Raw genomic sequence first — 57671 nt, 5'->3', positions numbered from 1 at the left:
GTGGTACTTGTTCTGGCATTTTTATAGTTAAATTTCTAACCTTACAAAATCTAAGAATTTCAACTGCAATAAGCATGCATATAATAGCGACAAACATTCCTGAACCACCTAAATACTCCATAGGTAAAGCCCATCCTAATTCTTTTCCTGATGCAGCATCTAACACAGTTTTAGGAACATTCATTAAAACAAATGCAGCCATAGTTAATACTCCACCACTAACGCCATCTAAATTATAAGATTTTGCTAATGCGTATCCCATACCATAAGATGCATATAAAGCCATTAAACTTACTGTAGTTCTAAATGGTATTAAAAATACTCCTGCTTTTGGAGTAATCCATTCTTTCCATGAAGCTATTGGAAAGTTAAAAATAACTAAAAACATACAACCTATTAATATTAAAGGCATTGTAGATATAATTCCATCTCTTATAGCTCTTAAATGTTTAACCTCCGAAACCTTAGTTAATGGTGGTGTAATTTTTTCCTCAAAAAATTTCATAAACTTTTCCATAAACTTATTCATTTTTATTTTCCCCCCTTTTATACCTTATTTATTCAATATATTTTTTTAATATTTCTTTAATAATCTTTGGTGCACCTAATGGTGTATAAGCATTTAAAGGAATTTGTTCTACTGGAAGATTAATTTTATCTCCCTCTTCTTTAAAATATGGAAATCTATGCTTTACTTGTGGTGCAATTATAACTACTTCCGGATTAAACTGTGAAACATTTTCTAAAAATTCTGGTGTACCACACGCCATTATTTCTATTGGCAACCCTTGTTTATCAGCCTCTTTCTTTATAGCATTTACAACTATTGTTGAAGAAAATCCTCCTGAACAAACCATTAATACTCTCATAAATAATTCCTCCTTAAAATTTTATTACTTTATTGAAAAAAATTTTTCATCTTTTATAGTATCGATTTCTTTAGATTCTATGTTTGTTACTTTAAAAAATCCATTCCCTAGTTTAAGTTTTTCTTTTAATTTGGAAATGTTCTCCTCTTCCCCTTGTGCTTCTATTAATATAGTTTCTTCTGGCCCTCTTTTTGCATAACCAGTTAATTTAAGAGATGATGCTTTCATTTGAGCAAAATACCTAATTCCACCTTCACTAACATTACCACTTATAATTAATTTTTCTCTAATCATAATATTTCTCCTATTAAACTTTCTTTTTAACTGTTCTTTTTGCAAGCCATGTATAATCAAACATGGTTTTCATTTTATATTTTTCAACTTTAATTCTTGATGTTTCAAAAAACATCATAATTAAAAATAAAAATACCATTAAAAGTACTCTATTTATTACTTTAGGAATATTATCAAAAAATAAGTTTGGTAAAACTACAATAGAAAATCCAACAGCTCCATATATCCATCTATTAACTAAAATATTTTTCTTTTTATACATATAACTAGTTAATTTAATTGGAAGCATTGCAGTTACAACCACTGTTACTATATAGAAACTTATAATTAACAATCCTTTCATTTAGTTTCCTCCAATTTTTTCTCTAAATTATGAATAGTATCATACATTTCCATCATTTTTTTTACTAAAAATTGTTCTGACATTGTAGTCATAAATTGATCTTGTGCATGTACCATTAAAAGAGATACATTAATTCCTTCTGATGCTATATCTTCTTGAATTAGCTTAGTTTGCATGTTATGAGCTTTTGTTAAGTATTCCTCAGCAATTTTTTCAAACTCTTTTGCTTTTTCTTTATTATTTAGTCTAACTTCCTCTAATGCATTAAAAATATTAACTCTAGCTTCTCCGGTGTTGGATATAAGTTCAAATATTTCCTCTTCAAATTTCATCCTCTTACTCCTTACTTAAAAAATTGTGGTAAATAATCTTTATTTATTTCTAATAATTCATCTAATAATTTTTTAGCTATATCAATTGATGGAATTAATGGATTATTTACTAGTGCTATAAGAGCCTTTTCTTTATCCCCTTTTACTGCTGCATCTACTGCTGGAATTTCATAGGATTTAACTGAATATATTAATCCAATGGCTTCTTGTACTAATGGACTCTTTAATGTAAGTGCAGTAGCTCCTGTATTATCTATTATTGCATTAGTTTCTATTACACAATTATATGGAAGTTCTTTAATTACTCCACGATTTAATATATTAACTGTGTGTATTTCCTTTTTATTGTTATATATTGCACTAATTAAAGAAACTGCTGCATCTGAATAATATGCTCCTCCTCTTTTATCAAGTTCTTTAGGTTTTGTATCAACAGATTCATCCTTGTAAATTTCGAATAAATTCTTTTCTACTTTTTTTACTACCTCTGCTCTAGTTCCATTTCCATTTTCACTTGCAGCTTCCTTTTCTTCATTTACCATATCGGCAGTCATTAAATAGTATCTATGATATGGTGATGGTATCATTCCTATTGCTTGCAAATACTCCTTATCCCAAGCTATTGCTGGTATATTTTTCATTGATAAACTTTCAAAATCTGTCATTTCATTTATTAGTTTCTTTGTTATATCTTCTCCATTTAACCATATACTTTTTGCCCATACTAAATGATTTAAGCCTACATACTCTACAAATAATTCTTCTGGTTTAACTCCAAGTACATCTGCAAAAGTCATTTTCATATGTATTGGAACATTACATAAACCCAAACATTTTACATTTGTATATTTGTTTATTGCTTCTGTAACCATACCTGATGGATTTGTAAAATTAATTAACCATGCACTTGGACATACTTCCTCAATATCTTTACATATATCAAGTATTACTGGTATTGTTCTAAGTGCCTTTGCAAATCCTCCTGGTCCACAAGTTTCTTGTCCAATAACATTATATTTTAATGGAAATCTTTCATCTCTTCCTCTTGCATCTAATCCACCTACTCTAAATTGAGTTACAACAAAATCTGCATCCTTTAATGCTTCTTTTCTATTAAAAGAAACTGAAATTTTTGTATCTAACTTTGCTTTTTTTATCATTCTTTCGGCGAGCTTTGATACTATAGTTACCTTTTCTCTTCCCTCTTCAATATCAACTAGTATTATTTCTTTTACTGGTAATTCACTTTTTCTTTTTATAAAACCATTAATAAGCTCTGGTGTATAACTACTTCCTCCTCCAATTACAGTTACCTTTAAGTTTTTCATTAAATCTCCTCCTTTTTAAATAGAACCTATAGCCTTTGAAATTCTTCCATTACTTTTTTCCAATACTTCACTAGCCTTCTCTCTTTCCAATCCTGATAAAATCATAAAAATAGCAAGTTTAACGTTTTCAGAAGACTTATCTAAAAATTCTTCTGCTACTTCTCTAGAACAGCCTGTACATTCCTCTATTATGCTTTTACTTCTTTCTACTAACTTTTTATTCGTAGGCTTTAAGTCTACCATAAGATTTCCATATACTTTACCTGATTTTATCATAATTCCAGTTGATATCATATTTAAAATCATCTTTTGGGCAGTTCCAGCTTTCATCCTTGTAGAACCTGTTATAACTTCAGCACCTGTTATAACTTCTATTGGAATATCTGAATAATTAGAAATAACTCCATCTTTAACACAACATATTGAAACAGTTTTTGCATTTATTTTCCTAGCATATTCTAAAGCTCCAATAACATAGGGAGTTCTTCCTGATGCTGCAATTCCAACTAATGCATCCTTCTCATTAAAATTTATTTTTTTTAAATCTTCTGCTGCAAGTTCTTTTGAATCTTCAGCACCTTCTTTTGCCTTAAATATCGCCTCTCGTCCTCCAGCTATTATTCCTCTTACTAAATCAAAATCTACGCCATAAGTTGGTGGGCACTCTGATGCATCTAAAATTCCAAGTCTTCCTGAAGTTCCAGCTCCTATATAAATAAGCCTTCCTCCACTTTCAATTTGTTTATAAACTAAATCAATTGCCTTTGAGATACTATCTAATGCTTTTTCAACTGCAAATGCTACTTTTTTATCTTCATTATTTATTATTTTAACCATTTCTTTGGTAGATAGCTTGTCTATATTTTTACTATAATAATTTCGTTTTTCTGTATCTAGTTTATTTAAATCTACCTGCATATAATTCCCTCATTCCTAATTATTAAAATTAAATTTCTATTTTTATAAAAATTTAATGAAATTTAATTTCAAGTTTATTATATCAACTTATCTTTATATTTTCAATAGCTTTTTGAATAAAATTTCATATATTTCTATTTTATTTTGAAATTTTATTTTATATACTAATATTTAAAAAATAATTTTTTATTTAAAGTTTATTTCACAAAAAACACTTTATTAATAAATCAATTTTATTCAATTATAAAAATTATTTAATTTGAAAATAAAAAAGAGTAGTTATTAAAACTACTCTTTTTAAATAAATTTATATTTGAACTGGTAATGAATTTCTCTTTTCATACCCGCTATCTTTTTCTTTTTTCTTATTACATTTATCATTACCTTTATCTTTCTTATATTCATATATAACCTCAATAAGTTTTCCGCTTATTGTAACTGCTACTATAGAAAACAATATTTGAATATAATCTAAATAAATTAATGATAACCCAAGAACAATCCAATCGCTTAATATATATACATGATTCACCTTAAGTGGAGTAAACTTACTTCCTAAAAGAGCTATAACATCATCTCCACCAGATGCCCCTCCAGCTCTAAGTACAATCCCAACTCCTACCCCAACAAATATTCCTGCAAAAATACTTGATACTAACATATTTCCTGTTAAATTTGGAATTAAAAATCCTATACTTTCAAATATCCTATAAGAAATAGAAAAACATATTGATGCAAAAATTGAAAACAATAAAAACTTCTTTCCAAAAAATCTTGATCCAATTGCAAATAATGATAAGTCTATTACCAAATTTGTTATTGATGGTGATATGTCAAATAGATGTTTAAATAAAAGTATTAAACCTAAAACTCCACCTTCAGTTACATTGTTTTGATAATTAAAATTGTAGCTACCAAAAGCTAAGATACTTGAGCCTATTAAAATTAATAGTAAACTTCTCAAGTTCTTTTTCGTTGAATACAAAATATCACTCTCCTAAATTCTATTTACAAAAAAATTTATTATTTTTTATAAATACCATTACAAACATTATATTCCTTTAACTTATTAATATCAAAATTTTAAACTCTTTATATCATTTAATATATACTATTATAACGATTACCTTTTGTGAAATTACCCTAGTCCCATTTAATTAAGGCAATTAAAATCTACTCATGCTTCCTTTGTCCTCATAATATTTCCTTTATATTCCTATATAATTTAAAATAATCTCCTTATCCTTGACTTTATCCTAATCACTAATATATAATTAGAAGAAATATTACAAATAAATATTCTATTGCTATGATTAGAAGTAATACTATAATCTTGTAATTTCAGAGAGCTGCTATTTTGCTGTGAAGCAGTATTACAAATATGGGAACTTGTCTATGAGCTTACTTGAATAAAATCAAGTACGGTTTTAACCGTTAAATTATTGAGTGAGAAATTTATTTATATAAATTTCTAACAAGAGTGGTAACGCGGAAGTATCCTTTCGTCTCTTATTTTTAAGAGATGAGAGGTTTTTTTATTTTATTTAACTATTTAAGGAGGATTTAAATAATGGGAAACTATGGAACTGCCATAGATAAAAAATGGCAAGAAAAATGGGAAAAAGAAAATTTATATAAATTTGATCCCACAAAATTAGATAAGAAACTTTATGTACTTGAAATGTTTTCTTATCCATCAGGAAGTCAATTACATGCTGGACATTGGTTTAATTATGGACCAGTAGATACATGGGCTAGATTTAAAAGAATGAATGGATACAATGTATTCCAACCAATGGGATTTGATGCTTTTGGTCTACCAGCTGAAAACTTTGCTATAAAAACTGGTATTCACCCACAGGACTCAACTGAAAAAAATATAAAAACTATGGAAGCTCAACTTAAAGCAATGGGAGCTATGTTTAACTGGGAAAATGAAATAGTAACTTGCAGACCAGATTATTATAAATGGACTCAATGGTTATTCTTAAAACTATATGAAAAAGGGTTAGCCTACAGAAAGAAGGCTCCTGTAAACTGGTGTCCTTCATGTAACACAGTTTTAGCTAATGAACAAGTAGTTGATGGCTTATGTGAAAGATGTGATACAGAAGTAACTAAAAAAGACTTAACTCAATGGTTCTTAAAAATTACTGATTATGCAGATGAATTACTTGAAAAACTTGATGATTTAAACTGGCCAGAAAAAACTGTTGCTATGCAAAAACACTGGATTGGTAAATCAACTGGTGCTGAAGTTAAATTTAAAATTAAAAATCACGACTTAACATTTGATGTATTTACAACAAGAGCAGATACATTATATGGAGTTTCATATGTTGTTTTAGCTCCAGAAAATGAATTAGTTAATAAAATAGTAACTCCTGAAAATAAAGAAGCAGTTGAAGCTTACAAAGAAGAAGCTAGTAAACAATCAGAAATTGAAAGACAATCAATTTCTAAAGAAAAAACTGGAGTATTTACAGGGGCTTATGCTATAAATCCTATAAACGGAAAAGAAGTTCCAATTTGGGTTTCTGACTATGTTCTTGCAAGCTACGGAACAGGTGCTGTAATGGCAGTTCCAGCTCATGATGAAAGAGACTTTGCTTTTGCAACTAAGTTTAATCTTCCAATAAACAGAGTAATAGCTGCAAAGGATGGAAAAGAAACTGAACTTCCATACTGTGAACATGGAATATTAGTTAATTCAGAAGATTTTAATGGATTAACTACAAAAGAAGCTAAAGTTAAAATAGTTGAAGCTTTAGCTAAAAATAATGAAGGTTGTCAAAAGGTTAACTTTAGATTAAGAGACTGGCTAGTATCAAGACAAAGATATTGGGGTGCTCCAATTCCAATAGTATATTGTGATAAATGTGGAATTGTTCCAGTACCTGAAAAGGATCTTCCAGTTAAATTACCATATAATGTTGAATTTGCACCAGATGGTAAATCTCCTTTAGCAAAATGTGATGAATTTGTAAATACTACTTGTCCATGTTGTGGTGGCCCAGCTAAGAGAGAAGTTGATACATTAGATACTTTTGTTTGTTCATCATGGTATTACTTAAGATATCCAGATAACAAAAATGAAAATGCTCCATTTGATAAAGAAATAATTAACAAAATGCTTCCAGTTGATATGTATGTTGGTGGTCCTGAACACGCTTGTATGCACCTTCTATATGCAAGATTTATAACTAAAGCATTAAGAGATATGGGATATTTAAACTTTGATGAACCATTTACTTCATTAGTACACCAAGGATTAATTTTAGGACCTGATGGATTAAAGATGAGTAAATCAAAGGGAAATACTATATCACCAAATGATTATATAGAAGAGTATGGTTCTGATGTATTTAGAATGTACCTAATGTTTGGCTTTGCCTATGTTGAAGGTGGCGCTTGGAGTGATGATGGAATAAAATCTGTTGGTAGATTTGTAGATAGAATTGAAAGAAATCTTGAAAAAGCAAGAGAAGCAATTAATTCAGAAGAAGGTAAAACTACAATTGATAAGGCAGAAAAAGAACTTAATTTCTGGCTTAACACTGCAATTAAAGGTGTAACTGAAGATGGAGAAAAAATGCAATTTAATACTGCAATAGCAAGAATGATGGAATTTGTAAATGCTCTATCAAAATATAACAATGAGAAAACTAAAAACTTAGAATTCTTAAAAGATACAATAGAAAGTTTCATTAAAATACTTGCACCATTTGCACCTCACTTTGCAGAAGAACAATGGAGTTTACTTCAAAAAACATCTTCTGTATTTAATGAAGCTTGGCCAAAATTTGACCCTAAAGCTTTAGTTAAAGATGAAGTTGAAATAGCTATTCAAGTTAATGGTAAGATTAAAGCCAAAATAAATGTTCCTTCAGATCTTAATGAAGAAGGAATTAAAGAAGCTGCTTTAGCTGATGAAACTATAATAAAAAATACTGAGGGTAAAAACATAGTAAAAGTTATTGTTATAAAAGGAAGATTAGTTAATATAGTAGTAAAATAATATATAAAATAAAAAGAGTAGAATTTAATTTTAAAATTCTACTCTTTTAAAATTTATAACATTACATAACTTACTAATTTATTTATGCATTTAAAATCTCTTTAAAATCTCCTAATATTTTATGAACTAATTTGCTGTCTAATTTATTATACCACTTTAAATAACCAGATTCTTGAAGTGATACAAATATACTTTTACTAAGCTCCATCCAAATTTCAGGAATATAAACCCAAACTATTTCTTCATATCTGCAACTTAATAAAAAATGTTCAACTCCCCAAAACACATAATCCTTAATATTAAGAGCTTCATTAAAATGCCTATAGTCACTAACTACTTTATCTGTTAACTTATATCCATATATATCAACATAAAAATAATCAAATTCTTCTCCTCTTATATTAAATGCATCTTCTTTAATTATTTTTATCTTCTCATTCTTTTCAAAATTTCTTTCATAAAGCTTTATTACATCATCATTAGTTTCATAAACAATTATATCAGAAACTTTATTATTCTTAGCCATCTCTTGTGCTACATAACCAAGTCCAAGTCCTACAATCCCAACTCTTCCATGGGCGTATTTTATAATACCATATGAACTTTCAATTTCTTTAGGACTAATTTCCATAACATAGTTACCATTGTTTTTAAGCTCTAAAGTTTCTATGTCTATCTCATCTTCATTTTCATATAAATAACCACACTCTTTATTATTTAGTATAAATTTTTTTATAATTTCATGTGTTCCAATTTTTTCTTCTTTAATTTTATTATTATATTCTTTAATTTTTTCTAATATGAAATTTTTGTCATATGGTTTCACTAAAAACCATCCTTTCTAATTTTAATAATAATTTACTCTTATATAAATTCGCCCTAAATTTTAATATACCTTTATTTTTTTATTGTATACAAAAAATTTTAATTCTGAGTTGTTTACTTTGAATTAAATTGTGATATAATAATTATAACGTTAATTTAAATCTTTAAATAAGGATAGGTGAATAAAATGAAAAACATAACAATAAGTGAAGAAGCTTACAATGAATTTAAGGAATTCTTAGATGAAAATAAAGTTGATAATTATAATATAAGAATTAATTTAGCTGGAATGGCTTGTAGTGGTCCTGTATTTAACATAACTGTTGATGAAGGAACAGATGATGACATAGTAGAAGCTGTTAATGATATAAACTTTATCGTTGAGAAAAGACTAATTGATGAATTTGGTGGATTTATATTACTTTCATCAGCAGAAAATAACGGAAACGGATTAAGCTTAAAACCAGTAATTGCACCAGAAGGTGGCTGTGGTTCATGTGGTGGCGGATGTCACTAATATTTAAAAAAAAGAAGTAGGAAAATTTTCCTACTTCTTTTTATTTAATTTATTATGTTTTATTTGTTAACTTTCTTAGTAAAATCATAATCTGTATATTCTTTATTTACACTATTTATCTTATTTAAAATATCAATCCAATATTTATTTTTAACAACTACAGATTCTTTCTCTTTGCCTTCTACATTTGCTAATTTAACTTCATTAAAATCTTTAAATATTTTATTCATATTTAAAGATATATTTTTCATAACGTTAAAGTCATTTTTAACTTTACCTTTAAAAACTAATTCATCTTTTTCTGTATTCATTATATTAATTAAAGATTTTTCTAAATAATTGTAAATTCTAGAATAAATTTCATTTTCTAATATAGAAGTTGTATCTATTTTTTTCTTTGATAACTTACTTATAGAACTTTCTTTATAAAAACTATAATCATCCCAAAGTTCTATTATACAATCCGAAATATCCTTATAATTAGTATATAATGTTAGTAATTCCTCATTACTGATTTTATTAACTTCTAAAGATTTATTTATTATTTCAAGAATTTTATCATTTTTAACTTTAATACTCTCTATATTCCTATATGAGTTTACTCCAACTCTATGCTTATATGAGGAATTATTAATACAAAGAATTATATTTAGTAAAAAACTTATTAATAAAATCATTATAATTAGGATTGAATGGTTTCTCTTTTTTAGCCCCTTATTCATACTTTTTCTCCTACATATTATCTTAAAATAATTTTAACACAAAAGTTACAATTTTACCATATCCATATTATAATTTTGAATTTCATTAAATTATTTTTACCTTATATACTGCTTATCTAGCCCAATCATGGATTACTCCTCGCATAATCTGAAGTGCTTCAGCTCCATCTTGTTTCTTTTTATATTTTTGTCTAATATTTTTAATTATTCCTATTTTATTATTAAGAGAAAGGTTGTCATCTCCTGTTAACACCCATATTACATTTTTTATTTTGGGTTTTACTGTAAGTTCTTTTTCTCCAACTCCATCTGTAAAATAAATAAGAACTCTATCTGAAAGTCTATTATCATTTATATATTCAAATACCGGTGAAAATCTAGTTGCTCCACTTTTTCTGCTTCTTTTCACTATATCCTTTGGACTTTTTATATCATAAACTCTCCTTATTTCATCATCACATTCAATAATTTTAATCTTATTTACTTTACTTCTTGTAATAGCTAAAATTTCTACCATAATTTTATGAATTTCTCCATCATTCATACTAGCACTAATATCTATTGCAACAATAATCTCTTTAATAGTATCTCTTAGACTTCCTCTTAAATCTAATCTATTTGGCTGTCTTCTATCCCTTCTTACAATTGTTTTCTTATATCCACTTTTTACAGTTGGTAACATTCTTTTAAGACATTCTTGCCAATTTACAACTTCCTTCTCTTTATAAGCTGAAATAATATCTAATATATTTTTAGGTGCATTATCCTTTATAGAACTTATTGCAGTTTTTTTTGTAAGTTCCCTTGCCCTTTCCATATCTATATTAATATTCTCCCACATATCATGGGCTGATTCAGTATCATATTCTCTTTTTATATTGTCACTATATTTTTTCTTATCTTTATTTTTATTCTCTCTCTTTTTTATAGAACTATCTATTTCTTTTGCATAATATTCTAAAGGCATATCTTCCTTTAATTCAATGTTATATTCCATCTTTACTGAATCTATTCTCTTGCATTCCATAGGAAGATGTTTTATAAATTGATTTATTGATATATCCATAGCAATATTTACAGCCTCTTTACTATAGGAATCTTTAAGTTCTTTTTCTCTCTCATAATGATTAAACATTATGTGATATATTTCATGCTTAAATAATGCTCCCATTTCTCTTTTTGAATTATTAAGAAATAATATTGGGTTAAAAAACATTTTAAATCCATTCAAAGTTGGAATTGTAGCAAGTGGCCAAGAAATATCTAATTTAATTTCTCTATCAACTTTAAGCATAAAGTTTCCAAAAAAACTTTCTTCAAATTCCACTTGCTCAATTATAACACCTTCTACTAACTTAAAGAAATTTCTTGTAAATTTAGTTGAAATGTCATTAATCTCACAAAACTCAAGAGCTTCTTTTAAGAGAAAATTTCTTTTTTCTTCAAAGGTTGTACCCATATTAACTCTCCTTTATTTTGTATTTAGTCACATCTTAAATAAGTTTAATTAAATTAATATTTAAACTTAACATCCTTAAAAAAAATATATACTTTAATATTCATATATAGAAAAGAATGCATCTAAGAATTCCTCTTTATCTAAAAGACTTTCATAAACCTTTTTACTTCCTTCATTTTTAATTTCCTTCATTATTCCAAGCCTTAAATCCCTTGGATAATATTTTAAAAGCTCTCCAAAAACTGATAATTCATTATTAAAATCTTTTAAATTTTCAAGATATCCTAAACAGGATTTTGCTAAAATATAAAGTCTTGAATTATTCTCTTTTTCTAATCTTTCTTTAATATAACTTGGAAGTATATCAAACCCAAAAACTTCTTCTGCTTTTATCATAGGCTTCTTTTTACTATTTATAAAACTTGCAAAATCAGTTGAAATATTTACTCCTAAATTTCCTTTAACAGTACTTAAAAATACATCTAAAGAATACTTTTCTTTATTATTTTTATATAGTTTATAAGCTTTAGAAACTCTCTCATAACTTCTTGGTGTTGCTTTAATACTTTCATTTGAATTTGGAGTATTAAGATATTCTGGAAATATTCCTATAAATTCAATTATATCTTCATCAATATTTCCCTCCTTACTCATTCCCCACTTAATCCATTCCTTAACATCAACATCCATTTCAAGCCATACAAATCTATCTTCCTGTGCTGGGTCCATATCAACTACTGCATATTCACTATCTCTGAAATTTTCATATTTATTTGATGGATTCATTGCTGCAATTATTTTTACACCACTTGGAAGATTATATCCATTTATTTCTCTATTTAAAATTAAATTCATAAGTTCTTGCTGAACTGCATGTTCACATCTATTTAACTCATCAATAAATAATAAAACCTTTCTATTATCTTCTATAATTTTAGATACTTCTACAAGCTTACTATGAGTTGCATAAATAGTTTTTCCATTATTAACTGTTGGAAGTCCACCAATTTCTCCTTCCTTTAACAAGTTTGCATCTATTGTTATAAGAATATAATTATTTCTTTTTGCTATTTCCTTTGCTAAGGCAGTTTTTCCAATTCCACTTTCTCCTATTATTAGAGGAACATCATTAGCTTCAATTACTAACTCTGCTGCACTTACAATTTCTGAATATTTCATCTTTTGCCTCCTTAAAGCTTACAATCTACTAAAAGCTTCTTTGCTTCTTTATCTCCATATTCTCTAATAAAAGAAATTTTATTCATTTCTAAAATCTCTAAATCTAAGAAATCCTTCATATATTTTTTTGTCATCTCTTTATTATTTAATTTTTCAATTAATACATCTACTACAAGTTCTGGATCAATACTATCATAAATGTATTTAACTACATTTATATTGTCCTTTATAAATAATTTCATTTCCTCATAGGAATAACCTTGAATATAATTTATAGCTTCTTCATCTTTTATTATTGAAAGTCTTTTTACATCTATTGTTGGTTCTTTTATAAATCTTATAGCTCCCCAATAATTTAAAATTGCTTCTTTTTGTACTTTTTCACTTGGATTTTTTATATACTTTATAGCATCATAATCCTTTAAAACAGCTAAAAGACATAATTCTTCCGTAGGATCTTCAATATATTGAATTGCCCATCCCTTTCCTTTAATTGCTTCCTTTTTTATATTTTCACTTGGATTTTTTATATATTTTAAAGAATTCCATAAAGTTTTAACTGAAAGCAATGCAATATCTTCATCTAAGTTATCTATATATTGTATTGATAACGGATCACTTTTTACTGCTAATCTTTGAAGTTCTACACTAGGCTCTTTTATATATCTTATCATCATTCCATTTGATAAAATTGCAGCTTTTTTCATTTCTAAAGTAGGATTTTCTATTTCTTCTATTCTACTTGGATTTTGCTTTATCATATTTATTATTTTATTTTCATCCAAATCTAACACCTCATGATTATAAAATTTAAGTCATTTAATATTTATATAAAAGTTTTATAAATATTTTATATTAAATAATAATTACTATTAATTATATCATTTCTGACTTTTTTACTCAACATTGCAAATAAAAAAATCAGTATAATTTAATTCTAAAATCATACTGATCTTTTTTATATATTATTCTTTATATTTATCTATCTCTTTTTTAACTGAACTAAGTAAATTATTAAGCTCCCAAACATCACCATTTTCGATTAATTTATTTAAAGATTTTTCATAACGACTTGCCTCTGGAATCTTTCCTAAAGAAATAAGAACTAAAATATTATTCATTATATCAGAAATAATAGCTGATTTAACTTCAAATAATTTTTGGGCATCTTTTATTTCATCCTTTATCTCTAGCATTTCTTCATCAAGTTTAAATGCTGCATCTGCTGCACTCTTTAATTTTCTCTTAAGTTCAACTGGTATTTGTTGCTTATATTTGTAGTTTAATGAATGCTCTATTGTTGCCCAGAAATTCATTGCAAGGGTTCTAATTTGAAATTCTGCTAAAATATCTAATGGACCTTCTGCCATATTTACAGTATACTTTATAATCATATGATAACTTCTATAGCCGCTGGATTTTACTCCTCTTACATAGTCTTTCTCATACAAAACCTGCATATCTCCTCTACCGCGAATAAGTTCCACAACCTTGTCTATATCATCAACAAATTGACACATAACTCTTATTCCAGCTATATCTTCCATTTCAAATCTTATTCTGTTAACAGGTATTCCAAATTTATTAGCCTTCTCTAAAATACTTGAAACTTCCTTTACCCTTCCAGTAACAAATTCAATTGGAGAATATTCTTTTTTCTTTCTGTATTCTTTTCTTATACTTCTTAGTTTAACTTTTAATTCATCTACTGCCTGTTCATAGGGCATCAAAAAACTCTTCCAATCATTAATAGCCATAAATACCCCCACCTATTCTTATTACTACCCCTATATTATACCAAAAACTTTTTCTTCTGTAATTAGTTTAGCTATAAATTACATTTTATTCCATTATTGATATTGGATTAAAATCTAAGAAATCAGCTGATGTCATAATATATTCTACCTCATGAAATTCCCCTTCCAAAACTCTATTTAGACAATTTCCATGAAGATGGCCATAAATAACTTTTTCAACACCATATTCTTTGCATATTTCAGTAAACTTTGAAGGTTCAAATTTTTCATTTGTTGGAGGATAATGAAGCATTACAATAAACTTTGAAAATCCATGTTTTTTTGCTTCATCTAAAGAAAGTTTTAACCTTATTGCCTCCCTTAAATAAATTTTTTCATCATGAGATGTAAATTTATCACTACCTGGACAAATCCATCCCCTAGTTCCACAAATTGCATAGTCTTTATATTCATAAAAATTATTTTGTATAAATTTAGTTTTCTCAAACATACTATTTAATTTTGCAATACTTCCCCACCAGTAATCATGATTACCTTTTGATATTATTTTTCTACCAGGAAGATTTTCAATCCATTTTAAATCCTCTTCACTTTCATCAGACTTCATTGCCCAAGATATATCTCCTGCAATTAAAACAGTATCTTCTTCATTTATTTTTGATAACCAATTTTTTTTAATTTTTTCGTCGTGCTTTCTCCAATGTTCCCCAAATATATCCATTGGCTTATCTCCACTTAAAGCTAAATGTAAATCTGATATAGCATATAAAGCCATTCTTTAATCACCTTTCTAATTAATTATAAAATTTCATTAACATTATATCATCATATACTTAGTGATTTCCAATAACTTAATAAATATTATTTTATTTTAGAACTAATATTATATATTTTTAAAGCCCCTTAATTTTTATGTCTTATTGCTCTTTTAGACATTACTCCCTCTCCAATTTCCTTTGGACTTTTTAAGTTAATTCCTTTTTCATGACCTTTGTTTTTATTAATATTTTCCTTGTTTGCTACCCTATTTACTTCCTCTATATTTTCAGTTCTTATTTCTTTTATGAAAGCCATAACACTTAAAAATATAATTATTCCAAAAGGTAATGCCATTACTATTGTTGCTGTTTGAATCATTTCAAATCCTCCTGCAAATAAAAAAGCAATAGTAAGCAAACTTTGAATAACCCCAATTATTATTTTTCTAGAATTTTTAGGATTTAATTTACCATCACTTGCAATTACTGATAATACATAAGTTGCTGAATCTGCTGATGTAACAAAGAATGTAAATAATAATACTACTGCTATAATACTTAAAACCAATCCAATTGTTGAATACTCATTTAATACAACAAAAAGAGCAGTTTCGACCTTGAGAACAGCTTCTTTAGCTACATCTATTGGAACTGTCATTCCTAATGTTCCAAATACAGAAAACCACATCATACAAAATCCTACTGGTACCAAAAGAACTCCCTTAATAAATTCACCTATTGTTCTTCCTTTAGAAACTCTAGCTATAAATATTGAAACAAATGGTGCCCACGCAATCCACCAAGCCCAATAAAATATTGTCCATTTTGAATACCAATCTCCCTTTGCAAATATACTAAATTTATCTATAACAAGTGCTTGAGCATACTGTCCAAGTCCCATTATAGTATTATTTAATAAATCTATCTTAGGTACTATAACAAAGGCTCCTAAGAAAAATATCACAGCAACTCCTAAATTTAGATTAGAAAGAATCTTAATTCCTTTTTTAACTCCAGTAGTAGCTGAAATTAAAAAAAGAATCGTAATTAAAGTTATTATTATAACTTGTATAAATTTAGTTTCTGGAACATTAAAAAGATAATTAAGACCACTATTTATTTGAAGTGTTCCCATTCCAAGAGATGTTAATATACCTGCAATTGTAACAAATATTGTTAAAATATCTATTATCTTTCCTATTAGACCTTTTGCGTTTTTTTCTCCTATTATAGGAATTAAAACTGAACTTAATAATATTGGTTTTTTCTTTCTAAAATGCATATATCCGATTACAAGTGCTAAAAGTGCATAGCAAGCCCAAGCTGAAACACCCCAATGAAGCCATGACTTTCTATACGCAAATCCTATTGCCTCTTTTGTGCCACCTTCCATTCCTAATGGATTTAAATAATGAGTTAAAGGTTCAGCTAATCCCCAAAATACTAATCCAATTCCAATTCCAGCACTAAATAACATTGCAAACCAAGAAATATTAGAAAACTCTGGTTTAGAATCATCATCTCCAAGTTTAACATTTTTATACTTACTAAATAATAAGTATATACTAAATAAAAAGAAAAATGCCATTAAAATCATAAAGTACCACGAAAAATTATTGGTTGTAAATGCATAAGCACTATCAAAAAAATTTTTGAAATTATCTGTAAAAAATATTCCCCAAATAAATATTAGTAAAGATATTCCTATAGTCAAATAATAAGTTATATTATTTTTTAATCTAATCTTAAACTTATTCAACATACTTCCCCCTTTTTGAAAACTTATATTTTTTATAAAGTTGTTAGTTTTGTTAAAAAAATAAACTTCAGTAATATAAAATCTTTTAAATATATCTCTTGAAGCTTTAAATGTTTTAAAAACAACTATAAAATAAGTTGAAATTTATTAGATTTTATTAATCTGATAACTTTATATTATCATATAAGTTTTCAGATTGCAAATTATAGGTTTTATATTAAATAAAAAAGCCTATATTAATTTAATATAAAATTAGATAATATACTCTATTATGTTTCTACTATTTATGGTACAATTAGTCACTGATAGGAGTGATTAATATGGCAAGGAAATCATCAACTCCAGCATACTTAAAAATAGCAATTGATATTGCTTCAAGAATAGTAAATGGAGGATTTAAAGAAGGCGAAAAACTTTCTGGTCGTTCTACACTTGTAAGCCTTTACAATGTTTCTCCTGAAACAATACGTCGCTCAATTGCTTTATTAAAAGATATGGATGTTGTAAAGGTAGAAGAAAAAAGTGGAATAATAATTAATAGCAAAGAAAATGCAAATAAATTTTTAGAAAAATTTAAAACTAAAAGTGAATTTGCAAACATAAAAGAAGAAATATACAATATTATTAATGAAAAAAAAGAGCTTGAAAAATCTTTAGAGAATAATATTCAAAATTTAATTGAATTTGCTACTCAACTTAGAAATGTTGGTCTTATTGTTCCTTATGAAAGTTTGGTTCAACCTAACAGTTTAATGATTGGAAAGAACTTAGGAGAATTAAATTTCTGGCATAATACTGGAGCTACAATAATTGGTATAAAGAGAAATGAAAAATTGTACCTTTCACCTGGACCATATTTTGCGATAAATGAAAATGATATAATCGTTTATGTAGGTGAAAATGATGTTATAAATAATGTTAAAAACTACATAACTTCTAAAAAATAAAATAAAAAACTCCAAGAATTTTTAAAATCTTGGAGTTTTTTATTTATAAACTAATCTAAATTACTCAACTATTAATTTATAGAATTTTTTCTTTCCTCTTTTTATAAGAGCAGATCCTTCACTAAGGTCACTTTCTTCTAAAGTTCTCATAAAATCAGTAACTTTTTCATCATTAATTGAAACTCCACCTTGTTTCATTAATCTCTTTCCTTCTGCTTTTGATGGGAATATATTAACTGAAACTAATACATCTAATAAGCTATTTCCTATCATATCCTTTGATATTTTTTCTGTTGGAACGTTAGACATATCATTTCCACCTGCAAAAAGTGCTATTGCTGCTTCTTCTGCTTTTTTAGCTTCTTCTTCTCCATGAACTAATTTAGTTACTTCAAAAGCAAGTACCTTCTTAGCCTCATTAATTTCTGCTCCTTCTAAAGCTGAAAGTTTTTTAATTTCATCCATTGGTAAGAATGTTAATAACTTTAAGCACTTTTCAACATCTGCATCATCAATATTTCTCCAATATTGATAGAAATCAAATGGTGAACACTTTTCTGGATCAAGCCATAAAGCTCCTCCAACTGTTTTTCCCATTTTTTCTCCTTGACTATTTGTTAAAAGAGAACATGTCATTGCAAATACATTATCTTTTGATTTTTTTCTAACTAAATCAACACCTGCAATCATGTTAGACCATTGGTCGTCTCCACCTAATTCCATTTTACAGTTATACTTTTTGTTTAATACATAGAAATCATATCCTTGCATTAACATATAGTTAAACTCTAAAAATGAAAGTCCATTTTCAGTTGCAAGTCTTTTCTTAAAACATTCAGCTGCAAGCATTCTATTTACTGTAAAGTGTGCTCCAACTTCTCTTAAGAAATCTATATAATTAAGATCTAATAACCAGTCTCCATTATTTACAATAAGAGCCTTGTCATCTGAAAAATCTATAAATCTTTCCATTTGCTTCTTTATTGAATTAACATTATGTTCTATTTGCTCTTTAGTAAGCATTTTTCTCATATCTGTTTTTCCACTTGGATCTCCAACCATAGCTGTACCACCACCAAGTAATGCTATTGGTCTATGTCCTGCTCTTTGCATATGTGCCATAAACATCATAGCAATAAAGTGTCCAACGTGTAAGCTATCTGCTGTTGGGTCAAATCCTATGTAAAAAGTTATTTTTTCTTTTTCTAATAACTCCCTAGTTTCATTCTCATGAGTAAATTGTTTTATGTATCCACGTTCTAATAATTCGTCTAATACACTAGCCATATTTATGTCCTCCTAATTGTAATTTTTCCATACTTTTTCATATTAATAGTATATATTTTTTATTATACTTTTGCAATAAAAATAGTACTCATTTTAAACTTCACTATTATTTACTTTAATTATATATGAACTTATTAATTAATCTATAAAATACAAACTACCTTAAATATAAAATCATAAATTCTTTATTTTAAAATAAAAATTTATAATATATAAATAAGGTAGTGCTTAAATTTTATATAATTATCTTGAACTATATCCCATGCTAATATACTCAAGTGTATTTCAAATTTAAATATTTTAAAACTCTATGCAACATATAATTTTATAAACTCTGGAATTTTATCTTCTTGTTCGTAATTTATATTTATAAATATATTTATCCCAAATCTAGTTGAAAGTGATCTTAATTGATTAAATAAATGTGAAGTTTCATTAAGTGGACATGATACAATTCCAAGTAAACCATCAATATAAATATTTTCTATATCATAATTATTAGCAATAACTCCACAAAGCATTCCATAAAAACTATTACAATCAGTTACATTAAACTCATCTGTTGATATAAATCTTATTTTTCTATTTAATTGCCTAACGTATCTTGAATCATCATCTATATATACTAAATCTCCCTTTGCATATTCTAAATGAGAATTAGCAAGCTCAATTAATCTTTTTGTTTTCCCTGAGCCTCTTCTGTTACAAAATACTCTAATCATTAGGACCACTCCTTATTTTTAGTTATATTACATTATATTCATAACTTTTAATTTAATAATAATTTAAATTAAGTTTTTATTTATTATTAATTAAAGTTTTTAGGTAATATAACTTTAAAGAAGTTCTTAGATTTAGAATTAATAAATTTGACCTTATCTTTTCCTTTAAATGCTCCTTTAATTCTTAAAAGTCCTCTACCATCGTTTAAAAATCTTTTCTTTTTGTCTAAAGTTATTAACTTTTCATATATCCACATATTTCTTTTGCTACAAGAAAGTTTATTAAAATTAATATTTTTATCTATAAAACTTCCTGGACTTGTTATAGTTATGTTTTTATCTGTAATATTAACTTCAATAATTTTATTTACTTCTGTGTATTCTCTATATAAAATAGCATTTTTTATAGCCTCTACAATTGTATTTTTAGGATAGCCTTTAGGCAAAATTTTATTTATCTCTTCTTCTGCCTTATCTACCATAGTTAATAAGCTTCCTTGTATTATTTTTATATTATTTTCTTCGTTATCTGCAATTTTTATCATATTATTTGGAATTGCTAAACTATTCATTTCAGAAAAAACAAGAAGCCCACCATAAGTACACCTATAATCATTAAATTTATTTATATAATTTATTATTCCTGAACTTTCAAGAAGAAAATCTCTATTTGCATCGTTTAACTCTATTCCCTTCTGTTTAAAATACAACTTTAATAAATTATTATCTAACATATTTATACTGCTTCTTATTACACTACTTGTTTCAACAGTTAGTTCCATATTTTCCTCAAAGGCTGCTATAAGTTCACTTCTTCTCATAATATCAGTTGTTGAGCCTCTTCTAGTATAAAATATTCCATGTTCTTTTATTTGGTAAGGTTTTTGATCTCCATCACATATTGTAATTACACCTATTACTTTTCCATCAATATTAATAAAATCCACTATAAGTGGAATTGGTGGATCACATCTTGAAGAAATAATTTGTTGAACTTGCTCTTCTGTAAAAATATCTTTTCTTTTTATTCCCTCTATTTTTTTACTTTTATCTCTAACTCCAACAACTATATAACCTCTTCCTCCACCTGAATTTGCAATTGCACAAACATCCTTTGCAAATTCTTTTTTCCCACTTTCAGTTATTAAATCAAGTTTTAATTTGAAATCTAATTTTTGTCCTTCTTCACGTTTAATTAAGGAGTTTAATTTTTTTCTATCCACAACGTTTCTTCTCCTTTTTGCTAAAATATATAACTATAGTTTATTTATACATTAAATAATATTTAATATTACTATTTTTAAATTATAAAAGGTGATATATAAATGAATTTAATTACAAACTAACCTAAATTCATTTTATAATATATCACCTTTATTATAATAATTATTTATATATTTTAACTAATTTAAATTAAAAGAAACTATTCTTAACCTTTTCACTTCCATCAAGTTCTAAATCTATTTCAATTTTTAAATTAGTCTTAGAAATAGGATTTTTAATAACTAAATTAGGATATTTAATTTCTAATAATCTTTCAACTTGAAGAATATCTATATTTTTACTAGAGAATTTATAAAAAAATGTAGTTAAATAACTTTTTATGTTATCTTCTGCTTCTTCCTTTAACATTTCAATAGCTGCTTTAGAAGAAATAAATCTACCTTGTGCTTCTGCAATAGTAGTCTTTAATTTTATTTTTTTAGTAAGTATAACATTATTACCATCATATTCTATATCCGTTTTAGTTTTATTACTTAATATTTCTAAAGTAATAAATCCAGTATTCATCTGTGGATTTTGTACTTCTAATGTTCCTGTCTTTATATTATCTGTTAAAAAGTTATAGCTAAGTCCATCTTGTATACTTATTCTCTCTACCATAAAATTATTTCTCATAAGAGCTGCCCCTGAAACTTCTATTCTTTCATCTATAATATCTTTTCTAAGTTCTAAACCACTAATTAAAGCATAATTGTTTCCTATTTCTGACTTTACAAGATAGTCATTTATATTAGTAATTGTAAGTCTAGCATTAGCTTTATTTTTTTGAACTAATTCACTTAAGAATATTCCAGTATTTTCTTCGTCTTTTGCACTAATATTAATTAAATTCTCAATATCTCCAAAGTATACAAACATATAAGGTTTAACTTTAAATTCTTGATCATTATTTATTAAGTTTAAATATTTATTAATTCCTTGTCTTGCTGCAGCTTCTGTAAATATTATTGCTCTATTTTGTGAAAAATTAATCTTATAACTTGCAGCTACATTTATATCTCTTATTGCTTCTAAAGCAGTTTTTCCAACGCCCTTATATATTATCCTTTTTCCATTATCAGAGCTTTCATTTGTGTTTCTATATGGCTTTACACAATCTAAATATATAACTACTCTTCCTAAATCATCAATATCAAATATTGTACTTGTTGTAAACGTAACTGTATTAATTTCATTATAATTAAAACAACCAGATAATGTAGAAGCTATTAAAACAAATACTAAAAATAATTTAAATATTTTTTTTCCATTCCTCTTCATACTTTTGTCCCTTTCCAATTATAGTTCTAGATATTCTTTTAAGTTTTCCTCTAAAAAATACATCTTTAAATTTAAATGTATCTAAACTTCCAATAGGAAAAAGATAAGAGTATCCAGTTGATTTCAAATCTGCAAGTCTTGTTAAAAATACAAGAAATCCTATAAATATTGCTGGAAGACCATATAATGAACCTAAAATTACAAATATTATAGACCAAATTGATAACGCTCCATACATTTTGGGAATTAAAAAGTAACTTAATGCACTAAGGGCAACAACTATTATTGTTATTCTTGAAGCTATTCCTGCACCTACTGCTGCATCTCCTAAAATAAGTGCTGCAACAATACTCATAGCTCCTCCAATTGGTTGTGGTAGTCTAAGTCCAGCTTCTTTAATAATTTGAAAAGCGAGCATCATAGTTAAAACCTCAACTACTGTAGGAAGAGGTACTCCTGCCCTAGATACTGCAAGTCTAAATAAAAAAGATGATGGAATTAATCCAAAGTGGTGAGTTATAACTGCAACATACAATCCTGGAACAAAGGCAGCAAAAAAGAAAGCTAACCATCTTAGAAGTCTTGTGAAATTTGAAAATACTTTATTAGTATAATAATCATCAGGCATTTGAAAGTTTTCAATAAAAAAATAGGGTGCTGTTATTACAAATGGTGTCCCATCAACTAAAACAGCCACTCTTCCTTCCATCATTTTTGCTGCAACCTCATCTGGTTTTTCTGTATAACCAATAGTATCAAAAACTGAATTAGATTCCTTAAGCTGACTTTCTATATAATTACTATCTAATATAAATTCCATATCTATATTTTTTACTACATCTTTTACATAATTAATTAAATTTTCAGGTGCAACTCCTTTTATATATGAAATACAAACAACAGTTTGACTTTTATCTCCAACATAAATAGGCTCAAATTTAAGATCTGGATTCTTAACTCTTCTTCTAATAAGAGCGATATTATCGACGAATAGTTCATTAAAACCTTCTCTAGGTCCTTTTATTACTGATTCAGTAAGAGGAATAGATACACTTCTTCTTACAAACCCCTTAACTTCACAGTAGACTATTTCCTCATATCCTTCTACAAATATAACAACATCTCCAGAAACAATATGTAGCATTGCATCATCTATATCATTTTTGTCCTTTACAAAATCAGCAATATTAATTTCTAATACATTAGTAATTAAATCTTCCATGTCATAGCATCTTGTTTTTTTATTTTTTATTGGAGTTACTATATAATCACTAAGAAACTGAGTACTGCAAAGATTATCAATGAAAACTAAGGTAGTTTTACCTAATATTCCATTAATTTCTCTATATTTAATATCAAAACTATCCTTAAATTTTTCTTTAATTATATCTAAATTACTTTTCATACACATCACCTAAAAATATTATTCCTCAATAAATGTTTAATATTCATTATTTTGTTAATACTATATTTGAATATTGTAACTTACAATTTTAGAGGTGATGGAATGAACAAACTATCAAATAAACATTATTTATTTTTTATATTAATAGTATCTTCTATAAGTTTAAGAAGTTATTCTTCCGTCTTTATCAATTTAGGGGGAAGAGATACTTGGATTGCTAGCATAATTGCTGGAATTATATACATAGCTTATGTATATTTCATTATTTATGTATGTAAGCAAACAAATTCCTTTGATATTAAAGAAATTTTTAAAAATACTTACCCAAAAACAATTGGAAATATACTACTATTTATTTTTGCCTTTGCTTTGTTTTTAACTTCAGTTGAAACTGCTGCTGTCCAAAGTGATTCAATACATTCTACTATATTTCTTGAAACACCAATTTGGTATTGTTTATTGTTTTTTATAATACCAGCAGGATATTTAATTACAAGAAGAATTGAAACATTAGTAATTGTTATAATTATTACAGTAATACTAGTTTTTTCATCTATGTTTTTTGTTGAAGTACTTACATTAAAATATCACACATTTCAGTATTTGCTACCTTTTTTTGAATTAGGAGTTAATAGAAGATTTCTTCTTTCAATTTTATTAATACTAGGATCATTGTCATCAACTGCAATAACTTTTCCATTTTTAAAATATATAAGCAAAAAGGATAAAATTTTAAAATATAGTACAATAGGTACAATTATTATTGCTATTATTTCAACTTTAAGTATACTATCTGCTATATCTACTTTTGGGCCAATACGTGCAAGTAATATTTACTATCCTGAATTTTTAAGAGTTCAAAGAATTCAGCTTAATGGATTTATTGAGTTTGGTGATCTATTTTTTATATCCAAAACTGTTAGCGTATGGTTTCTTAAATATGTTTTATGTGCAGTTGCAATACTATATATGTATAAAAATGTTTTTACAAACAAAAAAATATTTGCAATAGGATATTCTTTTTTAGCTTATATATGTTCATATGTTATTTCAAAAAAACATTATTTACTATTTGATTTTTTAAAATATTACGAACTAATAGCTTTAATTTTACTTTGCATACTTCCATTTATAACCTTTCTTATTTATTATTTAAAATATAAGAAAAAATCACAGATAAATTCTAATTTTAAAAATAAAAATAATAGCTAAATAGAATTAAAAACTCCCTCTTTTAAACAATAGCCTTATAAATTGACATTACTTAGGTGTAAACATATAATTTATATTATGACTTAGTTTAAAATTTAAGGAGTGAAGTACTATGGAAAATAGCGAAGCTAAGAAGGTTATCTTTAGTGGAATACAACCATCTGGAGATCTTACACTTGGAAATTATCTTGGAGCTATAAAAAATTGGGTTAAACTTCAAGATGAATATAACTGTTATTTTTGTGTTGTAGATTTACATGCAATAACAGTACCTCAAAAAGCTGCTGATTTAAGAAGAAGAACACTAGAACTTCTTTCAATATATTTAGCTTGTGGAATTGATCCAGAAAAAAATACACTTTTCATTCAATCCCACGTACCTGCTCATTCAGAATGTGCATGGCTTTTAACTTGTAACTCATATATGGGTGAACTTTCAAGAATGACTCAATTTAAGGATAAATCTAAAAAAGCTGGTAATTCAGTAGGTGCAGGTTTATTTACTTATCCTGTACTTATGGCAGCTGATATATTACTATATCAAACAGATTTAGTTCCAGTTGGAAAAGACCAAATGCAGCACTTAGAACTTGCAAGAGATATAGCAATTAGATTTAATAATAATTATAGTCCTACATTTAAAGTACCAGAAGGATATATAGCAAAAACAGGTGCTAAAATAATGAGTTTACAAGAACCAACAAAAAAAATGTCTAAATCAGATGACAATTTAAACTCATTTATATTAATAATGGATCCACCAGATGTTATAAGAAAGAAAATTTCAAGAGCTGTTACAGATAGCATAGGTATAATAAATTATTCTGATGACCAACCAGGAGTTAAAAACTTACTTAATATTTTATCTGCTATAACTAATAAAACTCCAGAAACTCTTGTTAAAGAATATGAAGGTAAAGGCTATGCAGATTTAAAAACTGATGTTGCTGAAGCCATAGTTAATGAATTAGCTCCAATTCAAGATAAAGTTAAAGAACTTTTAAAAGATAAGAAAACATTAGAGACTATTTATAAAGATGGAGAATCTAAAGCATCTTATATAGCAAATAAAACATTAAGAAAAGTTCAAAAGAAAATTGGATTTATACCAAGATAAATATATAAAAAGCCCCTAAAATGTTAGCGGCTTTTTATTTTTAAATGAAAAAAGTACGTATAATAAAATACGTACTTTTTCTAATGCAGGTCCACTTAATAAAATTTATTAAAATCTTAAATCTACATTTTTAACTAAAATAAATGACAAGCAACAAAATGATCTTTTTCAACTTCCTTTAACTCTGGTTTTTCCTCACTACAAATAGGTTTTGCATACTTACATCTACTAGCAAATCTACAACCTGGTTTAGGATTTATAGGACTACTTACTTCACCTTCTAACTCTATTCTTTCCTTCTTCTTTCCACCATTATATTCCGCTACTGGTATTGAAGACATAAGAGCCTTTGTATATGGATGAATTGGATTTTTATATAACTCGTTACTTGGAGCTAGTTCCATTAAATTTCCTAAATACATTACTCCAACTTTATCTGATATATGTCTAACCATAGACAAATCATGAGCAATAAATAAATAAGTTAATCCCATTTTCTTTTGAAGATCTATCAATAAATTTACTACCTGTGCTTGTATTGAAACATCAAGAGCTGAAATAGGCTCATCACAAACAATGAATTCCGGTTCTACTGCAAGTGCCCTAGCTATTCCTATACGTTGTCTTTGACCTCCTGAAAATTCATGAGGAAATCTTGATGCATGTTCTTTATTAAGCCCAACTAAATTTAATAATTCATATATTTTTTCTGTTCTTTCTTTACCTGTGTATAGCTTGTGTATATCTATTCCTTCAGCTATAATATCTCCTACTGTCATACGAGGATCTAATGAAGCATATGGATCTTGGAAAATCATTTGAGATACTCTTGAGTACTCTCTTTTTTCTTTATTACTTAACTTAGTAATATTTTTCCCATTTAAAATTACATCACCACCTGTTGCATCATAAAGTCCTATAACAGTTCTTCCACAGGTTGTTTTTCCGCATCCTGACTCACCAACTAACCCCAATGTTTCACCCTTGTTTATAGTAAAACTAACACCGTCTACTGCTTTTAATGTTTTATCTTTTCCTACATTAAAATATTTTTTTAAATTTTTTACCTCTAAAAGTACTTCCTTGCTCATTGAAACCTAAACTCCTCTCTTTAAAGGTGATTCTATTTTTGGTGCATTCTCATGCATTAACCAACAATTTACCTTATGAGAATCAGTAATAATTGTCTCTTCTGGCATAGCTTCCTTACATATTTCCATAGCATACTCACATCTTGCTGCAAATGGACATCCTACTGGTGGATTTAATAAATCTGGTGGAGTTCCACTTATAGAATATAATTCACCTTTATGCTCTGTATCTAAAGTTGGCATAGATTTTAATAATGCCCATGTATATGGATGTTTAGAATCACAGAATATTTCTTTAACTGTTCCTCTTTCTACTACTATTCCCGCATACATAACCTGTATCTTATCAGAAAATTCTGCAACAACTCCTAAATCATGAGTTATTAATATTACAGAAGTATTGAATTTATTTTTTAATTCATCTATAAGATTCATTATTTGCGCTTGAATTGTTACATCAAGAGCTGTAGTAGGTTCGTCTGCTATTAATATTTTTGGATTACATGCAAGTGCTATTGCAATCATCATTCTTTGTCTCATACCACCTGAAAATTCAAAAGGATATTGATCTATTCTAGCCTCTGCATTTGGAATATTAACCAACTTTAATAATCTAATTGCTTCATCTCTAGCTTCTTTCTTGTTCATTCCCCTGTGTATTTTTAAAACTTCAGTTATTTGTTTACCAATTTTCATTGTTGGGTTTAATGAAGTCATAGGATCTTGGAAGATCATACTTACTTCTCCCCCTCTAAAATTTTGAAGTTCTTTCTTATTTAAAGATAGTACATCTTTTCCATCACATATAATTTTTGAATTCTTACCTATTTCAGCTGGTGGAGTAGGAAGTAATCTCATTATCGATTTAGCTGTTATACTTTTTCCGCATCCAGATTCTCCAACTATAGCTAATGTTTCTCCTTCATCTAGGTCAAAGCTTACTCCTCTAACTGCCTTAACCTCTCCAGCATAAGTATGAAATGATACCGCTAAGTCTTTTACCTCAAGTATTTTTGACATTTCCTTCGCCTCCTACTTATTGTCTTAATTTAGGGTCTAGTGCATCCCTTAAACCATCACCAAATAAATTAAATGCTAACATTGTTAGTGCAATTGCAAGTGATGGGAATATTAGCTGACTTGGGTAAAATTGCATAACCTGTTGTCCAGCTGATGCCATAGCTCCCCAACTTGTTTCAGGAGGTTGAATACCTAATCCTATAAAGCTTAAAAATGCTTCAGCAAATATATAACTTGGTATATCAAAAGTAATATATACTATTATTATTCCAAGTGTATTAGGTAACATATGTTTCATTATTATTCTGAAAGGACTTGCTCCTAGAGTTTTAGCAGCCATAACATATTCTGATTCTTTAAGTTGCATTACTTGTCCACGAACCATTCTAGCTATTCCTGTCCATCCTGTTATAACTAAGGCTAATAAAAGTGGTACTATACCATTTCCAAGTCTTACTGCTATTAATATAACTATTATTAAGTATGGAACACTGTTTAATATTTCAACAATTCTCATCATTACATTATCTATTTTTCCACCAAAATATCCACTTATTCCACCGTAGATAATTCCAACTAGACACTCTACTAATGTACCAACAAAAGCAATTATTAAAGAAACTCTTCCACCAATCCATAGTCTATCAAATAAATCTCTTCCTAGGTTATCAGTTCCAAAAAAATGTTTTGCTGAAGGTCCTTGATTTGCCTCAGCCATATTTTGAATTGCATAACCACCATTAGATATAATAGGTTGGATTATACACATTAATATTAGTATTGCCAAAATCAAAAGTGAAAACAATGCAACTTTATTTTTCTTAAGTCTTCTCCAAGCATCTTGCCAATATGTTAAATTAGGTCTTGTAATTTGCTCAGATTTTGTTTTGTCAATTCCAACAATTTTAAATTTGTCTTTACTTATCTCTGCCATATATACCCCCTACTTTCCCTCTAATTTTATACGTGGATCTATAACACTGTATAAAATATCAACAATTAATATTGAAAGTATATAAAGAGCTGAGAAGAATACTGTTAAGCCCATTATAATGTTATAATCCTTAGCGTATATTGCATCAATTAAAGCATTTCCTATACCTGGTATAGCAAATATTCTTTCAATTACAACTGTACCTGTAATTATTGTAGCAATTTGAGGTCCTAATATTGTAATTATTGGTAATATAGCATTTCTTAAAATATGCTTTACTGAAATTGCAAAAGATGATAAGCCCTTTGCTTTAGCTGTTAATATATAATCTTGACTTATAACTTCTAAAACTGATGCTCTCATATACCTTGCATATGTTGCAATTCCTCCAAAGCTTAAAGCTAATGTAGGTAATATTACATATTTTATTTGTTGAAAAAATGGAGTTGAAGGATCATACCATCCTGCAATAGGTATTCCATTTTTTCCACCAAAAGTTAATTGTATTAGTGTAGCTAAAACAAAACTCGGTATTGATACACCGAGTATTGCTATGAACATAACTACATAGTCTATAGGAGTTTCTCTTTTAAATCCGGCTATAACTCCAAGTAACACTCCAACAATTAAACCAAGAGCAACTGATTGAAGACCTATTCTAACAGAAGGTGGAAAATTATCTTTTAGTTTATCATTTACACTTATTCCTGGTGTTACAAATGAATCTCCTAGCTCTCCCTTTAATAAATTTTTAAGATATATTACATATCTTTCAGTAACTGGTTTATCTAATCCGTATTTAATTTCCATATTTTTTGCAACTTCTGCTGGCAACTTTTTCGCTTGGGATGTTACTGGATTACCTGGCATACTGTTCATCAAAAAGAATGTAGCAGTAGCTATGACAAATAAAGTAACAACCATTAAAGCTAACCTCTTTAAAAGATATTTAACCATATAGTATCGCCCCTTAATATTTTGCTTATTCTTGAATTGATGTCCATCTTAATTGATATGTTCCACCAAATTTAGGAAGTTGTAATCCCTTTACTTTTTTCTTTTGGAATGAGTATATATCCTTGTAGTAAGTAGGTGTTACTGCTGGATTTTCAACAACTTCTATCTTTTCAATTTCCTTGTACATTTCAAGTCTCTTCTTGTTATCTGTTTCAGTATTTAATTTTTGTAATAAATTATTTACTTTAGCATCATTGTACTTACCAGTATTGTTTGTATTTGATTTTCCAAATAAATCCAAGAAGGTCATAGGATCATTGAAGTCTGCTCCCCATCCTGCACTTGCAATTTCAAAATCTCCATTACCTACTTTAGTTAAGAAATCTGAGAAATCTGCTGCTGTAACTAATTCTATTTTAACGCCAAGCTTCTTTTCCCATTGATTTTGCATATATTCACCTTGACTCTTAGCTGTTGCATCACTAGTTTGTAATAAGAACTTAAAAGTATGTTTTGATGGATCTGGATTTAATCCTTCTTCTTTTAATCCTTCAATTAATAACTTCTTAGGATCTTTATTCATAACAGCCTTTAATGGTTCTTCAACCTTATCACGATAATCTACATCCCCAACAACAATTCCTTGTGGAACCAATCCATAAGCTGGAATTGCTCTCTTTAATACATCTTTAGTAAATCCATCTCTATTTGAAGCAATTGATAAAGCTAGTCTTACTTTATCATTATTTAAAGCTTTATTTTTACTCTTTAAGTTATATTGTCCATAGAACACAGATGGTGCTACACCTTTTATTTCATTCCACTTACCATCTTTTGCTCCTTCTTTAAGTTTATTTAAAAATTCTCCTGTACCACTTACTACATCCAATTGGTTATTAGTAAACATTTGGAATGCAGTACTTGGTTCTTTAACTACCATTAAATCTACTTTATTTAGTTTTACATCTTTTTCATTCCAGTAATTTGGATTTTTCTTCAATTCAATTTTTGATCCACGTTGCCAATTTGATACTGTAAATGGTCCACTATAAACAAGTTTTGATGGATCACTACCATATTTATCCCCTTCAGCTTTAACTATATCTTCTCTTTGTGGTGCTAAAGCTGGGAAAGCAACAAGTTGATCAAAATAAGGTACTGGATTTTCTAATTGAACAACTAATGTATTGTTGTCCTTTGCTTTTATTCCAACATCTTCACTCTTTGCTTTTCCATTAAAGTATTTCTTCCCATTTTTTACTTTAAATAAGAAGAATGAGTATGATGCTCCAACTTCAGGATTTAATAATCTTTTCCATGCATATTCATAATCTTTTGCTGTAAGTTCCTTTCCATCACTCCATTTTAATCCTTTTCTTAAATGGAAAGTATACGTCTTACCGTCTTTACTTTTTTCAAATGATTCTGCTGCACCAGGTACAGGTTTATTATCATTATATACAAGTAATGTTTCTTGTGTATTTTGTGCAATACTAAATGAAACTTCATCTGTTCCTTTTACAGAGTCAATTGTTTTTAACGCCCCAGTTGTTAATTTCAATGTCTCTTTATCTCCAGATGATGCTGATTCATTTTTTCCTCCACATCCTACAAATAATGATGCAGTTAATCCAACTACAATCAATGCACTGATAATTTTTTTCATTTTCATTTTTAATGCCCCCTTTTTTTAAGTTATATTTTATCAAATATTTCAGCTAAAAATTATATATTTTTTGAAAATTTTTTATTTTGATGTAATTTTAATAAAAATCAAACTAAAATTTTATCATATTTTTATATGTATTTCACGAAAATACATATGTATTTTAAAAGTTAGTGTATCAACTTTATACTATATTTTAATATTAAAAAAAATATATAATAAGTAAATTTAATACAAAACTTGAAAACAATTTATATTTAAATTAATTTTTCCTAAAATAAAAAAATCATCATAATTCCTTTTATATGCAAGGATTTATAATGATTTGCTTATTTTTATTTTAATATTTTATAATTAATACTAAAATAGTCATATTTATTTTTTAATTATTGTGTATTGATACACTTTTTTGTAATTTTTTCAATATATTATAATCTTAAGAAAATAATTATATATTTTCTTATTAAAATCTTTATATAATGTCTATATTTTAATAAAAATATAGTATTTTATATATTTTTATGAATTTTTATTCATAAAATTAATTTATTATTAACAATTTTTCTAATTATTTTTTATCATTTTTAGTACACTTTTTTATTGATAAAAATACAGTAAAATTTATCAAAAAAAAAAAAAAAAGACTATTTAGGATAAATAAATACTTTTAAATTTATCCTAAATAGTCTATTATTTTTATTTAAGAACTTTTTCCCACTTTTTATTTTCTAAATACTCTAATAATTGAGGTCTTAATTCATCTTTTTTTAATCCAAACTCTATTGTAGCTTGTAAAAATCCAAATTTATCTCCAACATCATATCTTCTTCCCTCAAAGTTATATGCATACATAGCCTCATGAGATATTAAAGTTTTTAAAGCATCAGTAAGTTGAATTTCATTTCCCTTACCTGGCTTAGTATTTTCTAATATTTCAAATATTTGTGGAGTAATTATATATCTTCCAAGTATTGCAACATTAGAAGGGGCTTCTTCCTTCTTTGGTTTTTCAACTAAGTCCTTAACTTTATACACTCTATCTTCTATATGGATTCCATCAACTATACCATATTTTGATACATCTTCTTCTGGTACTGTTTGAACTCCTAAAATTGAAGTTTTATATTCTTCATAACAATCCATAAGTTGTTTTAAACATGGCTTTTCACTATCAACAACATCGTCTCCTAGTAAAACTGCAAATGGTTCATTGCCAACAAAAGTTTTTGCACAATGTATTGCATGACCTAAGCCTCTAGGCTCCTTTTGTCTTATGTAATGGATATCAACCATATCTGAAATATCTCTTACAATTTCTAACAATTCAGTTTTTCCTGACTTTTCAAGTTCAAGTTCAAGTTCAATAGATTTATCAAAATGATCTTCAATACATTTTTTATTTCTTCCTGTTATTATTAATATTTCTTCAATTCCTGATGCTATTGCTTCTTCTATGATAAATTGAATTGTTGGTTTATCAACTATTGGAAGCATCTCTTTTGGTTGTGCCTTTGTTGCAGGTAAGAATCTAGTTCCAAGTCCTGCCGCAGGTATTATTGCCTTTTTTACTTTCATTAATTATCACCTTCAACTTAAAATTTTACTAAATATAACTTTTTATTAAAATTCTACATATAAATTTATTATATCATAAATTATGTTTTTTTTCCTATTTAACACATTAATATTATAAGTGGTATTTTTTTATCAATTTGTTATTAACAGTTTATTAATTTTAATATTTCAAATGGTTTTTTAAGAAAATTTGTTGATTTTTATATATTTCAATGATATTATAGTTGATATATTAATTTTAATTATTAATTTATAAGAAATTGTATATGATATTGATAATATATTTGATTTAATTATAGTTTAATATTTTAACTATATTAATATAAGAAAGGATTGAAATTATGAGTAAAAAAACAAAAGATTTTTTAGTAATAGGCTTTGCTTTATTTGCAATGTTTTTTGGAGCAGGTAATTTAATCTTCCCTCCTTATTTAGGAAATATGGTTGGAAGTCAATATATTTTTGCAATAATTGGTTTTACATTAACAGGAGTTGGAGTTCCTCTACTTGCAATAATAGCTTGCACAAAAGGAGATGGAACTTTTGAAACAATGGCTTCAAAAATCAGTCCAAAATTTGCAGTAATTTTTGCAACACTTTTATTTGTAGCAATTGGACCAATGCTTGGAATTCCTAGAACTGCTGCAACTACTTACGAGTTAACTATTCATCCTATAATACCTGGTATATCACCTCTTGTTTGGATGTTTATATATTTTGGAATAAACTTATTCTTTGTTTTTAGAAAATCAAGTATTATAGATACAATTGGTAAATTTTTAACTCCATGCTTACTTATTTTATTAGCAATAATAATTGTAAAAGGAATTATTTTCCCAATTGGTAATATTACTTCAACAGGTGCTACTTCAGTACTACCTCATTCTTTACTTGAAGGATATCAAACAATGGATGCTCTTGCCGCATTACTTTTTGCAGCTATAGTATCTGGTAATATATTAGCAAAAGGTTATAAAAATAAAGATTTAGTTCCAATGACTATTAAAGCTGGTGTTGTTGCTGCAATTGGACTAGCATTTGTATATGGAGGTTTAACTTTTATAGGAGCTCAAACTATAGCTTTAACTTCAGGAGAAGTTACAAAAACAGGTTTACTTCTATTAATATCTAAAAATATTCTTGGAAGTATTGGAACAATAATAATTGGAATAGCAATGGGACTTGCATGTCTTACTACTTCAATTGGACTAATAACAGCTGGTTCTTCATTCTTTGAAGAAGTATCTAAAGGAAAACTTCCTTATAAAGTTAATGCAGTTATTATTTCAATAATAAGTATAGTAATAGGATGCCTTGGCGTTGATAATATAATAAAAATTTCAGGTCCTATTTTAAATATTTTATATCCTGTTGCAATAACTCTTATAGTAACTACTTTATTAGATAATATAATAACTAATCTTAATGCTGTAAGACTTGGTGTTTATACTTCTCTAATATTTGGAATACTTGGACAAGTACCTGGAATTAATCTAAGCTTTATTCCTCTTGCAAGTTCAGGTTTTGCTTGGTTAATTCCTACTTTAATAGCAATAGTTATAGGTTATATTATTTTTAGAAATAAATGTTTAGCTACATCTGAAATGTAATTAAATTTATTAAGAAAAGACTAAAATACAAAAATATTTTAGTCTTTTTATTTTTTATATAAAATAATACCCTTGTAATTCATAAACTTTACATTATTTATTAATAATGATAGAATTTTCATAAACATATTAGGGTACAAATGCAAATAATAAAGGAGGCTATAATATGGCTATAAAATTAATTTGTATAGATATGGATGGTACATTATTAGATAATAACCACAATATATCAAAGGAGAATAAAGAAGCTTTACTTGAAGCTATAAAAAAAGGAATAGTTGTTGCTATAACAACTGGAAGACTTTTTGCATCTGCAAAATATTATTCTGATTTAATAGGAATTAACGCTCCAATAATCTCATCAAACGGAGCTTATATAAAAGAAAAAAATTCTTCTAAGGTTATATATGAAAGTACTTTTTCATTGGAAGAATGTTTAGAAATATATAACATAACAAAAGAATATAAATTTGATTCATATTTTAATACATATAATACAACTATTTCTTCAAGTGAAATAGAAAAAAATCATGCTTATTCAATTACAAATGAATTAGTTAGTGAAAAAGATAAAATTATATTTAGAATAACTGATGACTTAACAGATGTTTTAAAGGAATATAAAAATGATATATTAAAATTTATTGCAGTTGATCGTTCTGAAAAATATAGAAATGAAATAATTGAAGCTAAAAATAAATTTATAAATCTTAATAAATATGAAGTTGTAAGTTCTGGATTAAATAACTTTGAAATTATGAAAAAAGGAACTTCAAAAGGTACCGCTGTAAGTAAACTTGCAGAAATTTTAGGAATTTCAAAAGATGAAGTTATGTGTATTGGAGATAGTGAAAATGATTTATCTATGATCCAATATGCTGGTGTTAGCGTTGCTATGGGTAACGGTATGGACTTACTAAAAAAAGAAGCAAAATATATAACTGATACTAATGTAAATTCTGGAGTAGCTAAAGCAATAAAGAAATTTGCACTTTAGTTTTATAAAATTATATTTAACTATAAAAAACTACATATTAAAAATTTTAAAAGTCTAATACAAATAAATATTATTTTGTATTGGGCTTTTTTTATTATTACTAAATCATTTTCTTATGTATTTTATTTACATTTAAAACTTTAAATGGTATACTAAATTTGTATTTGTCAATTTTATACAATATATATTTGATAACAATATTTATTGAAAAATGAGAAGTATTATAAACTAAGTAAATATAATCTTTGTATGAGCTTGGTAATTTTAAATATAAAGTTACTAAGCATATTTTTTAAGATTAAATAGAACATACGTTCTATTTTCTTTCTAGTAAATTCCAATATATGCATATATATTAAATATAACTTATTTATTTTAGTATCATTTTAATAAAAGGGGGGACATAATATGTGTGACGTAAATTTAATAAAATTAGCTAAAGAAAATAATCTTGAAGCAAAGGAAAAATTAATTAATAAATATTCTCCTATTATAAAAAAGCAAATAAAAAAATATTCTTTTATAGATTGTTATGATAATGAAGATCTTATGCAATATGGTATTATGTCTATACTTAAGGCTATTAATACATTTGATATTGAAAAAAGCCCTTCCTTTTCAGCCTACGTAAAATTTGCAATTTACAATAACTTTGCTTATCTTTGTAGACAAAATAATATTAATAATAAAGCTTCAAGCTTAAATCTACAAACTGAAGAAGGTTCTGAAATTATAGATTTAATTGAAGATAAATTAACTGTTGAAGATATATTTATAAACAACTATGAAAACGATAGAATTTATAAGGCATTAAATATATTAAATTATGAAGAAAAAAGACTATTTAAATTTTTAATGTATAGCGGAATTAAATGTCCCTTAAAAAGATATTCTGAAATTTATAAAATAAAATATTCAACTTGTTTATATAAAAAAAGTAAATTAGCAAAAAAGCTAAAAAAAATTTTATTAACGATTTAAATATTAAAAAGGCATTGGAAGATATATAATTCTATCCATGCCTTTTATTTTAATATAATTTAATATCTATTTTATTATATTAAAATACACCTAATATTTTCTTTCTAACATTTATCCTTTTACCTAAAAACTCAACTAAATCACCATTAATTAAATTTCTAAAACTTTCTTCTATAACTTCACTACAACCTTCATATTTATCTATTACTTTTCTTATTTTGTCTTCAGTAACTCTATTTTTATTTATAAAATTATATATTCTATTTTTTAGAATAATTTTAGAAACCTTTCTAACCTTACTTCCATAATATCCTTCTAAACTTTTAGCATCTAATATAAATAAACAATTAGCATCAATAAAATCATTTATATTATTTACATCATTTAATATATTCTTTAGTTTTTCTGGATAAAGAATAATTGGTATATATCCATCTAATTGAATGTCATATATCTTCTTAAAGATACTAGGCAAATAATCTTCCTCTAAATCCAATAGCTTGTACATATCTAAGTTTATATTTTTATCATTAAATTGAATATTATCAGGATTATAGATACTTTTTATATCTATATCTTTAAATTTTATTGTTCTTTTCATTGCAAATCCTCCTACAAATATCCCTAGTATACAATTAGTTAGTATTTATTGATAATTTTATTTATAAAATTTCTATTTATTTTATAAATAAAAAGGGATAATTAAATCTTATCCCTTTTTTATTATTTAATTTTTTGTTTTTTCTTTTCCTTGTATTTCTGGAACTTCTGGTAAATCATTTTTCTTTGGACTTTTAAATCTTTTACTATTCCATGAAGATTGCTGATCTTTTTTAGCCAATAAAATCTCCTCCTAACAAAATACTCTTAATAAGTTTTTGTATTTAAGGACTTTTTTATTCTAATAATATTTTACTCCTATAAAACCTTATTTAAAATTACAAAAAAATTAATTTTATTTTTAAATTTAAATACTATTAATTTTTATTGTGGCAGTACTGTAAATCTTAATATAAATAATAAAGCTAATATATATACTATTGGATGTACTTCTTTATACTTTCCTGTAACTATCTTTACTATTGGATAAAATATTATTCCTGCTGCTATTCCATTTGCTATACTGTAACTAAAGGGCATAATTGCTATTGTAAAAAATGCTGGAAGTGCCTCTGTAAAGTCACTAAAATCTATTTTTGTTATTCCACCAATCATAAGAACTCCAACTATTACAAGTGCTGGTGCTGTAGCTTCTGCTGGAACTACTCCAACAAGTCCACCAAAGAATAAAGCTAAAATAAATAAAATTCCTGTTGTTAAAGAAGTAAGTCCTGTTCTTCCTCCTTCTGAAACTCCTGCTGTAGATTCTACATAAGTTACTACAGTACTTGTTCCAAGTGCTGAACCTACTGTTGTTGCAACAGCATCTGATAATAATGCTTTATGCATATTTTTAACTCTTCCATTTTTATCTACCATCTTTGCTTTTTGAGCTGTTCCTACTAATGTGCCTATTGTATCAAATAAATCAACTAAGCTAAAAGTAATAACTACCATAAATAAACTTGAAAACGCTCCAACTATTCCAGCCTTTCCAAGACCTAATAATCCTTTAAAATCAAAAGCAAATAAAGTTGGTGCAAGTGATGGTGGTGCACTTATAACATGTATTCCTGTTAAGTTAGTTACTCCAAGTGGAATACCAATTATTGTTGTAACAACTATTCCTATAAGTATTGAACCCTTAACTCCTCTAGCCATCATTATAGCTGTTATAACAATTCCTATAAGAGTTAGGATTGTATGTGGATTTGTAAAGTCCCCAAAACTAACTAATGTAGCTGGATTTGATACAATTATTCCACCACTTTTAAATCCTATAAGAGCAATAAAAAGACCTATTCCACCTGATATTGCAAGTTTTAAATTACTAGGAAGAGCATCAACAATTTTTTCTCTTATAGATGTTAATGTAATTATTATAAATAATAATCCTGAAATAAATACTGCTGCTAAAGCTTGTTGCCATGTATATCCTAAAGTTAAACATACACTATATGTAAAGAAAGCATTTAATCCCATTCCTGGTGCTTGAGCAAATGGTAAATTTGCATAAAGAGCCATTATAAATGTTCCTATAGCTGCTGCTATACAAGTGGCTCCAAAAACTGAAGCTATAACTGGGTCATTAATTGCTGAAAGCCCTGAATGAATTGCAGCCTCTCCCATTAAACCTTTTGAATTCATTCCAGCTTGCATAAGAATTGATGGATTAACAAATATTATATAAGCCATTGTTATAAAAGTTGTTATTCCTGCTATAATTTCTGTTTTTACTGTTGTTTTATTTTCTGTAAGTTTAAAAAATGAATCTAAAAATGATTTTTCTTTTTTATTTTCCTCTTTCTTCATATGTTATTTCCTCTCCTTTAGGTTAAATAATTTAATTGTCTAAAAAATAAAAAGATTCTATTTTGGATTTATGAGTAAATCCAAAATAGAATCTTTTAAATTGCAACTTTAGGATTCACCCATAGTCAGAGATTTATGGTGCTCTGGTAGATACTCCTAAACCTTATTTTTAGGATTATACGGATGAACTATTCTTTTTACAGTTGAATGTTATCACTATACACGAATATTGTCAATTTATTTTTATTTAATTTTAGTATATTTATAAATTTTTAATAATATTTACTTTATTTTTTATATTTATTATATAAATAACTTTTTTATAATTTCTATAATTCTTATCATATCTTCATCAGTATTTTTTGTATCTGATGGTAAACATACTCCCCTATTAAAAACATCCTCTGCTATAGATTTCTTACCCTTTGTAAAAAACTTATACTTATTATATAAAGGTTGCATGTGCATTGGTTTCCATATTGGTCTTGCCTCTATATTTTCCCTTTCAAGAGCTAAAATTATATCTATTGGTTTAACCTTTGATTCTCTAGATAAAGTTATACAACTTAGCCAATAATTCGGATTTCCATAATCCTTTATAGGCATCATTTTAATATCAGAAATATCTTTAAATCCTTCTTTATAAGTTTCAAAAATTTCTTTTTTCTTTTTAATTCTTTCATTTAAAACTTTAAGTTGTCCTCTCCCAATTCCTGCAACAATATTACTCATTCTATAATTAAAACCTAACTCCCTATGCTCATAATGCCTTTCCTTTTCCCTAGCCTGTGTACTCCAAAATTTAATTTTTTCAATTTTTTCTTTATTATTAGAAACAATCATTCCTCCACCAGATGTTGTTATTATTTTATTTCCATTAAAAGAAAACACACCAAAATCCCCTAAAGTACCTGTTTGTATACCTTTATAAGTCGCTCCTAAACTTTCTGCTGCATCCTCTATTATTTTGCAATTATATTTATTGCATAACTCAAGTATCTTCTCCATATTAGCTGATTGTCCATAAAGATGAACTACAATTACAGCTTTAGGAAGTTTTCCTTCCCTTTCACATTCTAAAAAAGCTTTTTCAAGGGCATAAGGACACATATTCCAAGATTCTTTTTCAGAATCTATAAATATTGGTTCTCCTCCTTCATATATAATAGGATTACAACTTGCAGAAAAAGTAAGGGTAGAACATAAAATTCTATCTCCTCTTTTTATTCCAATAGCTTTAAGTGCCATATGAATAGCAGCTGTTCCAGAAATTAAGGCAGCTCCACACTTTATTCCTAAATATTTTGAAACCTCTTCTTCAAAATTATTTACATTAGGTCCAAGTGGTGCAATCCAATTAGAATTAAAAGCCTCTTTAATAAATTTTTCTTCGTCTCCCCCCATATGTGGTGATGAAAGAAATATTTTCTTATATCCCATATGCCCTCCTCCATAAATATATAAACTACATTATTTTTGATAAAACTCTATCTGTATCTTTAGGTATTTCCACATATGTTGGTACTATTTCTTTCATCTTCATCCTTAAAGCTCTATTATCTTCATTTAAAGTAATAGTTAGTAAATCTTCTATATTCTTCTTTATATCATTAATATTAAATTTTGAAGGTTTTCCTATAAATATACTTTTATTTTTTGTAGCTTTTAACCCTTCCTCCTTCATAAGAAGTTCCTCATATAATTTTTCTCCAGGTCTTAATCCAATCTCTTCTATATAAATATCTTTATTAGGTTCAAATCCAGAAAGTTTAATAAGTTTTTTTGCTAAATCATATATTTTAACTGGACTTCCCATATCAAGAACAAATATTTCTCCACCTTTTGCATAAGCTCCAGCTTGAAGTACAAGTTGTGCAGCCTCAGGAATTAACATAAAATATCTTGTTATATCCTTATGAGTTATAGTAACAGGGCCTCCAGATTTTATCTGCTCTTTAAAAAGTGGAATAACTGATCCATTACTACCAAGAACATTTCCAAATCTAACAGCAACAAATTCTGTTTTACTTGAATTATTCATACCTTGAACTATCATTTCACAAAGTCTTTTAGTTGCTCCCATTATATTAGTTGGATTTACTGCTTTATCTGTAGATATAAGTACAAATCTACTTACTCCATATTTACTAGAAACTTCACAAGTATTTAATGTACCAATAACATTATTTTTTATAGCTTCTTCTGGATTTCCTTCCATTAAAGGAACATGTTTATGTGCTGCTGCATGAAATACTACATCAGGTTTATATTTCTTAAATATCTTTTCCATCCTAATTTTATCTCTTACTGAAGCTATAATTATTTCTTTATTTAATTCTTTAAAATTTCTAGTTAGTTCATTTTGCAAATTATATACATTATTTTCATATATATCTAAAATAATAAGTGATTTAGGTGAAAACTTAGCTATCTGCCTGCAAAGTTCTGAACCAATAGATCCACCTCCTCCTGTAACTAAAACTATTTTATCTTTTATATACTTTTCCACTCCACTTTTATCTAAAGTTATTTCTTCTCTACCAAGTAAATCTTTAAAATCTACATCTCTCATTTTGTTAATATTAACTTGTCCTTGAATATTTTCATAAATTCCAGGTAATATTTTAACCTTTGCCTTTGTTTCACTACATATTTCTATAATTTCTTTTTTATCTTTAGCTGATATTTTAAAAATAGCAATTAAGATAACTTCTATATTTTCTTTATCTACAATACTTTTTATATCATTTCTATTTCCAATTACTTTTATTCCCCTTAAGATTTTTCCGAGCTTTTTTTTATCATCATCTATAATTGCTACAGGCAACATATTTCTTTCTTCATTATTAAATATCTCTTCTATAACCATCTGCCCACAATATCCAGCACCTATAATTAATGTTTTTTTCTTATTTTTATAGTTTTTTATTTTTTTATATAAAGATAATCTAGTAATTATTCTATAAGATAATCTAGTTCCCATAATTAAAATAAATATTAAAATCGAGCTAATTATTATTACTGAATTAGGCATACCTTTATAAAATACTAAATTATAAATTAAGTTTAAACTTCCGCCAATTAAACAAGCAGTACCCCCTTTAATAAATTCATCAATTCCAGCACTACTCCATATGCTTTTATACATATTTAAAAAATATAATGGTATAAAATATAATAAGAACAATATTAAAATGACTTTTAGGTATTTGTCTAAATATATATTAGGTATATTCAAATCAAATCTTAAATGAAAGCTAAAAAAATATGCTAAGTTTATCGATATAAAATCTACAAAAAATAAAATTGGTAATTTAAATTTATTTAATAAACTCATATCTATTCTCCATAATAATCATAATAACTTTCTCTGCTTTTATCTCTTCCATTCAAAACAGCACCTAAAATTTTTGCATTAACTTTATTTAATGTGGATTTTGCTAAATTTAATGTTTCTATTTTTGTTTTTCCTGACCTAACAACTATTAATGTACCATCAACTTTAGTAGATATAATTTGAGCATCTGTAACTGCAAGTATTGGAGGACTATCTATTATAATTAAGTCATATATTTCTGAAAGTTTTTCTAAAAGCATGTCCATAGTCATTGATCCAATCATTTCTGATGGATTTGGAGGTATCTTTCCTGAAGGAAGAATATCTAGATATTCAGAATATTTTATAATAGCATTTTCCAAATTTCCCATATTCATAATTACATCAGAAAGGCCTATAGTATTTGATATGTTAAATTTTTTATATATACTAGGTTTTCTTAAGTCACAATCTATTATTAATGTTTTCTTTTTGTCTTCTGCAAAAACTAAAGCAAGATTTCCAACTGTAATTGATTTTCCTTCTCCAGGTTCTGAACTGGTTACTAGTATTTTCTTAATTTTATTATCAAAAGAAGAATATTTAATATTACTTCTTAATGCTCTATAATCTTCAGCTACTTGCAAATTTAAATTTTTATCTAATATAATCATTATTTATTCCCTCTCTTTTTATTTTTTGTTTTACTTACACAATTTTTTAAGTTTGGTATATCTCCTAATATTGCAATACCTATAATATCTTCCTTTGTTTTTATAGTATTGTCCATAAAGTCTAATATAAGTACTAATCCAATACTAATCATTATTCCTAAAATAAATGCTATGGATATATTCATTATCTTGTTAGGGCTTACTTGGTTAGTTGGTATTTTTGCCTTTTGTATAACTTGAATATTTCCCATAGGAATTAACTTTTTTGATTGTTCAGTAAATTTATCAACTAATCCATTTGCAAATTTAAATGCTGTATATTTGTCCTCATCTATATATGATACTTCAATTATTTGAGTATCCTCTCTTGGAATAACCTTTAAATTTTTATATACATTTTTATCTTCTACATATATTTTTTCTGAATTTAATGCCTCATTAATTAAATCTTCTGATTTCATAATTTCTGCATATGTAGTTAAAAGTCTTTTGTACATTTCTACATCACTACTATTATATTCTTCACTTAAGCTTCCTTCTTTTCCAATAAACAGTTTAGTTTTTACTTCATATTTAGGTGTTATTACAAAAAAACTAATTAATGCTGTAACTACTGTAATTAATGCTGTAATTCCAATAATTAATTTTATTTTTTTCTTCAAGATAGAAATAATTTTTCTTATATTTATATTTTCTTCACTCACTATAATTCTTTCTCCCCCCCTTTTAATTAAATTATTCTATATGGATATATAATATTTATTCAAACTTTAATTGATTAATTACTTTTAATTTTATTTAAATAAATTTTCATAAAAAATAAGTTAGAAACTATATTTCTAACTTATAAATATTCTAATTTTATTCTATTATTTCTTTTAAACACATTTTCCAACCAGAATTTTTTATTATTAATTCTTCTCTTTCTAGCACTAATGGTTTCTTTTCTTTTATAAAGCTTTCCATAAGATATGCTAATTCCATAGGATTAAATGGATCAAAATAGCATACATTTTTATATCCATATAATACTTCCTTTGAAAACTCACAATCTGAGGCTAGTATTATGGTTCCCACTTTTCTACTTTCAAGTAATGGAAGTCCTACAGTTTCTATATAAGATGGAAATATTAATATGCTTTTCTTATATATATCATATACATTATTTATATTTAAATTTCCCATAGCATATATGTTACTCGAATTTCTATCTAATTCCTCGGGATTTATAGTAAGAATTACTTTAAAATTATTTATTCCTTTATCATTTAATATTTTACATGCATTAAATATACAATTATGATTTTTATATATTTCATTTGATGCTGGATAAAAAAATAAATTATCTTTTATTTTAATTTTACTATCATTAATATCTTTTATTTTAATATCTGGTAATATAGTTACTACCTTTGTTTTATCTAAATTTGAATACTTTTCTATTTCTTTTTTCATCCATTTAGTTTGAACTATAACCTTATCTGATACACAAATAGATTTTTTTATAAACCATCCTATTATATATTGATAAATAGCTAGGATTCTTTCTTTTGATTTGAAAAATGAAAATTTTTTAGATTTTTGGAAAGGTATAGATTGATGTATATATAATATTTGAGGGATTTTTAATCCAAATATTGCTGTATTTTGAAGAGATATAACTCTATCTACCTTAAGATTATTTATTAACTTTCTTCCTGATATATAGTCAAATTTCAGTCTTTTTAGCCAAGATTTTTTAATATCTTTTCTAACTATTACTTTTATTTTTTCTGTATCTTTTAAATAGTCATCACCAATTAAAAAGATCCATTCATTTTCTATATCATTTTCTTTTACATACTCGTAAAATTCCTTTAATATTGTCAATGCCCCACCAGTACTTGCTGCTATATCATTTACTAAAATTCTCATTGCTTTCTCCATAAAAACTTATTTATTATTGGAGTGTATCCTTGAATAATATTTACGACTTTAGTGGATACATTAAAATCACTATAATCATTAACTTTAACTATTTCTTCATTACTACTCCTTTCTTTTGTTATAACTTCAATGGATTGAATTATACTGTTAGAATTTATTCCACCTAATATAAAAGATCCTTTATCAATAGCCTCAGGTCTTTCTGTACTTGTCCTTATTGATACTGCTGGAAATCCTATAATATTTGATTCTTCTGCAAGAGACCCTGAATCTGAGAGAACACAAAAAGATTCTTTTTGCAGTTTATTATAATCATAAAATCCAAATGGCTTTAATTTTCTTATATTTTCATGAAACTTAATGCCTTTTTCTTCTATCCTTTTCCAACTTCTTGGATGTGTTGAATATATTACAGGCATATTATAAGTTTTAGCAATGGTATTTAATGCATCAGTTAAATTTTTAAAATTTTCATCATTATCTATATTTTCTTCTCTATGTGCACTAACTAATATAAACTTTCCTTTTTCAAGATTAAGTTTTTCAAGCACATCACTTTCATCAATTTTATTCATATATCTTTTAAATACTTCTGTAAGTGGTGAACCTGTAACAAATGTATACTCTTTTCTCATTCCTTCTGATAAAAGATATCTTCTTGCATGTTCTGTATAAGCCATATTAACATCACTTGTTACATCAACTATTTTTCTATTTATTTCTTCTGGAACATTTTGATCAAAGCATCTATTTCCAGCTTCCATATGAAATACTGGTATTTTAAGTCTTTTAGCTGCAATTGCACTTAAACAACTATTGGTATCTCCGAGTATTAATAATGCATCTGGTTTTTCTTTAGTTAAAATATTATAACTTGCTGTTATAATATTACCCATAGTTTCTCCTAAATTATTACCTACAACTCCTAAATAGTAATCTGGTTCTCTAAGTTCTAATTCTTTAAAAAATATATCATTTAATGTATAATCCCAATTTTGTCCTGTATGAACTAATATATGCTCAAAATATTCATCACATTTTTTTATAGTTTCCGAAAGTCTTATTATCTCTGGTCTAGTTCCAACTATAGTCATTAATTTTAAACTTCTCATAAATAAATTACCCCTATTTTCTTAAACATTATATATCCATATTAATATTCATATTTCTATATAGGTATATTTCATCTTTATTAAATATACTTATATATTTATAATCTAAAATATTTTTACTAAAATATGATCCTTGTTCTAAAAAGCTTTTTGTATCTTTTATATATATACTGCTACAAATAACAATATAAAAAGCTACACAAATAATTCTTTTAGATAAATTTATTCCTTTTAAATAAGTTAATAAATTTGGTATAAGTATTACTTCAATTATAGAAAAATACTCTGTTAGTCTAGACATAATATTAATTCTGCAAAAAATAAAATATATAATTAATCCTATATAAATTAAGTATATTTGAAGCTTTTCAAAATTTCCCACACTATTCTCTTCAGAATTTATATAAAGGTATATGATAAACATTAATATTATTACCCTTAATAAAATTGCTAATATATTTACTTCTTGTGTCTTATAACCTATATTAAATAAAGTTACAAATAATCTCTCACCCTTAAATAAAAATATAGCTATAGCTATAAATAAAAAAAATATATTTAATTTTGTTTTTTGAAATAAAAATTCTATTTTTCTATTAATCAAAACTATAATTAAAGTTATTAAAATAGATTTGTGAAATAAGGCAGCAAATATTATTGAAATAATATATTTTTTATTGTTTCCATTTTTTAAATATTTATAAAATGCATAAATAAAGATACTTAATGCTATTCCTTGTCTTATTGCACTATTAATGTATATTTGATAATATACAGAATAAAATACAAATAAAGATAAAATTCTATTTTTTGAATTATTAATTATTATATAACTTACTAAAGCTATCATTATAAATGAAATAATCATTATAAAACCTTCAAAACTTATTCCAAGTTTCTTACTTATTCCCATTAAAATTCTATATCCTATATCCATATGATTATCAAATCTTATACTATTAATTACTCCTACAGAGTTATTCTTGTAATAATTTAAATACGCAATATAATCAGTACCAATTCCATACCTAAACATACTTAAAATAATAAAAATAGATGCAAATATAAAATAAATTATTTTATTATTTTTCTTGTAAATTGTACTAAAAAAAGCTATATACCCAATAACAATCAATATAGCTAAAAATATCATAAATTTATTCTATACCTCCAAAAAATAAGTATCAGGCTTATCTTTATCAAATATTTCATTTGCCCACATAATAGTTACCAAGTCACTTTTTCCTGTATTTATTATGTTATGGGTATATCCAACTGGAATATCTATAACTTCTAATTTTTTACCTGAAACCCTGTATTCTATAATTTCTTCACTATCAAACTTTCTAAATTTGATTATTCCTTCTCCAGAAACAACTAAAAATTTTTCATTTTTACTATGATGCCAATGATTCCCCTTTGTTATTCCAAACTTAGATATATTTACTGATATTTGTCCTCTATCCTCTGTTTTTAAAAATTCAGTAAATGATCCTCTATTATCTATATTCATTTTCAAAGGATAAGAAAATTTTTCTTTTGGAATATAACTAAGATAAGTGCTATATAACTTTTTAGTAAACTCATCTTTCATATTAGGAATCATTAAGTTTTTTCTACTTTCTTTAAATGATTTTATTAAATTAACTATATCTAAAAGATTAGAATTATATTCAACATCAACATTTAAATATCCACTAATAGAATTTTTATCTTCAATAACATTTATAATATTTCTTACAACATCATCTATATATACAAGTGTCATTTTTTTATTAGGATCAGATATCCATATACTCTCACCCTTAGCTATATTGTTACAAAAGGTAGCTATTGCTGAATTATAATTAGGCTTGCACCACTTTCCAAATACGTTAGGAAGTCTAAATATAAATATTTTAGCTCCAGTTTCCATGCTATATTTTATTAAAACTTCTTCAGCCATTCTTTTACTTTTTCCATAAGGATTATCCAATTTTGCTTGTATTGAAGAAGCTACAACTATTTTAGTGTTTTTATTGTTCTTCTTTAAAATATTTACTATACACTCTGTTAAATTAACATTTCCTTCTATAAATTCATCTTCGCTTTTAGGCCTATTAATTCCAGCTAAATGAATAATGAAATCTGAATCTAAAACGCATGTAGTCAATTCTTCCTTTGAATTATCTTTATCAATTTCTAAAATTTCATATTTATATTTCTTCTTATTAAATTCTCTTAAAGTGGCAATGAGATTTTTCCCAATAAACCCTTTTGCCCCTGTAACAAGAATTTTCATTATTTATTCCTCCAATCTTCCAATTCTTTTTTTATATAATTTAAAGTAAGTAATTTTTTCTTTACTTCATGAACATTAAGAATATTTGTATTATCAGAGTTATATTCAGAAACTAGACCTATTTTTCTATCACCTTTATTAAAATATTTATCATAATTTAAATCTCTCTTATCAGCTGGAATTCTATAAAAACTTTCCATATCTATTGCATTAGCAGCTTCCTCTTTAGTTAATAATGTTTCATACATTTTTTCACCATGTCTTATTCCAATAACCTTTATTTCATTATCTACATTAAATAATTCTTTTAATGCTTTAGCTAACACTCCTACTGTACATGCTGGAGATTTTTGAACCATTATATCTCCTGGCTCTGCATTTTTAAAAGCAAACATAACAAGTTCAACAGCCTCTTCTAAACTCATAATGTACCTTGTCATATTAGGATCTGTAACTGTAAGCGGCTGTCCACTTTTTATTTGTTCTATAAATAAAGGAATAACTGATCCTCTTGAACACATAACATTTCCATATCTTGTACCACATATTAATGTTTTGTTTTTTTGTACTGTTTTGGATTTAGCTATAAATATTTTTTCCATCATTGCCTTAGATGTTCCCATTGCATTTACTGGATATGCTGCCTTATCAGTTGAAAGACACACTACTTTTTTTACCCCTTCTAAAATAGCTTCTGTAAGTAAATTTTCAGTTCCTATTATATTTGTTTTTACAGCTTCCATAGGGAAGAATTCACAAGATGGTACTTGCTTTAGTGCGGCGGCATGGAATACATAATCTACATTATATATTGCATTTTTTATACTCTGAGAACTTCTTACATCTCCAATAAAAAACTTTATTTTATCATTTTTATATTTTTTTCTCATATCGTCTTGTTTTTTTTCATCCCTTGAAAAAATTCTTATCTCTTTTATATCTGTATCTAAAAATCTTTCTAATACTGCATTTCCAAAGGAACCAGTTCCTCCAGTTATTAATAAAGTTTTACCACCAAACATATATTTTTCTCCTTAATTAAAATGATTTTCTAATATAGATATAGATTTTTTTACGTTAAAATTTTCTTCTAAAAATATACGTCCATTTAATCCTATATCTTTCAAATGCTCTTTATTTATATAAAAATATTCTATACATTCTTTAAAATTATCAATATCATTTGAATAACACCACTTACCACATTTTGCTTCTTTCTCAATTAAATCTTTAATATCTGTATTTTTATCTGTACAAGCAAGTATAGGCATTCCCTTATCCATATAAGATAATGTTCTAGATGGATAATTAGGTATTGTAAATCTATAATCAAGAGATAAAATCCCAACATCACATTCTTTTATTAAGCTTTCATATTCTTCCTTTGGTAATACATCTATAAAAGTAATATTTTTTGTTTTGTTTGCAAAATTTTTAACATCTTCCTTTTCACTTCCATCACCAACTATAAAAAAATAAGCTTTATTATAGTTTTCCATGCTCTTTATGCCATTCATTAAAAATGATAATCCTTGAGGTTTACCTAAGTTGCCTCCAAAAACATATAGTATGCAATCATCTTTAACTCCATATTTTTTTCTATATCCTAAAGGAATATTTTCTTCCAAATTTGAAATGTTTATTGTATTTGGAAATAGTTCAACCTTCTTTTCATTTATTTCTTTATTATTTTTAAGTAAATACTCTATATTCTTTTTAGACATACATCCTATAAAATCTGATAATTTATATAATTTCTTTTCTTTTTTTCTAAAGAACTTATGAATAATTCCTTTATCTTTAAATAATCCAATATCAACTGCATTTTGTGGAAATATATCCTTTAGCATTAAATAAGTTTTACAATTATATTGTTTTTTTAAATATTCAATTACATTTGCAAAAGTTACTGGTGGAGTTGCATAAAGTATTAAGTCAAATTTCTTATATTTTAAATAATTTTTAATTCCTTTTTTAAACTTTTTTTCTATTAAAATATTATTAATTCCCTTCTTTATAAAATTAGCTCCAAAGAGGTTTCCGACTTTGATTCTAAGAACATCAATATTATCCTCTCTTGAAAAAATAGTTTTTTTTAGCACTCTTGCTTCATTTGCCATAACAAGAGTCATATTATGCCCTTTTTCTTTTAATCCATTTATTAAATCTTGATACAAACCTCTTTCTTTTAAATTTAAATTAGAAATTGTTAAGTATAAAATATTCATATTTCCATCCTTTTAATTTAAACTTTACTTTATTAATACAAAATCATGTTTTATCATATATTTATTTTCTTCATATTCTCCAATTCTAGATTTATTTTTTTCTCCTTTTATATTATTAAATATAAATTTAGGATAATTTTCATTACATTCATAAGCTAAGGGATATCCACCTCCAAACCTTGGGTTTATCTCGGATATTATCCATCCCTTATCTGTTTTAAAAACATCTATGTCAAAAACGCCCTTTAAATTAAGTATTTTTGCTAGTTTAGAAATTTTCTCAAATAAAACTTTATCCTTTATAGAAACTGCCTTGTCAGTTTCTCCTGATCTCATTTTTATTTTTTTCTTTATGAAAATAGAAATTACTTCATTAGATATTAAATCAACATAACAATCTACTCCATATTCTTCCCCATCTATAAATTCTTGAATTATAGTATCTTTATATAATTTGTATAGTAATTCTAAATACTTCATATCATTGACTTTATTTATTCCTAAGCTAGCACTTCCTTTTCTAGGCTTTACAAAAACCGGAAAATCTATCTTTTTATCACTATAATCTTCTTTAAATTTACTTAAAGATTTATAGGTTTTAGCGCATTTAAATTCATTATCTTTTAAAAACTTATAAAATTTATATTTATCAAAACAAAGTTCTGTTACATCATAATCTGAGCCAATTATCTTAACCCCTATTTCATCAAAAGCTTTCTTGTTTTTTGATAATAAACTTAGTTCTGGATCTATTAATGATAATATTCCATCTATTTTTTCTTTTTTGCATATTTCTAATAATTTCTTTATATAATTTTTGCTAGTTATTTTTTCAGTTACATAATACTTATCAGCTAAATACAATGTTGGTGCTAATTCATCACAATCTGTAACAACTATATTTCCAAAACTTTTAAATTCATTTTTAAAATACTTTATTAATTGTGTTCTTCTTCCAGAACTAGTTATTAAAAGATTCATATATACCCCCAATATTAATTTATTTTATTTAATTCATTTTCTTTTAACTTATCTTTTAATTTAATAATATAAGCCACTTCATTAAATTCATCATTAAAGAAAAAATATACAGTCATTATTATTACTAATAAATATATAAATCCTCCCATAATCCAATTTTTTAAATGTGATGTAATTAAAAATACTATTAAATTTATTCCTAAAAACATTATTTCATTTTTATTAGGAGCTAAATATTTAAAATCTTTTGCTGAATATAAGTACCAAGTAATAAATCCTAAAGTTGTAGCAACAGCTATTAAAATAGGATTATCTGATATAATTACAGCTAAAAAATTATATATAAATGAAATTATAAGCATACCTGTAACAACCTTTAAATACTTTTTTTCATCCTTTCTAGCCTTGTACAAATTAACAAATAGAGCATTTATAACTATCATATAAGGATATGCTGAGAATGAAATTGATATTATACTTAATGATGGTATATACTTTTTTATAATTAAATTAACTACTGCTGCAAAACCAAAATATAAAAAGCTTGAAAAACCCCCTAATATTATTAGATAATTTTTAAGTTTTTTTATTGATTCTTCTACTTCATTTTTTGAAATATAATTATAAAAAATTACTGATATTGAATTTACTAAAACATTTATTAAATTAAGCATAGATAAAGCAAAAGAATAATATGCAAAGTCCTCTACTGTAAAAAATATTTTTATAAACCATCTATCTAATCCATAAAATAACATTACAGATAAATTAGCCATTAGTATAAAAAAGCCTACCTTAAAGTTTTTTAAAATACTTTTATCATACTTACAACGTATACCCTTAAAATTTTTATAAACACTAAATTCAATACATATAGTAACTAATATGTTGGAAACTATTGTGGCTAAACAAAAATATACATAATTATTACTTTTAAAAATAAACACTAACAGTAAATTTAATATTAAATAGGTTAAAGTTTGTATATATATCAATTTAGTGTATCTTTTAAATTCCCCTATAGCTTGATAATTAGCTCTAAAAAAGCCAACCATATTAAATGGAATAATTGTTATTGCCATAAATATTATTATTTGGTTATTAATTAAAATTCCAACAATAAAAAATAGACTTGCAAATAGAACTTGTAATATTACATATGCTAAATGTTCTGTTTTAAGTAAATTCTTATCTAAATCTTTAAAATTCTTACCTCCATATTTTATATACATTCCTTCTTGAAAACCTAATGTAAAAATAGTTATATATGAAATATAAAAAGTATAAGTTTTTAAATTAGAATATTCATTTACTGATAAAGCCATAGGTATAACAAAGGCTATTACTATTCCTGAAATCATATTTAAGAAATTAGCTGAAAATACTCTTAATATATTCCCTTTTAAGCTCATCAAGTTATCTCCTTTAAATTTCAACTATGTTTCTAATTAAAATAATTTTTATTTAATTTAATATATTCTTCTTTTGTTAATTTAAGTTTTAACTCCATTATATGATGTGGTTTCCTATCCTCTACCTTTGGCAATTTCATATAGTCACCAAAAAATGTTTTTAGAAATTTATCATAATTATTTGGAGCTCTAAATTTATATCCTTCAAACTCAATATCAATAAGTGGAAAAATATCTTCCCTATGATATATATAATTATGAACTGATTCAATTCCATATCTTATATGATCTTCATTTTCTATATCATATTTCATATTTGAAAGATACATTTTTAATTCTTCATTTATATTTTTATAGTCATAATCTCTATTAATAGAAAAATAAATTCTAGCAAGTATCTTTATAAAATTACCTTTTATGTTTTTAAAAAAAGGTCTTTTTATTTTTGCATATTTCATCCAGTAAAATCTAATTTTTAGCATTAATTTATTTTTTATAAATATTTTAGAATCATTTTTAGTAAATGAGTCCATAGGAAATATATCAATAAATATTCCTGTGTGCCCTTTTTCTCTTTTGTTCATTTTTAAAATACTATTTCTATCTCTTACCTTCATAAATTGATTCTGAGAATTTTTGTCACTATAAATAGACTGAATAAAATATTTGTTATTTAACTTCTCTTTACCTATTTTCATGAATTTATTGTAATCTTCTCTCATCATAGATATATCTATATCATCATCCCATGGAATAAATCCCTTATGTCTTATTGCTCCTAGCAAAGTACCTGCAGTTAGCCAGTAATCTATATTATTTTCTCTACAAACTTTATCAACATCTTTAAGCATATTCACTAATATTACTTGAACTTCTCTTAGCTCATTTTGGCTATATTCCATTTGCTACCCACCTTATATAAACAAAATTAAGTAAATCACTATTTTACTTTTTTATTTATATTATTCAAAATAAGAATATATTCTTTAATTTGAAGTATCTTAAATAATAAATAACTATTTTAACCTAAAAAAGGCAACATCTTTTAAAATGCTACCTTTTTACTATAAAATTTTTAAGAAAATTAGTATCAAAATTATAAATTTTATTACTTTCTATAAATCATTATTTTTTATTTGAGCTTTTCTATATACATCAAAATCATCAAACTCTCTGCCTTTAGGCATTGTAATATTTTCCCTAAAAAATACTTTTTTTATAGTTAAAAATAATATTTTTAAATCATTTATAAAAGTTACATTTTCAGAATATTCAATATCATATTTAAATCGCTCTTCCCATCCTATAGCATTTCTACCATTTATTTGCGCTAATCCTGTAAGTCCTGGGAAAACTGAGTGTCTCTTTCTTTCTCTTTCATTATAATAATCTAAATATTTTACTAATAATGGCCTTGGTCCAACTATACTCATTTCTCCCTTTAATATATTAAAAAGTTCTGGTATTTCATCTAAAGAAGTTGATCTTAATATTATTCCAAATTTATTTAACCTTTCCTCATTAGATAATAGTTCTCCATTTTTATTTTTCTCATTAGTCATACTTCTAAATTTATATATATTAAATGTCTTTTCATCTTTTCCTACTCTAGTTTGTTTAAATATAATTGGAGAACCTAAATTAATTTTTACTAATATTCCAATAATAATATATATTGGAATAAGAAATATTATTGCAATAACTGAAAAAATCACATCAAATAATCTTTTAAAATACTTTCTATACATTACTCACCTTTTATAAATTAATTTTATACTGTAATTATTATTAATTTACATTAAAGTAAATTAATAATTCACTTTTTTATTTATATTATTTAAAATAAGAATATATTCTTTAAATTTAAAATATTTTAAAGTAAAAAAGTAGAAGAACCTTTTTATTAGTTCTTCTACTTTTAATAATATAAATAAATTATCTATATCTATAACCTACTTTTTCAGCCCAAGCTTCATCGCTCTTTGTTAAATAAATAATTCCTTCTATAAATGAAATAATTGATGGTATATATGTCCAACAAAATAATATATATAAAATCCCTTGAAATATTTTTCCTAAATAAAATTTATGTATTCCAAATCCACCTAAAAATATTGCTAATAATCCTGCTGTTACTTTACTTTTAACAGGGACTTTAATTCCAACTGGTTCTGTTGAGTGTATTGGATTAGAATAAACAGGATTTTGATATTGTGTCTGATTGTTATTAACTTCTTCATTAATACCATTATTTGTTCCACAATATTTACAAAACTTTGAATCTCCTTCTAAAGCTGCCCCACATTGACTACACACTCTTGCTGTCATAATTAATTCCTCCTAATAAACTATTAAATTATAAGTTTTTTTGTCTTTCTGCCACTTCTCCTGCACGTATTATAGAAAAAGAAATAGTTAAATATATTAATGTTACTACAAATATTATAGTAAGGTTATCTATGCCAAAAGATATTGGTATAAACATTAAATAAATTATCATTAAAATACCATAGATTCCTGTTATAGTTTTTAAACTAATATGATATGCTGAATCTATTTTTTCCTTTATAAATCTTTTATAAATATCTTTATGCACAATAAGTTGAGACATAAAAATAAATATTAATATTAATAATTTAGCTAAACCATAAATTGTAAATGTGTTCCAATCTATATATTCATAACCTATGTATATCAAAAATAATGAATATAAAGTAATCATTATCTTTGCCATATTATTCACCTACCCTTGCTCCACAGAAATTACAAAATCTTGCATCTTCTGAAAGTTCCTTTTTGCAGCTTGGACAAATTACTTCTTTTACTAATTTATTTCCACAACTTGAACAAAATTTTGCATCAATTTCATTTGAAGCCCCACAGTTTTCACATATTTTTTCTTGTATAAGTTTTTCACCACATTTTGTACAAAACTTAGATTGAGCTTTATTTATATGTCCACAAGAATTACATTTAACTCCATTTTCATATTTTGCACCTTCAATATTTCCTAAGCTTCCAGTATTCATAGAAACATTTGATATATTATTTGCAAGCCCTAAACCTATTCCAACACTTGCTGCTGTTGATGCTGCACCATTATCATTTTCTGCTGCTTTTTCATAAACATCAAAGCTTCTCTTTGTGTTATATCTTTCTTCTCCTATAATATCAAAAGCTGCTTTATCAACTAATATTTTATTTATCATATCAAAATCTTCTTCTGGAAAATTAATTGATTCAATAAAGAAATTAACTATATCTATTCCATATCTACCAAATTCTTCTTTTACTTTATTAAAAGCATAATTTGATAGTTCTTCTAAATGAACTGAAATTTCTAATGCAGAAATATTATTCTTTATTATTTCTGCTGCTATAATATTTTTAACTTTAGTTATTAAGGCACCTTTAAAAAAGTTTGATATATTTTGAGGATTACATACCTTATAAGGTCCCATGCTTCCTATAAGTTCTCTTAAGAAAACTGTATAATCCTTTATTTTAAATCCAAATTGACCAAAGGCTCTAACTTTTAATCTTACTTTATATTTAGGATCAACTATTTGAATTGGATCCTTTGTCCCCCAATATAAATCTAACTTTGATGTAACATTTAAAAAATATATCTCCGCTGTAAATGGAGTTTCCCCACCATAAGGTAAATTTATAAAAGCACTTAAAAATGGTATGTTTTCTGTAGTTAAAGTATATGTTCCTGGACCAAAAACATCAAAAATTTGTCCACCTTTAAAAAATACAGCAACTTGTCCCTCTGAAACTATAAGCTTAGTTGCAGTAGAAAGTTTTTCTGATGGATATTTACATACTAGCCAATTGCCATCATTAATACCATCAAATTTAACTCTATCTATAATAGGCATATTTATCCCTCTATTCTATATTTTTATAAATTTTAACATTTTTATGTTATCATTTTTGACTCAATTTAACAATTATATTTACAAAATATTAATGTTATAAAAAATCTGACTAAAAAATAAAATTAATTTATTTTTAATTAGCTTTCTTGTTTATTTTTTAATATGAATTTATTCAAATTATTATTAAAATACTTATAATATTACAATTTTACATTCTGGTCTAACTTCTTTAAGAAGTTTAATTACATAACTTTGTGGCATTGCAACACATCCTGCTGTTGCTCCTCTTTTGTTACAATGTA

General features: G+C 25.9%; 55 protein-coding genes, 1 riboswitch and 1 other annotated feature (2 of these 57 cut by a window edge). Of the genes, 8 read left to right on the top strand and 47 right to left on the bottom strand.

Annotation, left to right across the window (positions count from 1 at the left end; all coding sequences use genetic code 11):
- From J2Z53_RS03895 to J2Z53_RS03860, 8 genes are all read right to left on the bottom strand, one after another.
- A protein-coding gene (locus J2Z53_RS03895; RefSeq protein WP_268835789.1) for a PTS sugar transporter subunit IIC crosses the window boundary here: on the bottom strand, positions 1–529 show its 5' end (the start). Its footprint begins 761 nt before the window's first position; 529 of the gene's 1290 nt are visible here — the first part of the coding sequence; the start codon lies at positions 527–529; the stop codon falls past the left edge of the window.
- A 28-nt stretch (positions 530–557) separates the two neighbouring features.
- Positions 558–869 carry a PTS sugar transporter subunit IIB gene (locus tag J2Z53_RS03890; RefSeq protein WP_209795929.1) on the bottom strand — a complete coding sequence of 104 codons (312 nt, stop codon included), beginning with the start codon at positions 867–869 and terminating at the stop codon, positions 558–560.
- Between the two features lie 24 nt (positions 870–893).
- Complete coding sequence (locus tag J2Z53_RS03885; RefSeq protein WP_209795928.1) at positions 894–1163, bottom strand: acylphosphatase; 270 nt, start codon at positions 1161–1163, stop codon at positions 894–896.
- Positions 1164–1176: 13 nt separating this feature from the next.
- Positions 1177–1506, bottom strand: coding sequence for a hypothetical protein (locus J2Z53_RS03880; RefSeq protein WP_209795927.1), 330 nt, complete (start codon positions 1504–1506; stop codon positions 1177–1179).
- A complete protein-coding gene (locus tag J2Z53_RS03875; protein WP_209795926.1) occupies positions 1503–1838 on the bottom strand; it encodes a PTS lactose/cellobiose transporter subunit IIA in 336 nt (111 codons plus the stop codon). Before J2Z53_RS03875 ends, J2Z53_RS03880 begins: the two co-directional genes overlap by 4 nt.
- An 11-nt stretch (positions 1839–1849) precedes the next feature.
- On the bottom strand, positions 1850–3166 hold the full coding sequence (locus tag J2Z53_RS03870; RefSeq protein WP_209795925.1) for a 6-phospho-beta-glucosidase: 1317 nt from the start codon (positions 3164–3166) through the stop codon (positions 1850–1852).
- A 15-nt stretch (positions 3167–3181) separates the two neighbouring features.
- A complete protein-coding gene (murQ, locus tag J2Z53_RS03865) occupies positions 3182–4084 on the bottom strand; it encodes an N-acetylmuramic acid 6-phosphate etherase (RefSeq protein WP_209795924.1) in 903 nt (300 codons plus the stop codon).
- A 307-nt stretch (positions 4085–4391) separates the two neighbouring features.
- Positions 4392–5069, bottom strand: a complete 678-nt coding sequence (locus J2Z53_RS03860; RefSeq protein ID WP_209795923.1) for a YitT family protein — start codon at positions 5067–5069, stop codon at positions 4392–4394.
- 315 nt (positions 5070–5384) lie between these two features.
- Positions 5385–5597: a binding site (T-box leader), on the top strand.
- 57 nt (positions 5598–5654) lie between these two features.
- Between J2Z53_RS03860 and leuS the strand changes: the two genes are divergently transcribed.
- On the top strand, positions 5655–8102 hold the full coding sequence (gene leuS / locus J2Z53_RS03855; protein WP_209795922.1) for a leucine--tRNA ligase: 2448 nt from the start codon (positions 5655–5657) through the stop codon (positions 8100–8102).
- 82 nt (positions 8103–8184) lie between these two features.
- On the opposite strand, the gene J2Z53_RS03850 is transcribed toward leuS, so the two are convergent.
- Complete coding sequence (locus tag J2Z53_RS03850; protein WP_209795921.1) at positions 8185–8928, bottom strand: class I SAM-dependent methyltransferase; 744 nt, start codon at positions 8926–8928, stop codon at positions 8185–8187.
- A 186-nt stretch (positions 8929–9114) separates the two neighbouring features.
- On the opposite strand from J2Z53_RS03850, the gene J2Z53_RS03845 reads away from it, so the two are divergent.
- The gene (locus tag J2Z53_RS03845; protein WP_209795920.1) at positions 9115–9444 is read left to right on the top strand and encodes a HesB-like protein; all 330 of its coding nucleotides are present in this window, start codon (positions 9115–9117) and stop codon (positions 9442–9444) included.
- 59 nt (positions 9445–9503) lie between these two features.
- Here the strand turns inward: J2Z53_RS03845 and J2Z53_RS03840 are convergent, their stop codons facing one another.
- The 7 genes from J2Z53_RS03840 to J2Z53_RS03810 all read right to left on the bottom strand — a co-directional run bounded on the left by J2Z53_RS03840 (position 9504) and on the right by J2Z53_RS03810 (position 17081).
- Positions 9504–10166, bottom strand: coding sequence for a hypothetical protein (locus J2Z53_RS03840; RefSeq protein WP_209795919.1), 663 nt, complete (start codon positions 10164–10166; stop codon positions 9504–9506).
- A 112-nt stretch (positions 10167–10278) separates the two neighbouring features.
- Positions 10279–11625, bottom strand: a complete 1347-nt coding sequence (locus J2Z53_RS03835; RefSeq protein ID WP_209795918.1) for a vWA domain-containing protein — start codon at positions 11623–11625, stop codon at positions 10279–10281.
- 93 nt (positions 11626–11718) lie between these two features.
- Positions 11719–12804, bottom strand: a complete 1086-nt coding sequence (locus J2Z53_RS03830; protein WP_209795917.1) for an AAA family ATPase — start codon at positions 12802–12804, stop codon at positions 11719–11721.
- 11 nt (positions 12805–12815) lie between these two features.
- Positions 12816–13589 (bottom strand): hypothetical protein, encoded by a 774-nt coding sequence (locus J2Z53_RS03825; protein WP_209795916.1) that lies wholly within the window; start codon positions 13587–13589, stop codon positions 12816–12818.
- Positions 13590–13769: 180 nt separating this feature from the next.
- On the bottom strand, positions 13770–14561 hold the full coding sequence (locus J2Z53_RS03820) for a GTP pyrophosphokinase (protein WP_209795915.1): 792 nt from the start codon (positions 14559–14561) through the stop codon (positions 13770–13772).
- Positions 14562–14646: 85 nt separating this feature from the next.
- Entirely contained in the window at positions 14647–15336 is a 690-nt protein-coding gene (locus tag J2Z53_RS03815; protein ID WP_209795914.1) for a metallophosphoesterase, read from the bottom strand.
- Positions 15337–15464: 128 nt separating this feature from the next.
- Positions 15465–17081 carry a BCCT family transporter gene (locus tag J2Z53_RS03810; protein ID WP_209795913.1) on the bottom strand — a complete coding sequence of 539 codons (1617 nt, stop codon included), beginning with the start codon at positions 17079–17081 and terminating at the stop codon, positions 15465–15467.
- A gap of 317 nt (positions 17082–17398) precedes the next feature.
- Between J2Z53_RS03810 and J2Z53_RS03805 the strand changes: the two genes are divergently transcribed.
- A complete protein-coding gene (locus J2Z53_RS03805; protein WP_209795912.1) occupies positions 17399–18025 on the top strand; it encodes a TrkA C-terminal domain-containing protein in 627 nt (208 codons plus the stop codon).
- A 60-nt stretch (positions 18026–18085) separates the two neighbouring features.
- On the opposite strand, the gene tyrS is transcribed toward J2Z53_RS03805, so the two are convergent.
- From tyrS to J2Z53_RS03780, 5 genes are all read right to left on the bottom strand, one after another.
- Entirely contained in the window at positions 18086–19312 is a 1227-nt protein-coding gene (gene tyrS, locus J2Z53_RS03800; RefSeq protein ID WP_209795911.1) for a tyrosine--tRNA ligase, read from the bottom strand.
- Between the two features lie 308 nt (positions 19313–19620).
- Positions 19621–20034, bottom strand: a complete 414-nt coding sequence (locus tag J2Z53_RS03795; RefSeq protein WP_209795910.1) for a hypothetical protein — start codon at positions 20032–20034, stop codon at positions 19621–19623.
- 86 nt (positions 20035–20120) lie between these two features.
- Positions 20121–21257, bottom strand: coding sequence for an AlbA family DNA-binding domain-containing protein (locus J2Z53_RS03790; protein WP_209795909.1), 1137 nt, complete (start codon positions 21255–21257; stop codon positions 20121–20123).
- 190 nt (positions 21258–21447) lie between these two features.
- Complete coding sequence (locus J2Z53_RS03785) at positions 21448–22578, bottom strand: Ger(x)C family spore germination protein (protein ID WP_209795908.1); 1131 nt, start codon at positions 22576–22578, stop codon at positions 21448–21450.
- Positions 22550–23983 carry a spore germination protein gene (locus J2Z53_RS03780; protein ID WP_209795907.1) on the bottom strand — a complete coding sequence of 478 codons (1434 nt, stop codon included), beginning with the start codon at positions 23981–23983 and terminating at the stop codon, positions 22550–22552. The genes J2Z53_RS03785 and J2Z53_RS03780 overlap by 29 nt, the downstream gene beginning before the upstream one ends.
- A 102-nt stretch (positions 23984–24085) precedes the next feature.
- Here J2Z53_RS03780 and J2Z53_RS03775 point away from each other — a divergent pair, with 102 nt between their 5' ends.
- Both J2Z53_RS03775 and trpS read left to right on the top strand, forming a co-directional pair.
- A complete protein-coding gene (locus J2Z53_RS03775; protein ID WP_209795906.1) occupies positions 24086–25195 on the top strand; it encodes an endospore germination permease in 1110 nt (369 codons plus the stop codon).
- Positions 25196–25307: 112 nt separating this feature from the next.
- Complete coding sequence (gene trpS / locus J2Z53_RS03770; RefSeq protein ID WP_209795905.1) at positions 25308–26312, top strand: tryptophan--tRNA ligase; 1005 nt, start codon at positions 25308–25310, stop codon at positions 26310–26312.
- A 134-nt stretch (positions 26313–26446) separates the two neighbouring features.
- On the opposite strand, the gene J2Z53_RS03765 is transcribed toward trpS, so the two are convergent.
- The 6 genes from J2Z53_RS03765 to galU form a co-directional block, all read right to left on the bottom strand.
- Positions 26447–27403: an ABC transporter ATP-binding protein gene (locus J2Z53_RS03765; protein ID WP_209795904.1), complete on the bottom strand. Its 957-nt coding sequence runs from the start codon at positions 27401–27403 to the stop codon at positions 26447–26449.
- A gap of 6 nt (positions 27404–27409) precedes the next feature.
- The gene (locus J2Z53_RS03760) at positions 27410–28423 is read right to left on the bottom strand and encodes an ABC transporter ATP-binding protein (RefSeq protein ID WP_209795903.1); all 1014 of its coding nucleotides are present in this window, start codon (positions 28421–28423) and stop codon (positions 27410–27412) included.
- A 16-nt stretch (positions 28424–28439) separates the two neighbouring features.
- Entirely contained in the window at positions 28440–29357 is a 918-nt protein-coding gene (locus J2Z53_RS03755; RefSeq protein WP_209795902.1) for an ABC transporter permease, read from the bottom strand.
- Positions 29358–29366: 9 nt separating this feature from the next.
- Complete coding sequence (locus J2Z53_RS03750; protein WP_209795901.1) at positions 29367–30314, bottom strand: ABC transporter permease; 948 nt, start codon at positions 30312–30314, stop codon at positions 29367–29369.
- A 25-nt stretch (positions 30315–30339) separates the two neighbouring features.
- Complete coding sequence (locus tag J2Z53_RS03745; RefSeq protein ID WP_209795900.1) at positions 30340–31986, bottom strand: peptide ABC transporter substrate-binding protein; 1647 nt, start codon at positions 31984–31986, stop codon at positions 30340–30342.
- Between the two features lie 690 nt (positions 31987–32676).
- Complete coding sequence (galU, locus tag J2Z53_RS03740) at positions 32677–33555, bottom strand: UTP--glucose-1-phosphate uridylyltransferase GalU (RefSeq protein WP_209795899.1); 879 nt, start codon at positions 33553–33555, stop codon at positions 32677–32679.
- 341 nt (positions 33556–33896) lie between these two features.
- Here galU and brnQ point away from each other — a divergent pair, with 341 nt between their 5' ends.
- From brnQ to J2Z53_RS03725, 3 genes are all read left to right on the top strand, one after another.
- Positions 33897–35165 (top strand): branched-chain amino acid transport system II carrier protein, encoded by a 1269-nt coding sequence (brnQ, locus tag J2Z53_RS03735; RefSeq protein WP_209795898.1) that lies wholly within the window; start codon positions 33897–33899, stop codon positions 35163–35165.
- Positions 35166–35331: 166 nt separating this feature from the next.
- Positions 35332–36162: a Cof-type HAD-IIB family hydrolase gene (locus J2Z53_RS03730; RefSeq protein ID WP_209795897.1), complete on the top strand. Its 831-nt coding sequence runs from the start codon at positions 35332–35334 to the stop codon at positions 36160–36162.
- 408 nt (positions 36163–36570) lie between these two features.
- Positions 36571–37143 carry a sigma-70 family RNA polymerase sigma factor gene (locus J2Z53_RS03725; protein ID WP_209795896.1) on the top strand — a complete coding sequence of 191 codons (573 nt, stop codon included), beginning with the start codon at positions 36571–36573 and terminating at the stop codon, positions 37141–37143.
- Positions 37144–37222: 79 nt separating this feature from the next.
- Here J2Z53_RS03725 and J2Z53_RS03720 read toward each other — a convergent pair whose 3' ends face one another.
- The 20 genes from J2Z53_RS03720 to J2Z53_RS03625 all read right to left on the bottom strand — a co-directional run.
- The gene (locus tag J2Z53_RS03720) at positions 37223–37744 is read right to left on the bottom strand and encodes a CpsB/CapC family capsule biosynthesis tyrosine phosphatase (RefSeq protein WP_209795895.1); all 522 of its coding nucleotides are present in this window, start codon (positions 37742–37744) and stop codon (positions 37223–37225) included.
- Positions 37745–38127: 383 nt separating this feature from the next.
- On the bottom strand, positions 38128–39555 hold the full coding sequence (locus J2Z53_RS03715) for an NCS2 family permease (protein ID WP_209795894.1): 1428 nt from the start codon (positions 39553–39555) through the stop codon (positions 38128–38130).
- 102 nt (positions 39556–39657) lie between these two features.
- A riboswitch (purine riboswitch) is annotated at positions 39658–39758 on the bottom strand.
- A 100-nt stretch (positions 39759–39858) separates the two neighbouring features.
- Positions 39859–40995 (bottom strand): DegT/DnrJ/EryC1/StrS family aminotransferase, encoded by a 1137-nt coding sequence (locus J2Z53_RS03710; protein ID WP_209795893.1) that lies wholly within the window; start codon positions 40993–40995, stop codon positions 39859–39861.
- Positions 40996–41020: 25 nt separating this feature from the next.
- Positions 41021–42892, bottom strand: a complete 1872-nt coding sequence (locus J2Z53_RS03705) for a polysaccharide biosynthesis protein (protein WP_209795892.1) — start codon at positions 42890–42892, stop codon at positions 41021–41023.
- A 2-nt stretch (positions 42893–42894) separates the two neighbouring features.
- The gene (locus tag J2Z53_RS03700; protein WP_209795891.1) at positions 42895–43545 is read right to left on the bottom strand and encodes a CpsD/CapB family tyrosine-protein kinase; all 651 of its coding nucleotides are present in this window, start codon (positions 43543–43545) and stop codon (positions 42895–42897) included.
- A complete protein-coding gene (locus J2Z53_RS03695) occupies positions 43545–44249 on the bottom strand; it encodes a YveK family protein (RefSeq protein ID WP_209795890.1) in 705 nt (234 codons plus the stop codon). Before J2Z53_RS03695 ends, J2Z53_RS03700 begins: the two co-directional genes overlap by 1 nt.
- A gap of 157 nt (positions 44250–44406) precedes the next feature.
- Positions 44407–45459 (bottom strand): glycosyltransferase, encoded by a 1053-nt coding sequence (locus J2Z53_RS03690; protein ID WP_209795889.1) that lies wholly within the window; start codon positions 45457–45459, stop codon positions 44407–44409.
- A complete protein-coding gene (wecB, locus tag J2Z53_RS03685) occupies positions 45456–46583 on the bottom strand; it encodes a non-hydrolyzing UDP-N-acetylglucosamine 2-epimerase (RefSeq protein ID WP_209795888.1) in 1128 nt (375 codons plus the stop codon). Before wecB ends, J2Z53_RS03690 begins: the two co-directional genes overlap by 4 nt.
- 28 nt (positions 46584–46611) lie before the next feature.
- Positions 46612–47736, bottom strand: a complete 1125-nt coding sequence (locus tag J2Z53_RS03680; RefSeq protein ID WP_209795887.1) for an EpsG family protein — start codon at positions 47734–47736, stop codon at positions 46612–46614.
- A 9-nt stretch (positions 47737–47745) separates the two neighbouring features.
- Positions 47746–48864: a polysaccharide biosynthesis C-terminal domain-containing protein gene (locus tag J2Z53_RS03675; RefSeq protein WP_209795886.1), complete on the bottom strand. Its 1119-nt coding sequence runs from the start codon at positions 48862–48864 to the stop codon at positions 47746–47748.
- The gene (locus tag J2Z53_RS03670; RefSeq protein ID WP_209795885.1) at positions 48864–49886 is read right to left on the bottom strand and encodes a polysaccharide biosynthesis protein; all 1023 of its coding nucleotides are present in this window, start codon (positions 49884–49886) and stop codon (positions 48864–48866) included. Before J2Z53_RS03670 ends, J2Z53_RS03675 begins: the two co-directional genes overlap by 1 nt.
- Positions 49887–49898: 12 nt before the next feature.
- Positions 49899–51092 (bottom strand): glycosyltransferase family 4 protein, encoded by a 1194-nt coding sequence (locus J2Z53_RS03665; RefSeq protein ID WP_209795884.1) that lies wholly within the window; start codon positions 51090–51092, stop codon positions 49899–49901.
- A gap of 24 nt (positions 51093–51116) precedes the next feature.
- Positions 51117–52073, bottom strand: coding sequence for an ATP-grasp domain-containing protein (locus J2Z53_RS03660; protein WP_209795883.1), 957 nt, complete (start codon positions 52071–52073; stop codon positions 51117–51119).
- 14 nt (positions 52074–52087) lie between these two features.
- Positions 52088–53485 (bottom strand): oligosaccharide flippase family protein, encoded by a 1398-nt coding sequence (locus tag J2Z53_RS03655; RefSeq protein ID WP_209795882.1) that lies wholly within the window; start codon positions 53483–53485, stop codon positions 52088–52090.
- Positions 53486–53517: 32 nt separating this feature from the next.
- On the bottom strand, positions 53518–54387 hold the full coding sequence (locus J2Z53_RS03650; RefSeq protein ID WP_209795881.1) for a LicD family protein: 870 nt from the start codon (positions 54385–54387) through the stop codon (positions 53518–53520).
- A gap of 213 nt (positions 54388–54600) precedes the next feature.
- A complete protein-coding gene (locus J2Z53_RS03645; protein WP_209795880.1) occupies positions 54601–55233 on the bottom strand; it encodes a sugar transferase in 633 nt (210 codons plus the stop codon).
- Between the two features lie 187 nt (positions 55234–55420).
- On the bottom strand, positions 55421–55813 hold the full coding sequence (locus J2Z53_RS03640; RefSeq protein ID WP_209795879.1) for a TM2 domain-containing protein: 393 nt from the start codon (positions 55811–55813) through the stop codon (positions 55421–55423).
- Positions 55814–55841: 28 nt separating this feature from the next.
- Entirely contained in the window at positions 55842–56219 is a 378-nt protein-coding gene (locus J2Z53_RS03635; protein ID WP_209795878.1) for a hypothetical protein, read from the bottom strand.
- A 1-nt stretch (position 56220) separates the two neighbouring features.
- The gene (locus J2Z53_RS03630) at positions 56221–57369 is read right to left on the bottom strand and encodes an SPFH domain-containing protein (RefSeq protein ID WP_209795877.1); all 1149 of its coding nucleotides are present in this window, start codon (positions 57367–57369) and stop codon (positions 56221–56223) included.
- A gap of 192 nt (positions 57370–57561) precedes the next feature.
- Positions 57562–57671: the 3' portion of a L,D-transpeptidase family protein gene (locus tag J2Z53_RS03625; protein ID WP_209795876.1), read on the bottom strand. It continues 808 nt past the right edge of the window; only the last 110 of its 918 coding nucleotides appear in the window; its start codon lies beyond the right edge, outside the window — the gene reads right to left on this strand; its stop codon occupies positions 57562–57564.

The sequence above is a fragment of the Clostridium moniliforme genome, from assembly GCF_017873235.1.
GTDB classification, from domain to species: domain Bacteria; phylum Bacillota; class Clostridia; order Clostridiales; family Clostridiaceae; genus Clostridium; species Clostridium moniliforme.
This window is presented reverse-complemented; position numbering and strand designations above follow the sequence as displayed.

Coding starts and splice junctions, on each gene's coding strand:
- tyrS (WP_209795911.1), bottom strand. CDS start 19,312: ATGGCTAGTGTATTAGACGAATTATTAGAACGTGGATACATAAAACAA.
- J2Z53_RS03710 (WP_209795893.1), bottom strand. CDS start 40,995: ATGGGATATAAGAAAATATTTCTTTCATCACCACATATGGGGGGAGAC.
- J2Z53_RS03840 (WP_209795919.1), bottom strand. CDS start 10,166: ATGAATAAGGGGCTAAAAAAGAGAAACCATTCAATCCTAATTATAATG.
- J2Z53_RS03815 (WP_209795914.1), bottom strand. CDS start 15,336: ATGGCTTTATATGCTATATCAGATTTACATTTAGCTTTAAGTGGAGAT.
- J2Z53_RS03715 (WP_209795894.1), bottom strand. CDS start 39,555: ATGAAGAAAGAGGAAAATAAAAAAGAAAAATCATTTTTAGATTCATTT.
- J2Z53_RS03835 (WP_209795918.1), bottom strand. CDS start 11,625: ATGGGTACAACCTTTGAAGAAAAAAGAAATTTTCTCTTAAAAGAAGCT.
- J2Z53_RS03795 (WP_209795910.1), bottom strand. CDS start 20,034: ATGATTAGAGTATTTTGTAACAGAAGAGGCTCAGGGAAAACAAAAAGA.
- J2Z53_RS03805 (WP_209795912.1), top strand. CDS start 17,399: ATGGCAAGGAAATCATCAACTCCAGCATACTTAAAAATAGCAATTGAT.
- J2Z53_RS03780 (WP_209795907.1), bottom strand. CDS start 23,983: ATGAAAAGTAATTTAGATATAATTAAAGAAAAATTTAAGGATAGTTTT.
- J2Z53_RS03755 (WP_209795902.1), bottom strand. CDS start 29,357: ATGGCAGAGATAAGTAAAGACAAATTTAAAATTGTTGGAATTGACAAA.
- J2Z53_RS03660 (WP_209795883.1), bottom strand. CDS start 52,073: ATGAATCTTTTAATAACTAGTTCTGGAAGAAGAACACAATTAATAAAG.
- J2Z53_RS03785 (WP_209795908.1), bottom strand. CDS start 22,578: ATGAAGAGGAATGGAAAAAAAATATTTAAATTATTTTTAGTATTTGTT.
- J2Z53_RS03845 (WP_209795920.1), top strand. CDS start 9,115: ATGAAAAACATAACAATAAGTGAAGAAGCTTACAATGAATTTAAGGAA.
- J2Z53_RS03665 (WP_209795884.1), bottom strand. CDS start 51,092: ATGAATATTTTATACTTAACAATTTCTAATTTAAATTTAAAAGAAAGA.
- murQ (WP_209795924.1), bottom strand. CDS start 4,084: ATGCAGGTAGATTTAAATAAACTAGATACAGAAAAACGAAATTATTAT.
- J2Z53_RS03870 (WP_209795925.1), bottom strand. CDS start 3,166: ATGAAAAACTTAAAGGTAACTGTAATTGGAGGAGGAAGTAGTTATACA.
- wecB (WP_209795888.1), bottom strand. CDS start 46,583: ATGAGAAGTTTAAAATTAATGACTATAGTTGGAACTAGACCAGAGATA.
- J2Z53_RS03650 (WP_209795881.1), bottom strand. CDS start 54,387: ATGGAATATAGCCAAAATGAGCTAAGAGAAGTTCAAGTAATATTAGTG.
- J2Z53_RS03775 (WP_209795906.1), top strand. CDS start 24,086: ATGAACAAACTATCAAATAAACATTATTTATTTTTTATATTAATAGTA.
- J2Z53_RS03645 (WP_209795880.1), bottom strand. CDS start 55,233: ATGTATAGAAAGTATTTTAAAAGATTATTTGATGTGATTTTTTCAGTT.
- J2Z53_RS03810 (WP_209795913.1), bottom strand. CDS start 17,081: ATGTTGAATAAGTTTAAGATTAGATTAAAAAATAATATAACTTATTAT.
- J2Z53_RS03630 (WP_209795877.1), bottom strand. CDS start 57,369: ATGCCTATTATAGATAGAGTTAAATTTGATGGTATTAATGATGGCAAT.
- J2Z53_RS03885 (WP_209795928.1), bottom strand. CDS start 1,163: ATGATTAGAGAAAAATTAATTATAAGTGGTAATGTTAGTGAAGGTGGA.
- J2Z53_RS03875 (WP_209795926.1), bottom strand. CDS start 1,838: ATGAAATTTGAAGAGGAAATATTTGAACTTATATCCAACACCGGAGAA.
- J2Z53_RS03765 (WP_209795904.1), bottom strand. CDS start 27,403: ATGAGCAAGGAAGTACTTTTAGAGGTAAAAAATTTAAAAAAATATTTT.
- J2Z53_RS03640 (WP_209795879.1), bottom strand. CDS start 55,813: ATGACAGCAAGAGTGTGTAGTCAATGTGGGGCAGCTTTAGAAGGAGAT.
- J2Z53_RS03635 (WP_209795878.1), bottom strand. CDS start 56,219: ATGGCAAAGATAATGATTACTTTATATTCATTATTTTTGATATACATA.
- J2Z53_RS03750 (WP_209795901.1), bottom strand. CDS start 30,314: ATGGTTAAATATCTTTTAAAGAGGTTAGCTTTAATGGTTGTTACTTTA.
- J2Z53_RS03705 (WP_209795892.1), bottom strand. CDS start 42,892: ATGAGTTTATTAAATAAATTTAAATTACCAATTTTATTTTTTGTAGAT.
- J2Z53_RS03670 (WP_209795885.1), bottom strand. CDS start 49,886: ATGTTTGGTGGTAAAACTTTATTAATAACTGGAGGAACTGGTTCCTTT.
- J2Z53_RS03725 (WP_209795896.1), top strand. CDS start 36,571: ATGTGTGACGTAAATTTAATAAAATTAGCTAAAGAAAATAATCTTGAA.
- J2Z53_RS03675 (WP_209795886.1), bottom strand. CDS start 48,864: ATGAAAATTCTTGTTACAGGGGCAAAAGGGTTTATTGGGAAAAATCTC.
- J2Z53_RS03730 (WP_209795897.1), top strand. CDS start 35,332: ATGGCTATAAAATTAATTTGTATAGATATGGATGGTACATTATTAGAT.
- J2Z53_RS03655 (WP_209795882.1), bottom strand. CDS start 53,485: ATGAGCTTAAAAGGGAATATATTAAGAGTATTTTCAGCTAATTTCTTA.
- J2Z53_RS03745 (WP_209795900.1), bottom strand. CDS start 31,986: ATGAAAATGAAAAAAATTATCAGTGCATTGATTGTAGTTGGATTAACT.
- leuS (WP_209795922.1), top strand. CDS start 5,655: ATGGGAAACTATGGAACTGCCATAGATAAAAAATGGCAAGAAAAATGG.
- J2Z53_RS03890 (WP_209795929.1), bottom strand. CDS start 869: ATGAGAGTATTAATGGTTTGTTCAGGAGGATTTTCTTCAACAATAGTT.
- J2Z53_RS03760 (WP_209795903.1), bottom strand. CDS start 28,423: ATGTCAAAAATACTTGAGGTAAAAGACTTAGCGGTATCATTTCATACT.
- galU (WP_209795899.1), bottom strand. CDS start 33,555: ATGAAAGTAAAAAAGGCAATAATACCTGCGGCAGGACTTGGAACTAGA.
- J2Z53_RS03830 (WP_209795917.1), bottom strand. CDS start 12,804: ATGAAATATTCAGAAATTGTAAGTGCAGCAGAGTTAGTAATTGAAGCT.
- J2Z53_RS03700 (WP_209795891.1), bottom strand. CDS start 43,545: ATGATTATATTAGATAAAAATTTAAATTTGCAAGTAGCTGAAGATTAT.
- trpS (WP_209795905.1), top strand. CDS start 25,308: ATGGAAAATAGCGAAGCTAAGAAGGTTATCTTTAGTGGAATACAACCA.
- J2Z53_RS03720 (WP_209795895.1), bottom strand. CDS start 37,744: ATGAAAAGAACAATAAAATTTAAAGATATAGATATAAAAAGTATCTAT.
- J2Z53_RS03680 (WP_209795887.1), bottom strand. CDS start 47,736: ATGATATTTTTAGCTATATTGATTGTTATTGGGTATATAGCTTTTTTT.
- J2Z53_RS03880 (WP_209795927.1), bottom strand. CDS start 1,506: ATGAAAGGATTGTTAATTATAAGTTTCTATATAGTAACAGTGGTTGTA.
- J2Z53_RS03690 (WP_209795889.1), bottom strand. CDS start 45,459: ATGAGAATTTTAGTAAATGATATAGCAGCAAGTACTGGTGGGGCATTG.
- brnQ (WP_209795898.1), top strand. CDS start 33,897: ATGAGTAAAAAAACAAAAGATTTTTTAGTAATAGGCTTTGCTTTATTT.
- J2Z53_RS03820 (WP_209795915.1), bottom strand. CDS start 14,561: ATGGCTATTAATGATTGGAAGAGTTTTTTGATGCCCTATGAACAGGCA.